The organism is Nonomuraea sp. MTCD27 (assembly GCF_041950495.1).
Classification (GTDB): Bacteria; Actinomycetota; Actinomycetes; order Streptosporangiales; family Streptosporangiaceae; genus Nonomuraea.
In genome coordinates this window covers 108,118-163,439 of the sequence record NZ_JBGNUW010000024.1, presented here as the reverse complement: position 1 = coordinate 163,439, position 55,322 = coordinate 108,118, and the positions used below count along the sequence as shown (strand labels likewise).

Annotated in this window: 60 protein-coding genes and 1 tRNA gene (2 of these 61 only partly in view); 27 read left to right on the top strand and 34 right to left on the bottom strand. The window is 67.9% G+C overall.

What is annotated here, in order from left to right:
• From ACBJ59_RS49865 to ACBJ59_RS49845, 5 genes are all read right to left on the bottom strand, one after another.
• On the bottom strand, positions 1-501 hold the 5' portion of the coding sequence (locus ACBJ59_RS49865; RefSeq protein WP_375117034.1) for a hypothetical protein. It extends 153 nt beyond the left edge of the window; the window shows 501 of its 654 coding nt (coding positions 1-501); the start codon lies at positions 499-501; the stop codon falls past the left edge of the window.
• A 23-nt stretch (positions 502-524) separates the two neighbouring features.
• Positions 525-1,298 carry a class F sortase gene (locus ACBJ59_RS49860; protein ID WP_364119579.1) on the bottom strand — a complete coding sequence of 258 codons (774 nt, stop codon included), beginning with the start codon at positions 1,296-1,298 and terminating at the stop codon, positions 525-527.
• Positions 1,299-1,303: 5 nt separating this feature from the next.
• On the bottom strand, positions 1,304-2,362 hold the full coding sequence (locus ACBJ59_RS49855; RefSeq protein WP_375117033.1) for a hypothetical protein: 1,059 nt from the start codon (positions 2,360-2,362) through the stop codon (positions 1,304-1,306).
• Positions 2,363-2,750: 388 nt separating this feature from the next.
• Complete coding sequence (locus tag ACBJ59_RS49850) at positions 2,751-3,533, bottom strand: class F sortase (RefSeq protein WP_364119584.1); 783 nt, start codon at positions 3,531-3,533, stop codon at positions 2,751-2,753.
• Positions 3,533-4,888, bottom strand: a complete 1,356-nt coding sequence (locus ACBJ59_RS49845) for a hypothetical protein (RefSeq protein ID WP_375117032.1) — start codon at positions 4,886-4,888, stop codon at positions 3,533-3,535. Before ACBJ59_RS49845 ends, ACBJ59_RS49850 begins: the two co-directional genes overlap by 1 nt.
• A gap of 184 nt (positions 4,889-5,072) precedes the next feature.
• Between ACBJ59_RS49845 and ACBJ59_RS49840 the strand changes: the two genes are divergently transcribed.
• A complete protein-coding gene (locus ACBJ59_RS49840; RefSeq protein ID WP_375117031.1) occupies positions 5,073-6,218 on the top strand; it encodes an acyl-CoA dehydrogenase family protein in 1,146 nt (381 codons plus the stop codon).
• A gap of 45 nt (positions 6,219-6,263) precedes the next feature.
• Positions 6,264-6,425: a hypothetical protein gene (locus ACBJ59_RS49835; RefSeq protein ID WP_364119592.1), complete on the top strand. Its 162-nt coding sequence runs from the start codon at positions 6,264-6,266 to the stop codon at positions 6,423-6,425.
• On the opposite strand, the gene ACBJ59_RS49830 is transcribed toward ACBJ59_RS49835, so the two are convergent.
• The 3 genes from ACBJ59_RS49830 to ACBJ59_RS49820 all read right to left on the bottom strand — a co-directional run bounded on the left by ACBJ59_RS49830 (position 6,426) and on the right by ACBJ59_RS49820 (position 10,260).
• Positions 6,426-7,193, bottom strand: a complete 768-nt coding sequence (locus ACBJ59_RS49830) for an alpha/beta fold hydrolase (RefSeq protein ID WP_375117030.1) — start codon at positions 7,191-7,193, stop codon at positions 6,426-6,428.
• 16 nt (positions 7,194-7,209) lie between these two features.
• On the bottom strand, positions 7,210-9,432 hold the full coding sequence (locus ACBJ59_RS49825) for a SpoIIE family protein phosphatase (RefSeq protein ID WP_364119598.1): 2,223 nt from the start codon (positions 9,430-9,432) through the stop codon (positions 7,210-7,212).
• A gap of 123 nt (positions 9,433-9,555) precedes the next feature.
• A complete protein-coding gene (locus tag ACBJ59_RS49820) occupies positions 9,556-10,260 on the bottom strand; it encodes a metal-dependent transcriptional regulator (protein ID WP_375117029.1) in 705 nt (234 codons plus the stop codon).
• A 100-nt stretch (positions 10,261-10,360) separates the two neighbouring features.
• Between ACBJ59_RS49820 and ACBJ59_RS49815 the strand changes: the two genes are divergently transcribed.
• Positions 10,361-10,978, top strand: a complete 618-nt coding sequence (locus tag ACBJ59_RS49815; protein WP_375117028.1) for a UdgX family uracil-DNA binding protein — start codon at positions 10,361-10,363, stop codon at positions 10,976-10,978.
• Here the strand turns inward: ACBJ59_RS49815 and ACBJ59_RS49810 are convergent.
• Together ACBJ59_RS49810 and pdxH are read right to left on the bottom strand one after the other, a co-directional pair.
• Positions 10,975-12,210 (bottom strand): MFS transporter, encoded by a 1,236-nt coding sequence (locus tag ACBJ59_RS49810; protein WP_375117027.1) that lies wholly within the window; start codon positions 12,208-12,210, stop codon positions 10,975-10,977. The genes ACBJ59_RS49815 and ACBJ59_RS49810 overlap by 4 nt on opposite strands.
• Before the next feature lie 10 nt (positions 12,211-12,220).
• Positions 12,221-12,874: a pyridoxamine 5'-phosphate oxidase gene (gene pdxH, locus ACBJ59_RS49805; protein WP_375117026.1), complete on the bottom strand. Its 654-nt coding sequence runs from the start codon at positions 12,872-12,874 to the stop codon at positions 12,221-12,223.
• Positions 12,875-13,053: 179 nt separating this feature from the next.
• Here pdxH and ACBJ59_RS49800 point away from each other — a divergent pair, with 179 nt between their 5' ends.
• The gene (locus ACBJ59_RS49800; RefSeq protein ID WP_375117025.1) at positions 13,054-14,160 is read left to right on the top strand and encodes a citrate synthase 2; all 1,107 of its coding nucleotides are present in this window, start codon (positions 13,054-13,056) and stop codon (positions 14,158-14,160) included.
• 217 nt (positions 14,161-14,377) lie between these two features.
• A complete protein-coding gene (locus ACBJ59_RS49795) occupies positions 14,378-15,958 on the top strand; it encodes a heme peroxidase family protein (protein ID WP_375117024.1) in 1,581 nt (526 codons plus the stop codon).
• On the opposite strand, the gene ACBJ59_RS49790 is transcribed toward ACBJ59_RS49795, so the two are convergent.
• Positions 15,918-16,790 (bottom strand): LuxR C-terminal-related transcriptional regulator, encoded by an 873-nt coding sequence (locus ACBJ59_RS49790; RefSeq protein WP_375117023.1) that lies wholly within the window; start codon positions 16,788-16,790, stop codon positions 15,918-15,920. The two genes, ACBJ59_RS49795 and ACBJ59_RS49790, sit on opposite strands and share 41 nt — an antisense overlap.
• A 179-nt stretch (positions 16,791-16,969) precedes the next feature.
• On the opposite strand from ACBJ59_RS49790, the gene serC reads away from it, so the two are divergent.
• Positions 16,970-18,079: a phosphoserine transaminase gene (gene serC, locus ACBJ59_RS49785; protein WP_375117022.1), complete on the top strand. Its 1,110-nt coding sequence runs from the start codon at positions 16,970-16,972 to the stop codon at positions 18,077-18,079.
• Here serC and ACBJ59_RS49780 read toward each other — a convergent pair.
• Positions 18,076-18,444: a BlaI/MecI/CopY family transcriptional regulator gene (locus tag ACBJ59_RS49780; RefSeq protein ID WP_375117021.1), complete on the bottom strand. Its 369-nt coding sequence runs from the start codon at positions 18,442-18,444 to the stop codon at positions 18,076-18,078. The two genes, serC and ACBJ59_RS49780, sit on opposite strands and share 4 nt — an antisense overlap.
• Before the next feature lie 36 nt (positions 18,445-18,480).
• On the opposite strand from ACBJ59_RS49780, the gene ACBJ59_RS49775 reads away from it, so the two are divergent.
• Positions 18,481-19,062, top strand: a complete 582-nt coding sequence (locus ACBJ59_RS49775) for a TIGR00645 family protein (protein ID WP_375117020.1) — start codon at positions 18,481-18,483, stop codon at positions 19,060-19,062.
• A gap of 60 nt (positions 19,063-19,122) precedes the next feature.
• Here ACBJ59_RS49775 and ACBJ59_RS49770 read toward each other — a convergent pair whose 3' ends face one another.
• The 8 genes from ACBJ59_RS49770 to ACBJ59_RS49735 all read right to left on the bottom strand — a co-directional run bounded on the left by ACBJ59_RS49770 (position 19,123) and on the right by ACBJ59_RS49735 (position 26,410).
• Positions 19,123-19,764, bottom strand: coding sequence for a rhomboid family intramembrane serine protease (locus tag ACBJ59_RS49770; RefSeq protein ID WP_375117019.1), 642 nt, complete (start codon positions 19,762-19,764; stop codon positions 19,123-19,125).
• Positions 19,765-19,872: 108 nt separating this feature from the next.
• Positions 19,873-20,649, bottom strand: a complete 777-nt coding sequence (locus tag ACBJ59_RS49765; protein ID WP_375117018.1) for a crotonase/enoyl-CoA hydratase family protein — start codon at positions 20,647-20,649, stop codon at positions 19,873-19,875.
• Between the two features lie 6 nt (positions 20,650-20,655).
• Complete coding sequence (locus ACBJ59_RS49760) at positions 20,656-21,429, bottom strand: SDR family NAD(P)-dependent oxidoreductase (protein WP_364119636.1); 774 nt, start codon at positions 21,427-21,429, stop codon at positions 20,656-20,658.
• A gap of 48 nt (positions 21,430-21,477) precedes the next feature.
• A complete protein-coding gene (locus ACBJ59_RS49755; RefSeq protein WP_043624827.1) occupies positions 21,478-21,816 on the bottom strand; it encodes an STAS domain-containing protein in 339 nt (112 codons plus the stop codon).
• Positions 21,817-21,996: 180 nt separating this feature from the next.
• Complete coding sequence (locus ACBJ59_RS49750) at positions 21,997-22,734, bottom strand: energy-coupling factor ABC transporter ATP-binding protein (protein WP_375117017.1); 738 nt, start codon at positions 22,732-22,734, stop codon at positions 21,997-21,999.
• Positions 22,728-23,483: a cobalt ECF transporter T component CbiQ gene (cbiQ, locus tag ACBJ59_RS49745; protein ID WP_375117016.1), complete on the bottom strand. Its 756-nt coding sequence runs from the start codon at positions 23,481-23,483 to the stop codon at positions 22,728-22,730. The genes ACBJ59_RS49750 and cbiQ overlap by 7 nt, the downstream gene beginning before the upstream one ends.
• A 3-nt stretch (positions 23,484-23,486) precedes the next feature.
• Positions 23,487-24,488 carry an energy-coupling factor ABC transporter permease gene (locus ACBJ59_RS49740; RefSeq protein ID WP_375117015.1) on the bottom strand — a complete coding sequence of 334 codons (1,002 nt, stop codon included), beginning with the start codon at positions 24,486-24,488 and terminating at the stop codon, positions 23,487-23,489.
• A 74-nt stretch (positions 24,489-24,562) separates the two neighbouring features.
• Complete coding sequence (locus ACBJ59_RS49735) at positions 24,563-26,410, bottom strand: glycosyltransferase family 2 protein (RefSeq protein ID WP_375117014.1); 1,848 nt, start codon at positions 26,408-26,410, stop codon at positions 24,563-24,565.
• 290 nt (positions 26,411-26,700) lie between these two features.
• Between ACBJ59_RS49735 and ACBJ59_RS49730 the strand changes: the two genes are divergently transcribed.
• Both ACBJ59_RS49730 and ACBJ59_RS49725 read left to right on the top strand, forming a co-directional pair.
• Positions 26,701-27,060 carry a hypothetical protein gene (locus ACBJ59_RS49730; protein WP_364119650.1) on the top strand — a complete coding sequence of 120 codons (360 nt, stop codon included), beginning with the start codon at positions 26,701-26,703 and terminating at the stop codon, positions 27,058-27,060.
• An 18-nt stretch (positions 27,061-27,078) separates the two neighbouring features.
• Positions 27,079-27,444 (top strand): ClpX C4-type zinc finger protein, encoded by a 366-nt coding sequence (locus tag ACBJ59_RS49725; RefSeq protein ID WP_375117013.1) that lies wholly within the window; start codon positions 27,079-27,081, stop codon positions 27,442-27,444.
• A 220-nt stretch (positions 27,445-27,664) separates the two neighbouring features.
• Here ACBJ59_RS49725 and ACBJ59_RS49720 read toward each other — a convergent pair whose 3' ends face one another.
• Complete coding sequence (locus ACBJ59_RS49720; RefSeq protein ID WP_375117012.1) at positions 27,665-28,162, bottom strand: CHRD domain-containing protein; 498 nt, start codon at positions 28,160-28,162, stop codon at positions 27,665-27,667.
• A 123-nt stretch (positions 28,163-28,285) separates the two neighbouring features.
• Positions 28,286-28,855, bottom strand: coding sequence for a CGNR zinc finger domain-containing protein (locus tag ACBJ59_RS49715; protein ID WP_375117011.1), 570 nt, complete (start codon positions 28,853-28,855; stop codon positions 28,286-28,288).
• Between the two features lie 72 nt (positions 28,856-28,927).
• Here ACBJ59_RS49715 and ACBJ59_RS49710 point away from each other — a divergent pair, with 72 nt between their 5' ends.
• Together ACBJ59_RS49710 and ACBJ59_RS49705 are read left to right on the top strand one after the other, a co-directional pair.
• Positions 28,928-29,683, top strand: a complete 756-nt coding sequence (locus tag ACBJ59_RS49710) for a class I SAM-dependent methyltransferase (RefSeq protein ID WP_375117010.1) — start codon at positions 28,928-28,930, stop codon at positions 29,681-29,683.
• Positions 29,684-29,738: 55 nt separating this feature from the next.
• Positions 29,739-30,017: a hypothetical protein gene (locus tag ACBJ59_RS49705; protein WP_375117009.1), complete on the top strand. Its 279-nt coding sequence runs from the start codon at positions 29,739-29,741 to the stop codon at positions 30,015-30,017.
• Here the strand turns inward: ACBJ59_RS49705 and ACBJ59_RS49700 are convergent.
• Positions 30,014-31,045, bottom strand: coding sequence for a DUF418 domain-containing protein (locus ACBJ59_RS49700; RefSeq protein ID WP_375117008.1), 1,032 nt, complete (start codon positions 31,043-31,045; stop codon positions 30,014-30,016). The two genes, ACBJ59_RS49705 and ACBJ59_RS49700, sit on opposite strands and share 4 nt — an antisense overlap.
• Positions 31,046-31,234: 189 nt before the next feature.
• Between ACBJ59_RS49700 and ACBJ59_RS49695 the strand changes: the two genes are divergently transcribed.
• Positions 31,235-31,963 (top strand): hypothetical protein, encoded by a 729-nt coding sequence (locus ACBJ59_RS49695; RefSeq protein WP_375117007.1) that lies wholly within the window; start codon positions 31,235-31,237, stop codon positions 31,961-31,963.
• A gap of 74 nt (positions 31,964-32,037) precedes the next feature.
• Here the strand turns inward: ACBJ59_RS49695 and ACBJ59_RS49690 are convergent, their stop codons facing one another.
• Positions 32,038-33,000, bottom strand: coding sequence for an NADP-dependent oxidoreductase (locus ACBJ59_RS49690; protein ID WP_375117006.1), 963 nt, complete (start codon positions 32,998-33,000; stop codon positions 32,038-32,040).
• Positions 33,001-33,144: 144 nt separating this feature from the next.
• Between ACBJ59_RS49690 and ACBJ59_RS49685 the strand changes: the two genes are divergently transcribed.
• Positions 33,145-33,531: a winged helix-turn-helix transcriptional regulator gene (locus ACBJ59_RS49685; protein ID WP_375117005.1), complete on the top strand. Its 387-nt coding sequence runs from the start codon at positions 33,145-33,147 to the stop codon at positions 33,529-33,531.
• A gap of 503 nt (positions 33,532-34,034) precedes the next feature.
• Here the strand turns inward: ACBJ59_RS49685 and ACBJ59_RS49680 are convergent.
• Positions 34,035-35,057: an aldo/keto reductase gene (locus ACBJ59_RS49680; protein WP_375117004.1), complete on the bottom strand. Its 1,023-nt coding sequence runs from the start codon at positions 35,055-35,057 to the stop codon at positions 34,035-34,037.
• Between the two features lie 748 nt (positions 35,058-35,805).
• Here ACBJ59_RS49680 and ACBJ59_RS49675 point away from each other — a divergent pair.
• Together ACBJ59_RS49675 and ACBJ59_RS49670 are read left to right on the top strand one after the other, a co-directional pair.
• A complete protein-coding gene (locus tag ACBJ59_RS49675; protein WP_375117003.1) occupies positions 35,806-36,414 on the top strand; it encodes a hypothetical protein in 609 nt (202 codons plus the stop codon).
• Between the two features lie 663 nt (positions 36,415-37,077).
• Positions 37,078-38,070 carry a hypothetical protein gene (locus tag ACBJ59_RS49670; RefSeq protein ID WP_375117002.1) on the top strand — a complete coding sequence of 331 codons (993 nt, stop codon included), beginning with the start codon at positions 37,078-37,080 and terminating at the stop codon, positions 38,068-38,070.
• A gap of 403 nt (positions 38,071-38,473) precedes the next feature.
• On the opposite strand, the gene ACBJ59_RS49665 is transcribed toward ACBJ59_RS49670, so the two are convergent.
• Positions 38,474-38,587, bottom strand: a complete 114-nt coding sequence (locus ACBJ59_RS49665; RefSeq protein ID WP_375117001.1) for an Imm8 family immunity protein — start codon at positions 38,585-38,587, stop codon at positions 38,474-38,476.
• Positions 38,588-39,053: 466 nt separating this feature from the next.
• Between ACBJ59_RS49665 and ACBJ59_RS49660 the strand changes: the two genes are divergently transcribed.
• Positions 39,054-39,419 (top strand): hypothetical protein, encoded by a 366-nt coding sequence (locus tag ACBJ59_RS49660; RefSeq protein WP_375117000.1) that lies wholly within the window; start codon positions 39,054-39,056, stop codon positions 39,417-39,419.
• A gap of 7 nt (positions 39,420-39,426) precedes the next feature.
• Here the strand turns inward: ACBJ59_RS49660 and ACBJ59_RS49655 are convergent, their stop codons facing one another.
• The 4 genes from ACBJ59_RS49655 to ACBJ59_RS49640 form a co-directional block, all read right to left on the bottom strand.
• The gene (locus ACBJ59_RS49655; protein ID WP_375116999.1) at positions 39,427-39,834 is read right to left on the bottom strand and encodes a hypothetical protein; all 408 of its coding nucleotides are present in this window, start codon (positions 39,832-39,834) and stop codon (positions 39,427-39,429) included.
• A 184-nt stretch (positions 39,835-40,018) separates the two neighbouring features.
• Entirely contained in the window at positions 40,019-40,267 is a 249-nt protein-coding gene (locus ACBJ59_RS49650; RefSeq protein WP_375117060.1) for a transposase, read from the bottom strand.
• 915 nt (positions 40,268-41,182) lie between these two features.
• Entirely contained in the window at positions 41,183-41,713 is a 531-nt protein-coding gene (locus ACBJ59_RS49645) for a hypothetical protein (RefSeq protein WP_375116998.1), read from the bottom strand.
• Between the two features lie 276 nt (positions 41,714-41,989).
• Positions 41,990-42,265, bottom strand: coding sequence for a hypothetical protein (locus ACBJ59_RS49640; protein ID WP_375116997.1), 276 nt, complete (start codon positions 42,263-42,265; stop codon positions 41,990-41,992).
• Positions 42,266-42,510: 245 nt separating this feature from the next.
• On the opposite strand from ACBJ59_RS49640, the gene ACBJ59_RS49635 reads away from it, so the two are divergent.
• Entirely contained in the window at positions 42,511-42,852 is a 342-nt protein-coding gene (locus ACBJ59_RS49635; RefSeq protein WP_375116996.1) for a tyrosine-type recombinase/integrase, read from the top strand.
• Positions 42,853-43,094: 242 nt separating this feature from the next.
• Here ACBJ59_RS49635 and ACBJ59_RS49630 read toward each other — a convergent pair whose 3' ends face one another.
• Entirely contained in the window at positions 43,095-43,874 is a 780-nt protein-coding gene (locus ACBJ59_RS49630) for a hypothetical protein (protein WP_375116995.1), read from the bottom strand.
• A 1,101-nt stretch (positions 43,875-44,975) separates the two neighbouring features.
• On the opposite strand from ACBJ59_RS49630, the gene ACBJ59_RS49625 reads away from it, so the two are divergent.
• On the top strand, positions 44,976-45,830 hold the full coding sequence (locus ACBJ59_RS49625; RefSeq protein ID WP_375116994.1) for a hypothetical protein: 855 nt from the start codon (positions 44,976-44,978) through the stop codon (positions 45,828-45,830).
• 712 nt (positions 45,831-46,542) lie between these two features.
• Here the strand turns inward: ACBJ59_RS49625 and ACBJ59_RS49620 are convergent.
• The gene (locus ACBJ59_RS49620) at positions 46,543-46,962 is read right to left on the bottom strand and encodes an ATP-binding protein (protein WP_375116993.1); all 420 of its coding nucleotides are present in this window, start codon (positions 46,960-46,962) and stop codon (positions 46,543-46,545) included.
• Between the two features lie 173 nt (positions 46,963-47,135).
• On the opposite strand from ACBJ59_RS49620, the gene ACBJ59_RS49615 reads away from it, so the two are divergent.
• The 9 genes from ACBJ59_RS49615 (at position 47,136) to ACBJ59_RS49575 (ending at position 54,630) form a co-directional block, all read left to right on the top strand.
• Positions 47,136-47,444, top strand: coding sequence for a putative quinol monooxygenase (locus ACBJ59_RS49615; protein ID WP_020547016.1), 309 nt, complete (start codon positions 47,136-47,138; stop codon positions 47,442-47,444).
• A gap of 2 nt (positions 47,445-47,446) precedes the next feature.
• Positions 47,447-48,643, top strand: coding sequence for a helix-turn-helix domain-containing protein (locus ACBJ59_RS49610; protein WP_375117059.1), 1,197 nt, complete (start codon positions 47,447-47,449; stop codon positions 48,641-48,643).
• A 325-nt stretch (positions 48,644-48,968) separates the two neighbouring features.
• On the top strand, positions 48,969-49,298 hold the full coding sequence (locus tag ACBJ59_RS49605) for a hypothetical protein (RefSeq protein WP_375116992.1): 330 nt from the start codon (positions 48,969-48,971) through the stop codon (positions 49,296-49,298).
• A complete protein-coding gene (locus ACBJ59_RS49600; RefSeq protein WP_375116991.1) occupies positions 49,291-50,625 on the top strand; it encodes an FtsK/SpoIIIE domain-containing protein in 1,335 nt (444 codons plus the stop codon). The genes ACBJ59_RS49605 and ACBJ59_RS49600 overlap by 8 nt, the downstream gene beginning before the upstream one ends.
• A gap of 27 nt (positions 50,626-50,652) precedes the next feature.
• Positions 50,653-51,315: a DUF2637 domain-containing protein gene (locus tag ACBJ59_RS49595; RefSeq protein WP_375116990.1), complete on the top strand. Its 663-nt coding sequence runs from the start codon at positions 50,653-50,655 to the stop codon at positions 51,313-51,315.
• 14 nt (positions 51,316-51,329) lie between these two features.
• A complete protein-coding gene (locus ACBJ59_RS49590) occupies positions 51,330-51,668 on the top strand; it encodes a hypothetical protein (protein ID WP_375116989.1) in 339 nt (112 codons plus the stop codon).
• A 246-nt stretch (positions 51,669-51,914) separates the two neighbouring features.
• Positions 51,915-53,234, top strand: coding sequence for a replication initiator (locus tag ACBJ59_RS49585; protein WP_375116988.1), 1,320 nt, complete (start codon positions 51,915-51,917; stop codon positions 53,232-53,234).
• A complete protein-coding gene (locus ACBJ59_RS49580) occupies positions 53,231-53,416 on the top strand; it encodes a helix-turn-helix domain-containing protein (RefSeq protein WP_375116987.1) in 186 nt (61 codons plus the stop codon). The genes ACBJ59_RS49585 and ACBJ59_RS49580 overlap by 4 nt, the downstream gene beginning before the upstream one ends.
• Positions 53,413-54,630, top strand: a complete 1,218-nt coding sequence (locus tag ACBJ59_RS49575) for a tyrosine-type recombinase/integrase (protein ID WP_375116986.1) — start codon at positions 53,413-53,415, stop codon at positions 54,628-54,630. The genes ACBJ59_RS49580 and ACBJ59_RS49575 overlap by 4 nt, the downstream gene beginning before the upstream one ends.
• A 101-nt stretch (positions 54,631-54,731) precedes the next feature.
• Here the strand turns inward: ACBJ59_RS49575 and ACBJ59_RS49570 are convergent.
• Positions 54,732-54,804, bottom strand: a tRNA-Thr gene (locus tag ACBJ59_RS49570).
• Between the two features lie 20 nt (positions 54,805-54,824).
• Positions 54,825-55,322 carry the 3' portion of a 23S rRNA (guanosine(2251)-2'-O)-methyltransferase RlmB gene (rlmB, locus tag ACBJ59_RS49565; RefSeq protein WP_364119714.1) on the bottom strand. Its footprint extends 465 nt past the window's final position, so 498 of the gene's 963 nt are visible here — the last part of the coding sequence; its start codon lies beyond the right edge, outside the window — the gene reads right to left on this strand; the stop codon is at positions 54,825-54,827.

Genomic DNA, 55,322 nt, shown 5'->3' with positions numbered 1-55,322 from the left:
GAAGGGCAGCAACTCCTGTACGGCCGGCGGCTGGCCCTTCTGCGGCACCAGCATGGCCCGGATGTCGCCCGCCGCGAACGCGAGCCCCTCCTCCTCCTGCTCCAGCAGGGGCGCCAGCTCCTCGGCGGTGGGCCGTACCGGGAGGATCACGGCCGGGCCGCTCTCACCGCTGTCGTCGGCCGGGTCGCTGACCTCGCCCCGGCACACCGCGAGGCCCTTGAGCCGGAAGGCCAGCCCCTCGGCCAGGAAACGGTCGAAGTAGTCCAGCGGCAGCGGCCCCTCGGCGACCACCCGCACCGCCCACACCTTCTCCAGCTCGCCGCCGGTCAGGTCCGACTCGGCCTCGACGGGCGCGCACACGCGCACGTCGGTCGCCACGATGTCGTCGCCGTCCCGGCGGGCGCTGGGGTCGGCGAGCTGGACGAGACGCAACAGCTCGTCGGGGTCCGGCTTGGCGGGCAGTGCCGCCGTCGGGCCAGTACGCAGTCTCCGCTTCGCCATCCAGCCCATGCCAGCCTCCGCGCTCAGCTTCGATAGGAGCTCGTCATCGTCGCGTAGACGATGACGTTGTCGGTGTAGTGCCCGGTGGTCCGATCGTAGGTACCACCGCAGGTGATGAGGTGGAGCTGGGCGTTCTCCTGCGTCCCGTAGACCCGCTGGGTCGGGAACGTCTTCTTGTTCGCCTGCTCCACGCCGCCGACCGTGAACACCGCGGTCGTCTTGTCCTGGCGCTTGACCTCGATGGTGTCGCCGTTCCTGATCTCCGGCAACCGGCTGAACACGGCGCTGCGCGTCCGGGTGTCCTTGTGGCCGAGCAGCACCGCCGGCCCCACCTCACCGGGGGTCGACATGTTCCGGTACCACCCGACCAGGTTCGGGTCGTTCGCCGGCGGCACCTGGATCGTGCCGTCCTTGGCCAGCCCCACCGACTTGATCGGCGCGTTGATCCCCAGCCGCTTGATGACGATCCTGACCGGGGTGGAGGGCAGCATCGGGGGCGCCGGGGTGATCTGCGGCAGCGGCGGCGGCACGTCGGCCGGGGCCTGGAAGAGCGCCTGCTCCGGCTGCCCGCTCGCCTTCGGCTGCGCCGGCAGGGGCAGGGCGTCCCTGCTGCTCTGCAGGCCGTACTCGGCGGGCGAGTTGAAGACGATCAGCAGGCCCGCGACGACGGTCACGACCCCGGCGATGGCGGCCCCGATCAGCACGGTCCGGAGCGCCGTACTGCCCTTGTCCTCCGGAGGCGGCGGCGGCGCGGGTTGCGCCGGACCGCCACCGTACGGCTGGTAGTAGCCCCCCACGGTCGTCAGCCCTTGGCGGTGCGACGGCGGATGAGCAGCCCACCGACGGCGGCCGCGGTGATCAGAGCGGTGCCGGTCAGGATGAACAGCCGCCCGTCAGGCCCCATGTCGCCACCGGCACCGGTGTCCGCACCCGCCTTGGGCGTCTGGGACTTCCTGGTGCTGCTGGGCGTGACCGTCACCGTCGCGGTGCTGGTCCTGGTGGGGCGGGGGCTGGTCGTCGTGGCGCTGGGGCTCGGACTCGGGCTCGGGCTCGCCGTGCCGGCGGTCACCGTGAAGGTGTACGCCTTGAGGCCGGTCGTCGGGGCGGTGCACCTGATCGCCGGCGAGGTGGCGGAGGTGCCGAAGGCCAGATCGCCCGCCGTCAGCGAGACGGTGCCCGCGGTGGTGGGCTTCACCTTGATCGTGACGCTGGGGAGCGTCGTGATGTCCGAGCCCGCGGTAACCCCCGTGAGGGCGGCCTCACCGGTCGCGGTGGCCGGCGCGCCGGCGCCGCTCGCCTTGATCGTGGCGAAGAGCTTGGGGCTGGTGGTGGGGAAGCCGGTGGGGGCCTTCAACGCGTCACCGGAGGCTTGGATGGTGCCGGTCCAGGTGATGGAGGCGTCGGTGTTGGTCGTGGCGCTGGTGGGGGGCGTCATGACGACCTTGATGTCGACGTCGGCGGGGTAGTCGGCGTCGGTGGTGCCGCTGGGGAGGGTGCAGTCGTAGGTGACGATGTCATCCTCGCTCCCACCGCCGCCGCCCGTCTGGACGGGGATGGAGATGCTGGCGGGAGTCGCCGACACGTAGGTGCAGTTTGTCGCCTCACCAGCCACCGTGATGGTCAGCAGAGTGCCCGTCGTCGTCGACACGGGAGCCAGGACAAGATTGCCGCCCGTCGTAGCCGTGACGCTGACCGAGGCGGTCATCTTCGGTGGCGTATACGTCCCGTTGGCCTGAACCGCCGTCGCGACCGTGCCGGTGCCTGACCCCTTAAGGGGCGTGGGGGTTCCGCCCGTCACCGTGAGGTCACCCCCGCTGGTGGTCACGGACGCTTGTGCGGCGATCGCCTTGGTGGCGGTCATGGCGGGGAAGGTCCACTCGATCGTCGCAGCCTGGGAGGGAGCCACCGTTGCCGGGGCAGTGGCCGTCAACACGACCGACTCGGCCGGCAGAGCGCCGCCTGTGCACCTGTATGTAACTTTCAACGGGTCCGCTGCCGCGGCCTGAGCCGGAGACGACAGAGTTAAGACGGAGCAGACGAAGAAGACCAGCGTGCTCGCAAGCCCCAACGCGGACGTCTTATGGGCGAGGCGGCGCCCCACCTGGGACATAAGCACGGGTCCATCTCCGTTTCAAAGCAGTGTCAACAGTCGTGCCAGAATTCCAGCCGTTGGTCACGGTTAGGTTGAGATCCTACGAACTGTCCCTGTCAACTTCCCGTAAACCGCCAAATCCGCCACAGCTTCCTCCTCAGCCCTTCTTCTTCGACAGCGTTGCGTACACAACAATGTTGTCCGTGTAGCTGTGCGCCGTCTTGTTGTAGACCCCACCACAAGTGATGAGCCTGAGCTGAGAGTTGCTCGTGTTCCCGTACACCCGCTTGGTCGGGAACCCGTTCTTGCTGGCCTGCTCGATTCCGCTAACCGTGAAGCGGGTGACCTTGCCGTCCGACCGGTAGACGTAGATGTGGTCGCCCTTGGCCAGCTCGCGCAGGCGGTCGAAGACGGCGGGGCCCTTGCGGGTGCTGACGTGGCCGTTGATGATCGCCGGACCGGCCTCGCCCGGGACCGGGGAGAAGCGGTACCAGCCCGTCTGGTTGGGCTTGCTCAGCGGCGGCGTGCCGAGCTTGCCCTTCATGTTGACGGTGACCGCCCCGATCGGGGAGTTCACCTTGAGCTTGGGGATCTTGATGCGGGTCGGCCTGGCCTTGGCCTTGGCGGCCTTGGTCTTGGGCGTGGGGATCGGTGCCACGACCGGGGCGGCGGCCAGCGGGGGCGGCGCGTCCGGGCGGGCCGGGGTGAGGGGGACGTTCTTGCCGCCGGGGCCGACCGTCGGCGGGAGCACGAACGCGCCCGCGTTCTGCACCTCCACCTGGGTCGGCGCGTCCTGGGCCGCCAGCAGCGACTCCGAGCCGTCGTCCACGGGAGGCGCCAGCGAGAGCAGGCTCACCATGACCAGGCCGACGCCGCCGAGCGAGCCGGCGATCAGCAGCCCGGGCAGTGCCCTCTGCATCGGTGTCTTCTGCTCGGCCATCAGTGCGCTCCTCCCGCGTGCGCGGCCTTGCGCCGGCGCAGCACCAGGCCGCCACCGGCACTTCCCATCAGCAGGACCATGCCGCCGGCCATGAGCCCGTACGGACGCTCCGGACCTTCCGGCGCCTCACCGGTGTCCACGCCGCCGCTGGGCGTCTTGGCCACCTGGGCCCTGTAGTACCTGGTCGCCGTCGGCCCGGTGCTCTTCGGCGTGGACGAGGTCGTGCCGGACACCTGCGGAACGACGATCACGCGGCCCAGGCCGTCGGTGATGGTGCCGGCCGCCGGGGGCGTAGTGGTTCCCGTGGACGTGGGGTCCGGGTCGTTCGGGTCGTCCGTGGGATCGTCCGTCGGGTCCTCGGTGGGGTCGTCCGTGGCGGTGTTCGTCGGCGTCTGGGAGCCGCCTGGGACGTTGATGTCGATGGCGCCCGGGTCGCCCTGGAGCGTGCAGGTCGCCTGCTGGTGCTGGGGCGGCTCGGGCACATCACCGGTGAACACCTGGAAGGCGTCGAGGTAGGCGACCTTGCTCTCGGTGTTGATGATCTCGATGGTGTGCGGCCCGTACTCGAGCTGCGGCGACGTCCAGAGCACTTCCTGCGTCTCGGTGCCCGTCATGTCGTTGCCGCTGCGGTCCTGGCCCGGCTGGACCAGGCCCGAGGTGACGGGCTGCCCGTCGATGAGCACCCTGATCGGGCTGAGGTCCTGCTCGCGCCTGCCGATGTAGGCGACCTTCGTGCCGATGAAGTCGAGCTTGGCGACGGAGTCGAGGCCCTCGGTCCTCTGCAGGTCGTTGAGGTAGTCGTCGTACCTCGACGCGGTGTACTCCCAGGTCCAGGGCCCGTTGTACTTGATCTTCGGGTCCTTGTTGTTGACCATGACGTCACCCTCGGCCGGAGTGAACCGGACGGTCAGGGTGCTGGGCTTGAAGCGGATGGTGCCGGTCCTCGTGAGCGACGCGCTGTCCGACAGCCCTTCGGGAAGTTCGAGGTAGTCGCCGGGCACCAGCTCGCCCTGCGTCTGGCCACCGCGCGGCCGGAGCTGTCCGATCCAGCCGCCGCTGATGTCCACCACGCCCTCCAGGTCCAGGGAGGACCCTTCGGGGAAGAAGCCGGGCGAGCCGAACTTCTGCAGGCTCTTGTAGCTCATGTCCCAGCGGACGTTCATGGTGCCGCCCTCGACCTGGGGGGTCATCCGGGCCTCGATGTCCACGCCGCTGCCGGCGATGCCGCCCGTGCAGCGATAGTTGGCCACCAACGACGCCTGTGCCTGGCCTGGGATCGACGACGTCACGACGAACGCCGCAGAGGCCGCCATGCCCACCGATGCGGCGATCAACGCCTTGCGCCACCGACTCACGGGAGACTCCGATCAACCACATACGGACCGAGGGTAGATCTTAGGGTCGAAACACCCGCAACACCTACCGAATGTCGCTTCTTCCGTCACTTGTGATGAACCCGTGTCCACAGGCTCCCCGGGCCCCGGTAAAGCGGGTATACCTGGCGGCAACAGAACAGCATTCTGCCAGTGGAGGCGACTGATGCAGCGAGACCTCTTCGACGAGGAGCACCTGCTCTTCCGCGAGACCGTGCGCGAGTTCATGGCCCGCGAGGTCGTGCCGCACCACCCGCAGTGGGAGAAGGACGGCGTGGTGCCGCGCGAGGTCTGGAAGAAGGCCGGCGAACTGGGGATGTTCGGGTTCTCGGTGCCGGAGGAGTACGGCGGCGCGGGCATCACGGACTTCCGGTACAACGCGGTGATCGTCGAGGAGATCATGCGGAGCGGCGCCAGCGGCCTCGGCTTCTCGCTGCACAACGACGTCATGGCCCCGTACGTCGTGGACCTGACCGACGACGAGCAGAAGCAGCGCTGGCTGCCCGGATTCGTGAGCGGCGAGCTGATCACCGCCATCGCCATGAGCGAGCCGGGCGCCGGCAGCGATTTGCAGGGCATCAGGACCACGGCCATCCGCCAGGGCGACCACTACGTCGTCAACGGGCAGAAGACCTTCATCACGAACGGCATCAACGCCGACCTCGTCGTCGTGGTGGCCAAGACGGACCCGGAGGCGGGCGCCAGGGGCACCACGCTGATCGTCGTGGAGCGCGGCATGGAGGGCTTCAGCCGCGGGCGCAACCTCGACAAGGTCGGCATGAAGGCGCAGGACACGGCCGAGCTGTTCTTCGACAACGTACGCGTGCCCGTCGCCAACCGCCTCGGCCCCAACGACGGCGAGGGCTTCTTCCAGCTCATGCACAACCTGCCGCAGGAGCGCATGTCGATCGCCGTGGCGGCGGTGGCCGCGGCCGAGGACGTGCTGGAGCGGACCATCGAGTACTGCAGGACCCGCCAGGCCTTCGGACGCAGCATCGGCTCCTTCCAGAACACCCGCTTCGTGCTGGCGGAGCTGGCCACCGAGACCGAGATCGCCCGCCACTACGTCGACAAGTGCATCCTCGCTCTCAACGCGAAGGAGCTCACCGCGGTGGACGCCGCCAAGGCCAAGTGGTGGACCACCGAGCTGCAGAACAAGGTCATCGACCGCTGCCTGCAACTCCACGGCGGGTACGGCTACATGATGGAGTACCCGGTCGCCAAGGCGTGGCTCGACAGCCGGGTCCAGACGATCTACGGCGGCACCACGGAGATCATGAAGGAGATCATCGGCCGGTCCTTCGGGTTCTGATCCGTCACCGCGCGGCAAGCCGGTTCGCCCCGCATACTGGACAGCATGGACGGCGGCCTGATCCTTCTGATCTTCCTGGCGTTGCTGTTCGCCTGGGTCCTCAACCGCGTGCGCCGGGCGATCCGCCTGGGGCCGATCGGCTATGCCGGCGTGGTGATCGTGTTCGTCCTGGTCATGCTGCTGCTGTGGGGCCAGACCAAGATCTAGCTACGCCTCCAGGATGACGCGCGCCACCAGCTCGGGGTCGTCGCTCATCGGCACGTGCCCGCAGCCCTTCAGCAGCTTCACCCGCTGGCCCGACCACCGCGCCGCGCGCACCGCCTGGCGGCGCAGCAGCAGCCGGTCGTGCTCGCCCCACGCGATCGTGATGGGCGACTTCGGCGGCGCGGGCGGCATCAGCCCGCCGAACGACTCCAGCGTCTCGTCGAACCCGGCCGCCCGGCCCAGCGCCTGGGTGGCCGCGATCAGCGCGGTCGGATCGAGCCTGGTGGGACGGGCGACCAGGACCCCGGCGGAGACCGCGCGCAGATAGCGGTTCTCGGCCGTCCTGGCGAGCTGCTCGGGAGGCAGGGAACGGGCCGAGGCGCGCAGGGTGCGCAGCATCGCCTGGCAGTAGAGCAGCTCCGAACGCGACCAGAAGCCGGCCGGGGACAGCGCGGTCGCCGTACGTACGACACCGCGCGAGGCCAGCTCCAGCGCGATGTAACCGCCCAGCGAGTTGCCCGCCACGTGCGGCTCGCGGACACCGAGCAGCGCGCAGAAGGACTCGACCGCGTCGGCCAGCGACTCGGCGGTGTAGGGGATGCGGTCGGGCAGTGCGGGAGAGACCCCGAAACCGGGCAGGTCCACCGCGATCACCGTGCGCGCGGCGGCCAGCCGGTCCATCACGGGCAACCAGGCCTGCCAGTGGTGACCGATGCCATGAATGAGGATCAGCGGCTCGCCGGTGCCCCGTCGTTCGAAGGCCAGCTCCATTGAGCCAGTGAATCATTCACCTGCCGCGCGTGGGAATCTCGAACCAGACCGCTTTGCCTTCCCTGGTGGGTCGCGACCCCCAGCGCCGGGCGAGCTGGTCGACCAGGTAGAGGCCGCGCCCGCCCTCGTCGTTCTCCCCCGCGCTGCGGATGCGGGGCAGGCGCAGGTCCTGGTCGAACACCTCGACCCAGACCGACTCCTCGCCCCTGCGCAGCCTCAGCGTGAACTCCTTGTCGCCGACCACCTCGTCCTCGAAGCCCGGCACGTCCCAGGAATCCTCGAACGGCAGCGGCGGCCCCTCCACGACCAGCTCCCTGCGCGGCACCCCGGCGGTGGCGGCGTGCAGCACCACGTTGGTCACGACCTCGGAGACGAGCAGGCAGGCCAGCTCGGCGCGCTCCTCGGGCACGTTCCAGCTCGCGAACGCCTCCGCGGCCATGCGGCGCGCCTCGCCCACCATGATCGGCTGGGCGGGGAAGGTTCGCGCCTCGACGTCGAGGTCGACGTCGCTGGAGCGGACCACGAGGATCGCCATGTCGTCGTCGATCTCGCCGGGCACCGCCACCGTGGCGGCGTCGGCGATGCGTTCGACCTCGGCGTCGGACATCTTGGCGAGCTTGTCGCACAGCACGCCGAGGGTCTCGGCCTCGCTCGGCATCCTGCCGTCGCGGCCCGGGCGGCGGTCGATCAGGCCGTCGGTGTAGAGGAGCAGCGCCGCGCCCGGTGGCAGGGTGCGGGTCTCCTCCTTGTAGACCAGGTCGGCGTGCAGGCCCTTGGCGCGCACCCCGAGCGGCTGGCCGACCTCCTCGATCTCGAGCTCCGAGCACTGGCCGTCGATCAGCAGCAGCGGCGGGGCGTGCCCGGCGTTGGCGAAGGAGAGCTGCCGGGACCAGGCGTCGTAGACCAGGTATTGGCAGGTCACGATGGGCGGGATGCTGACGTCGGCGCCGTTGTCGTCCTGCTCGGGGGTGGCGATGATGCGGGTCCACTCGTCGAGCCGGGCCAGGATGTCGGCCGGGGACTTGTCGTCCTGCGCGAACGCCCGCAGCGCCGCCCTGAGCTGGCCCATGATGGCCGCGGCCTTGGCGCCCCTGCCCTCGACGTCGCCGATGACGATGCCGACGCGGCCGGCGGACAGCGGGATGACGTCGTACCAGTCGCCGCCGACCTGGGTCTGGATGCCCTGACCGTGGGAGGCCAGCGGGGCCGCCGGGTAGTAGCGCACGGCGATCTGCAGCCCGTCGAGCTGCGGCAGCGCCCGCGGCAGCAGGTGCTTCTGGAACGACTCCGCCGTGTGGCGCTCCTCCTCGAACAGCAGCGCGTTGTCGATCGCGAGCGCGACCCGGGTGGCGATGGCCCCCACGAAGTCGCGGTCGAAGGCGTCGTAGTGGGGGCTGCGGCGGTCGGTGAGGTTGGACAACCCGAGGTACATCAGCCCGAGCGTCTCCCCGCGCACCAGCAGCGGGGCCACGATGGCGGAGGTCATGCCGATCTCGCCGCACAGGCGCGCGCTGTCCTCGTGGGGCGAGGGGTAGCGGCTGGTGGCGAAGTCTTCGACCAGGATGGTCTCCTGGCGGCGCAGTGCGGTGTCAGCGTAGTGGCCGGAGGGGTAGCGGATCTCGGCGCCCACCGGCTTCCATGTTCCCGACGGCGGCGTCCACCCCTGTACGTGCTGCGAGACCCTGCGGACGAGCCGGTCGCCCTCCATCAGCTCGATGAAGCAGTGGTCGGCGAACTGGGGGACGAGCATCTCGGCGACCCGCTTGAGCGTCTCCTCGACGTAGAGGGAGCCCGCCAGCCGCTCGCCGATGCGCTCCAGCAGCCCGAAGCGGTCCTTCTCGCGCTCGTTGCTGCGCAGCGCCTCGCGAGCCATGATGACGATCCCCGTCACCGAGCCCGACGAGTGGCGCAGCGGCACGGCCTGGGCGCGCACGTAGACGATGGTGCCGTCGCCGCGCCGCACGTCGAACGTGCCCTCCCACACGCCGCCCTTGAGCACATGCTTGGCCAGCTCGATCGCCAGCGGGTGGTCCTTCTCCATGATCCCGAGGGACAGGACGGACGTGTCACGCGAAGGCGTCTTGCCCTGGTGGCCGAAGAGTTTCTCGGCGAAAGGGTTCCAGTAGAGGAGATTGCTGAAACGGTCGGTCACGACCACGGCCATTTCGGCGTGGTCGAGCACGGATCCGGCCGCAAGGTGATCAGCCGCGTCCTGTGACAGATCCCCCCATCGCTTCATCCGGAGACCACTCCTCGGGGTGGCGTGCATGCAAAGCGGACCACGAGCGCTCCTGCAACAGTCTTGGCCAGAGGGGAGTGGAGGGCCTCCCAGGAGGGATTCAACCAAGTAGCTGCGCGCGCGTCAGCGCTTGGAGACAAAAACGTGTGCCGCGATATCGCGCGGTAGCTCCGCAGGAGTGTCCTTCGCGTCACCGTCACCTGTCACCCGTACACCGTCGTCGCTCGCCGCGAGCGTCACCTCGCGTCCGGGTTGTATCCCAACTTGCTTGAGTTTAAGCATCACAGCGGGATCGCTTTGCACTTGTTCGCTAATTCGACGCACGACAACAGGTGTGTCACGTGTTCCCGCGAGGTCGCACATGGTCGTCAGCGTGTCGGGGCCGCTCTCGACCGGCTCCCTGGCACCCAGCTCGGCCAGCCCGGGGATGGGGTTGCCGTGCGGGCACACGGTGGGGTTGTCGAGCAGCGTCACCAGGCGGGACTCGACGGACTCCGACATGACGTGCTCCCAGCGGCACGCCTCGATGTGCACCTCTTCCCAGGGAAGCCCGATGACCTGGGTCAACAGACACTCGGCGAGGCGGTGCTTGCGCATGACGCGGGTGGCCAGGGTGCGGCCCAGCTCGGTCATCGACAGGTGCCGGTCACCTTCGACGCGGACGAGCCCGTCACGCTCCATGCGGGCGACGGTCTGGCTCACGGTGGGGCCGCTCTGCTGGAGGCGCTCGGCGATGCGCGCGCGGAGAGGGACGATGCCCTCCTCCTCGAGCTCGTAAATCGTTCGGAGATACATCTCCGTGGTGTCGATCAGGCCGTGTGCGGTCAAGGCTCCTCCCAACTGAATGGTACGCCGGTCGTGGCGGGGACTGAGCCCGTCCGCAGCGGGCACAGGAGTCACAGGAACCCTATTGGGAGAACGACCGACGATGGTTAAGGACGGCAACAACGGGGCGGCCGAGTTCCTTCCCGACCGGCTCGACCTCGATTCCCTGCGCAAGGCCGCCGCCCGCTGCGAGGGATGCGACCTCTACCGGAACGCCACGCAGACCGTGTTCGGCGAGGGCCCGCGGCGGGCGAGGTTCATGCTGGTGGGCGAGCAGCCGGGAGACCAGGAGGACCGCCAGGGGCATCCGTTCGTGGGGCCGGCGGGCCGCATTCTGGACAAAGGGCTGGAAGAGGCCGGGATCTCGCGTGACGACGTCTATCTCACGAACGCCGTCAAGCACTTCTCTTTCACGCCACGGGGTAAAAGACGCATTCACCAGAAGCCGACGGCCGGCGAGATCGACGCCTGCCATCCATGGCTCGGCGCGGAGCTGGCCGTGGTGCGGCCGGAGGTGATCGTGGTGCTCGGCGCGACGGCGGCCAGGTCGCTGCTGGGGAGGGAGTTCCGGGTCACGCAGCACCGGGGCGAGCCGGTGCCGCTCGGGGAGGCGCTCGCGGTGGCGACCGTGCACCCGTCCGCCGTGCTGCGCGCGCCCGACAGGGACGAGGCGTACGCGAGCTTCCTGGCCGACCTCCAGGCGGCCGCCAGGGTCGCCTAGCGCGCCCGGTAGTTCCGGAAGCCGGCCACCGACAGCCCCACGACCAGCACGGTCACGGCGCACGCGAGGCCGCCGCCCACCCACGCGCCCGTCAGCCCGAACGCGGTCGCGGTGGCTCCGGCCCGCAGCTCGCCCAGGCGCGGCCCGCCGGCCACGACCACCATGAACGCGCCCTGCATCCGCCCGCGCATCTCGTCCGGCGCGTACAGCTGCAGGATCGACTGCCGCCAGACCGAGGAGATGACGTCGGCCACCCCGCCGACGGCCATGAACAGCACCACGAGCCAGAGCTCGTGCGCGAGCCCGGCGGCGGCCACGGCCAGGCCCCAGATGGCGATGACGATCGACAGCGCCACCCCCTGCCGCCTGACCCGGCCGACCCAGCCGGAGAACAGCGCGCCGGCGACCGAGCCGATGGCCATGGCGGAGGTCATCCAGCCGAGCGCCTCCATCGAGCCGCCGAACCGCACGGCGGTCAGCTCGGGGAAGAGCGCCCGCGGCATGGCGAACACCATCGCGATGATGTCCACGACGAACGACATCAGCAGCACCGGGCTCCTGACGACGAAGCTCAGCCCCTCAACCACGGCCCGGGCCCCCGGGCGCGTCACTTCGCCCAGCGGGGGCAGTGAGGGCAGTCTGAGCGCCGCGTAGAGGCTGCCGGCGAACAACAGGGCGTCCACCGCGTACGCGGCCGGGAAGCCGCCGTTCCCGAGCAGGACCGCGCCCACCATCGGCCCCGCCACCGCGCCGATGCTGTAGACGAGCGAGTTGAGCGCGTTGGCGGCGGGCACCAGCTCCGGCTCCAGGATCCGGGGGATGATCGCGCCCCTGGTGGGGCCGGTGATGGCGAAGCCGGTGGAGTTCAGCGCGACCGCGAGGAAGATCAGGTGGATGTTGTTCAGACCGAGCAGGGCCTGGACGAGGATGAACAGGGTGGCCGCCCAGGCGACCAGCGAGCCGGCGATGAGCAGCTTGCGCCGGTCCACGGCGTCCGCGACGGCCCCGCCCCACAGGCCGAAGACGATCAGCGGGATCAGGTTGGCCAGGCCGAGCAGGCCGACGTAGAACGAGGAGTGGGTGAGCTCGAAGACCTGCTGCCCGACCGCCACGACGGTCACGCCGACGCCGACGTGCGACACGGCCTGGCCCAGCCAGATCCGGCGGTACGCGGGAACGCCCAGCGGCCGGGTGTCTACGAGATGACGCTTGACCAGCTCCCCGAATGCCACTTAGAGAACATTAAGGGGCAAGTCTCTCCACAACCCACCCGGGTCGCGTACGCCGGTAGCGCAGCCTGTCGTGCATCCGGTCGAGCTGCCCCTGCCAGAACTCCAGCTCCATCGGGACGACCCGGAAGCCTCCCCAGAAGTCGGGCACCGGCGGATTCTCCGGCCAGCGCGCCGCCAGCTCCTCGTAGCGGGCGTCCAGCTCCTCCCTGGAACGCACGACCGCCGACTGCCGCGAGGCCCACGCCCCGATGCGCGAGCCGTACGGGCGGGAGTCGAAGTATTCGGCCGACTCCTCGTGGGAGATCCGCATGACGGTGCCCTCGACGCGCACCTGGCGGCGCACCGGGTGCCAGGGGAACAGCAGCGAGGCGCGGGGGTTCTCGGCCAGGTCGCGGCCCTTGCGCGACTCGTAGTTGGTGTAGAAGACGAATCCGCGTTCGTCGTAGCCCTTGAGCAGGACCGTCCTGGCGCTCGGGCGGCCGCCCGCCGAGGCGGTGGCCAGGACCATGGCGTTGGGTTCGGGCAGGCCGGCGTCGAGTGCCTCCTGGAACCAGGTGGCGAATTGCGCGATGGGGTCGGACGCGAGGTCTGATTCGAGCAGCGGCTCGCCCTCGTACGTACGGCGAAGCCCCGCCAACGTGGGCGGGCGCGGGGTGGCATCCACGAGACGGTATTCTTGCGCGCTTGCGTGGTAGATCCCATGCACCGCTCCCCACCAGCGGGTTTGGCTCAACGGCGGGTCCCGAGACCGACCATGACCTGGGAGGGGGTTAAATTGACCCGCCGGTATCTCGACATCAAGGCATTGCCCAAACATGGCAACAGAAGGGGAGGCGGCCGAGTATGTCCGACTTCAAACCCGGGCTCGAAGGCGTTGTGGCTTTCGAAACCGAGATCGCGGAACCGGACAAAGAAGGGGGCGCCCTTCGATACCGGGGCGTCGACATCGAGGAGCTGGTCGGCCGAGTCCCGTTCGGGGCCGTGTGGGGCCTGCTGGTCGACAACACGTTCCAGCCGGGTCTACCCCCGGCGGAGCCGTACCCCATTCCTGTCCATTCTGGTGACATCCGCGTAGACGTGCAGAGCGCGCTGGCCATGCTGGCTCCGGCCTACGGCTTCAAGCCCCTGCTCGACATCAGTGACCAAGAGGCCCGCGACCAGCTCGCCCGCGCCTCGGTGATGGCCCTCTCCTTCGTCGCGCAGTCCGCGCGCGGACTGGGCCTGCCGATGGTGCCGCAGAGCCGGGTGGACGAGGCCAAGACCATCGTCGAACGCTTCATGATCCGCTGGCGCGGTGAGCCCGATCCCAAGCACGTCAAGGCCATCGACGCCTACTGGACCTCCGCGGCCGAGCACGGCATGAACGCCTCGACGTTCACCGCCCGCGTCATCGCCTCCACCGGCGCCGACGTGGCCGCCGCGCTCTCCGGCGCCGTCGGCGCCATGTCGGGCCCGCTGCACGGCGGCGCCCCGGCCCGCGTCCTGCACATGATCGAGGGCGTCGAGCAGCTCGGCGACGCCAAGAAGTACGTCCAGAGCGAGCTCGACAAGGGCAACCGGCTCATGGGCTTCGGCCACCGCGTCTACCGCGCCGAGGACCCGCGCGCCCGCGTGCTCCGGCGGACCGCCAAGGAGCTCGACGCGCCTCGCTACGAGGTCGCGGCGGCGCTGGAGCAGGCCGCGCTGGAGGAGCTGCACGCGCGCAAGCCCGACCGGGTGCTGGCCACCAACGTCGAGTACTGGGCGGCCGTCGTCCTGGACTTCGCCGAGGTTCCCTCCCACATGTTCACCTCGATGTTCACCTGCGCCCGCACGGCCGGCTGGGCCGCGCACGTCCTGGAGCAGAAGCGCACGGGCCGGCTCGTCCGCCCCAGCGCCAACTACACCGGCCCCGCCTCGCGCCCGCTCAGCGAGGTGCCGGGCGCCGACGAGGTCGTCGGCAAATACTGATCCACTGATCCCCCCGAAACGGCTACCGCGCGGCCACCCCGCCCCGCGGTAGCCGTTTCGCTTTCCCGGGCTGAAAAGCACTAGGGGAAAGTGGTTCCTTGACCGCCTCCGGTCAAGGGCACAGCCTGACGGCAGGCACCCCCCCAGCCCTCCCACCAGCAGGCACGTCGGCGTTCGCCTGCCTTCCTCCGGTGGGAGGTCAGTAAGGAGGCACGTCATGACGAAGCCCTTATCCGGGCCCTCCTCCGGACCCCCCTCCGGCATGACCAGGCGCGGCTTCCTCACGGGTGTGGGAGCCGGGGCCGCCGCCCTGACGCTCACCCCCGCCGAAGCCCTCGCCAAGGTCGTCACGGTACGCGCGGGTGGCCTGGCCACCTCCCCCGACAGGTTCGGACGGGTCTTCAACCTGGCCCCGTTCGCCGACTTCAACGCGCCCAGCCTGAGGCCGGCGCTGATGGAGATGGGCCGCCCCGGCGGCCTGGTCGACGCCAGGGACCCGCTGCAGGAGGGGCCGATCCGGCTGATCACCAACCCCGAGCTCAGCCCGAACAACCTCGACAACGCCGCGCACACCGCGGGCGTGACGTTCTTCGGCCAGTTCGTCGACCACGACATGACCTTCGACGAGGCCTCGCCCCTGGGCGTCCCCACCGCGCCGGAGCAGTCGGCCAACACCAGGACGCCGGCCTTCGACCTCGACAGCGTCTACGGCCGCGGCCCGGCCGCGGACCCGCAGTTCTACGACCCCGCCGACACCGCCAAGTTCCGCCTGGAGAGCGGCGGCCGGTTCGAGGACGTGCCGCGCAGGTCGAACCGTACGGCGATCATCGCCGACCCGCGCAACGACGAGAACCTCATCATCAGCGGCATGCACGCCGCCTTCCTGCGCTTCCACAACCGGGTGGTCGACCACCTGCGCGCCTCGGGGCAGCAGGGCAACGTGTTCGAGGCCGCCAGGCAGCAGGTCAGGTGGCACTACCAGTGGCTGGTGCTCAGGGAGTTCCTCCCGCTGATCATCGGCCAGAGCGCGGTCAACGACATCCTCACCAACGGCCGGCGCTTCTACCGGCCGGCCGCCGGCCAGCAGTTCATGCCCGTCGAGTTCCAGGGCGCGGCCTACCGGTTCGGGCACAGCATGGTCAGGCCGTCCTACCGCGCCAACCTCGCGGGCAACCCCGACGGCACGCCGTTCTTCGGCTTCATCTTCGACCCCGCCGGACAGGGCCAGAGCGACCCCGTGGACCTGCGCGGCGGGGCCAGGGCGCCCAGGCGCTTCATCGGCTGGCAGACGTTCTTCGACTTCGGCGACGGCGAGGTGCGGCCGAACAAGCGCATCGACACCAAGCTGTCCACGCCGCTGTTCAACCTGCCGCTGAGCGCGATCCCGTCCGCCGACCCGCCGACGTCGCTCGCGCAGCGCAACCTCCTGCGGCACATCACCTGGTCGATGCCGTCCGGGCAGAACCTCGCCCGCGCCATCGGCGTACCGGCCCTGGAGGCCCAGCACTTCCCCGAGCTGCAGGCGATCGGGCACGGCCTGCCCTCCAGCACCCCGCTCTGGTACTACGTGCTCAAGGAGGCCGAGGTCCTGGCCGGCGGCGCCCGGATGGCCGGGGTGGGCGCGCGGATCGTGGGCGAGGTCTTCATCGGGCTGCTGCAGCTCGACCCGAGCTCCTTCCTCGCCACCAACCCGTCCTGGCGGCCCACGCTGCCGCGCCGCTCGGGCGGGACCGGTGACTTCCGGATGGTGGACCTGCTCACGTTCGCCCGGGTGGATCCGGCGAGCCGGGGCCAGTGACCTCCGGGACCGCCGCCACCAGGCCGGCGCGGTAGGCGTTGGTCAGCGCCTCCGACCGGTTGCGCGCGCCGAGCTTCCTGAACAGGCGCGCCCGGGTGCTCTCCACGGTCTTGCTCGCGATGCCGAGCAGGCGGGCGGTCTGCCTGATGGTGTGGCCGCGGGCGATCGAGGCTAGGACCTCGCGCTCGCGGCCGGTCAGCCTCGGTACGGGGCTCAGCCACCGCCACATGCCCGCCCCCACCACCACGTACTCCCTGGCCACCAGCTCCAGCACCGCGCACAGGAGCTCGGGCACGTCGCGCAGCCACAGCACGGCGTACGCGCCGCGCGCGACGGCGTCCGTCACCATGGCCGGCTCGGGCGGCATGGTGGGCACGGCGACCGCACGGGCGCCGAGGCCGGCGGGCAGCGCCCAGTCCGCCGGCACGGGGTCCACGAGCACCGCGGTGAACCGGGCCCCGAGCCAGCCCTGCTCCTCCTCGTCGTACGGCAGCGCGTCCCGCACGGCCGCCAGCGCCTGCCCGGCCCCGAGCAGCGCCCGCGTCACCATCTCGACGGCCAGCAGGCACCTGGCGTGCACGACCACCAGCTCCCGCCCGCGGACGAGCTCCGCGCGCGACGCCTGGCCGGGCGGCCCGATCAGCCCGAGCCCCCGGAGCACCGCCTGCCCCTGCCCGACGACGCCGAGCTTGCGGTAGATGCGCCGCCGGTGGTTCTCCACCGCGCAGCGGGAGACGCTCAGGAGGTCCGCGATCTCCTGAGCGCTGTGGCCTGAACCGGTCAGGGAGAGGATCTCCAGCTCTCTGGCGGTGAGGACGTCAGTGTCATCCATGTCCATCACGGCCCATCACGCCTCGGGCGACTTGTCAGGAAAGTGAGACTCCCTGAGCGGTTAGTCAAGTCCTCGCCCATGCCCGGCCCGCTGACCTGGCATCGTTTGCGAAACTTTCACGGGTCTCATCATCCGGACCGGGTTCAAGCCATTCCACGCAGGTCGGTAGGCTCCGTTACGTGGCTGACATCGTTATTCCCGCTGACATCAAGCCCGCCGACGGCCGATTCGGCTGCGGGCCCTCGAAGGTTCGCACCGAGCAGCTGGCCGCTCTCGCCGCCTCCGGCGCGAGCCTGATGGGCACCTCCCATCGCCAGAAGCCGGTCAAGAACCTGGTCGGCCGCGTGCGATCCGGCCTGGCCGACCTGTTCTCGCTGCCTGAGGGCTACCAGGTCGTGCTGGGCAACGGCGGCACCACCGCGTTCTGGGACATCGCCGCGTTCGGGCTGATCCGCGAGAAGTCCCAGCACCTGTCGTTCGGCGAGTTCTCCTCGAAGTTCGCCGCGGTCACCAAGAAGGCTCCCTGGCTGGCCGAGCCGAGCGTGATCAAGGCCGAGGTCGGCACCCACCCGGTCGCGGTCGCCGAGGACGGCGTGGACGCCTACGCGCTGACCCACAACGAGACCTCGACCGGCGTGGCCATGCCGATCACCCGCGTGGGCGGCGACGACGCGCTGGTGCTGGTCGACGCCACCTCCGGCGCCGGCGGCCTGCCCGTCGACCTCGCCGAGACCGACGTCTACTACTTCGCGCCGCAGAAGAGCTTCGCCTCCGACGGCGGCCTGTGGATCGCGATCATGTCGCCGCGCGCCCTGGCCAGGGTCGAGGAGATCGCCGCGAGCGGCCGCTACGTGCCGGAGTTCTTCAGCCTGCCGGTCGCGATCGACAACTCCGGCAAGGACCAGACCTACAACACCCCGGCCGTGGCCACGCTGTTCCTGCTGGCCGACCAGCTCGACTGGATGAACGGCAACGGCGGCCTGGCCTGGACCACCGCCCGCACGGCCGACTCCAGCTCGCGCCTCTACACGTGGGCGGAGAAGACCTCCTACACCACGCCGTTCGCCGCGCCCGAGTTCCGCTCGCAGGTGGTCGGCACGATCGACTTCTCCGACGAGGTCGACGCCGCGGCCGTGGCCAAGGCGCTGCGCGCCAACGGCATCGTCGACACCGAGCCCTACCGCAAGCTGGGCCGCAACCAGTTGCGCATCGCGATGTTCCCGGCCATCGACCCGGCCGACATCGAGGCGCTGACGGTCTGCGTCGACTACGTGGTCGAGCGCCTCTAGTCCGCCTTCCGGCCCGTCCTGCGGGCCAGCTCGTCGAGGAGCGCGAGCGCGTCCGCCTCCTCGACGCTCCGCGCGAACCTGGCCAGCACCGGCAACCTGTCGGTGCTGGCCTCGAGTGCTTCCAGCATGAGCGCGGTGACGTGCTCGTCCCTCGACCGCACCGCCGCGTAGCGGAAGGCGTTGCGGTACGGCGTGCGTACGAGCAGGCCCTTCTTCACCAGCCGCTCGGCCACGGTCTGGACCGTGGTGTAGGCGAGCTCGCGCTCCTCGTTGAGCTTCGCCAGGAGCTCCCTGACGCGCATCGGCTTCCCGGCATCCCACAACGCGTTCATGACGGCGTGTTCCAGGGATCCCAGGTTCGCCAACTCACATCCCTCCGGCTCGACGAGTAGGAAACATTCTTGCCCGACAAGTTGCGATTCGGCCAGGGGACCGGACGGCCGAAGAGCCTCGGCTATCTGATGTTCGCCAGCCGCTGGCTCCAGGTCCCGCTCTATCTGGGCCTCATCGTGGCCCAGGCCGTCTACGTCTGGCAGTTCGCGTTAGAGCTCTGGCACCTGATCGAGACGGTCTTCCTGCACCAGCCGAGCGCGCAGGCCGTGCCCTCCCCCGAGGTCGTGGTCATGCTCACGGTCCTGGCGCTCATCGACGTGGTGATGATCTCCAACCTGCTGATCATGGTGATCATCGGGGGTTACGAGACGTTCGTCTCGCGTATCGACCTCAACGACCACCCGGACGAGCCGGAGTGGCTCTCCCACGTCAACGCGAACGTCCTGAAGGTCAAGCTGGCCACGGCGATCATCGGGATCTCGTCGGTGCATCTGCTGCAGACGTTCATCCGCGCGCAGACGACGCCCAACGACAAGATCATGTGGCAGACGCTCATCCACCTGGCGTTCGTGGCCTCGGCCGTGGGCCTGGCCTACATCGACCGCCTGCTGTCCACCTCACCGGCCGAGCACACCCGGCCACACCTGTAGGCCCCCGCTCCCCGCCGCACTCCGGCGGGGACTTTTCGTGGAAGGGGAACGCGCCCCCGGTCAGTAGGGGTAGGCGGTCCTCGACGGGGGCAGCTCGCGCTTCTTGCGGCGCAGCAGCCAGGCGGACACCACGCCGCCGATGAGGCCGAACAGGTGTCCCTGCCAGGAGATGCCCTGCTGGTTCGGCAGCAGGCCCGCCAGGATCCCCCAGTAGGCCACGCCCACGCCGATGCCGATCGCGATGTCGAGCAGGCTGCGGTCGAACAGGCCGCGGGCCAGGATGTAGCCGAAGTAGCCGAACACCAGGCCGCTCGCCCCGACCGTGTAGACGCCCGGGCTGGTCGCCCAGGTGCCCAGGCCGCCGATGAGGATGATCAGCACGCTGGCCCACAGGAACTTACGCAGGTCGCGCAGCCCGGCCAGGAAGCCCAGGATCAGCAGCGGCACCGAGTTGGCCATGAGGTGCCCGAAGCCGCCGTGCAGGAACGGCGCGAAGACGATGCCGATCAGCCCGTCGGGATCCCAGCCCACGATGCCGAACTGGTAGTCCAGCGCGCCGTTGAGGAAGAAGTCGACACCCTCGACGACCCACATCACGGCGAGCATGCCGACCACGATGATGAGCGCGCTGAGCGCACCGGAAAGCAGGGCTCCGGCGCCGCGCTTGGCAGACTCGAACCTGGAACCCGAATAGTCGCTCATGCGCTCTCCCGGTAGTTCGTCTCCTCTTTCTTTACCGTAACCAGGAAGAGCTATGCGCGCGTTAAAGAGTCCCCTCCCGTTTCCTGGGGGAAGACGGGAGGGGGCCGGTCATTCGCCCTTCCACTGGGGCGCGCGCTTCTCGGCGAAAGCCGCTGCGCCCTCCATGGCGTCCTTCGAGCCGAAGACCGGGTTGATGATCGCGGCCTGCTTCTTGAACATCTCCTCCAGCGACCAGTCCTGCGACTCGACGACCACTCTCTTGGTCGCGACGAGCGCCAGCGGGGCGTTGGCGGCGATCTTGCGGGCCAGCTCCAGCGCGCCTTCGAGCGCGGCGCCGGGCTCGGTGATCCGGTTGACCAGGCCGAGCTCGTACAGGCGGGAGGCCGGGTAGTGGTCACCGGTCAGGGCCATCTCCATGGCCACGTGGTACGGGATCCGCCGCGGCAGCCGCATGATGCCGCCCGCCCCCGCCACCAGCCCGCGCTTGGGCTCCGGCAGCCCGAACGTGGACTCCGCCGACGCCACGATCACGTCGCAGGCCAGAGCCAGCTCGAACCCGCCCGCCAGCGCGTATCCCTCCACGGCGGCCACCAGCGGCTTCTTCGGCGGCGCCTCGGTCAGCCCGCCGAAGCCGCGGCCCTCCACCACCGGGAAGTCGCCTGTCAGGAACCCCTTGAGGTCCATCCCCGCGCTGAACGTGCCGCCCGCGCCGGTCAGGACGTAAGCGGAAATGTCGGGGCGGGCGTCCAGCGTGTCCAGCGCCTCGACGATCCCCCTCGCCACCGCCCCGTTGACGGCGTTGCGCGCCTTGGGGCGGTTGATGGTGAGGATCGCGACCCTGCCCGATCCTTCGCCGGACTCTTCGACGAGCACTTCGTCAGACACTGGACCTCACTTGGGCTGGAAACGGATGCCGCCGTCGAAGCGGATGACCTCGGCGTTCATGTAGTCGTTCTCGACCAGCGACCTGACCAGGTGCGCGAACTCGTCGGCCCGTCCCATGCGCTTGGGGAAGACCACCGGCGCGATCAGCTTGGCCTTGAACTCGTCGGCGTTGGCCGAGAAGCCGTAGATCGGGGTGTCGATGATGCCGGGGCAGATCGTGTTCACGCGTACGCCGATCGCCGCCAGGTCGCGCGCCGCGGGCACCGTCATGCCCACGATGCCGCCCTTGGAGGCCGAGTACGCGAGCTGCCCCGTCTGCCCTTCCAGCGCCGCCACGGAGGCCGTGTTGATCACCACGCCGCGCTGCCCGTCGGCGTCGGCCGGCTCGGTCTTGGCGATGGCCGCCGCGGCGATGCGCATGAGGTTGAACGTGCCGATCAGGTTGACCTCGATGACCTTGCGGTAGGAGGCCGGGTTGTGCGGGTTGCCGTCGCGGTTGACCGTGCGCTCGGCCCAGCCGATGCCGGCGCTGTTCACGACCACCCTCAGCGGCTTGCCGGTGGCGACGGCGGCGTCCACGGCCGCCTGCACCTGCTCGTCGTCCGACACGTCGGTCCTGGCGAAGACCCCGCCGAGCTCGTCGGCCACGGCCTTGCCGCGCTCCTCGTTGAGGTCCGCCACGACCACGGTGGCGCCGGCGCGGGCCAGCTCGCGGGCCGTGGCCTCGCCGAGGCCGCTGGCGCCGCCGGAGATGATTGCTGCAGATCCGTTCACGTCCATAGACCGGACCCTAACCCGCAGACCGAATGAAGTTCTACTCGGGGGCGGTTAAATCTCACCCACGGCGGTGTCCACGTCGGAGTACACCTTGATGCGCCGGTCCAGCCCCGTCGTGCGGAGGATGCGGGCCACGGGCGCCTGGGGCGCCGCCAGCGACACGCCTCCGCCCTCTCCCGTCGCCAGCCGCCAGGCCTCGATCAGCACCGACAGGCCGCTGGAGTCCATGAACGACAGCTGCTGCAGATCGAGCACGAGCCTGGCGCCGTCCTGCTTGATGGCGTCACGCACCTCGTCGCGCAGGAACGGTGCGGTGAACAGGTCAAGCTCACCCTCGACGGCCACCACCACGGCATCGCCCAGGGCGTGTCGCGCAAGCCGCAGCTTCATTGGCCCCTCCTCGATGAGCCACTGTACTTCGACATCCCCGGATAGCGGGCATGCACAAACTACGAAAAGTCGGATGCAGGAGGACAAGGCGGGCGTAAACGCGTACCAAACGCCCCGTCAAGAACCATGCTCCGGGTTTCTACCCATCTCAGCACCCGATGCCTCCGCACCGGGGCCACCTCACCCAGCCGGGATCGCGAAGCCGTACGGGAGCTCCAGGCGATGCCGGCCCAGCAGCTCCGCGTCGGCCAGCAGGTCGCGCGTGGGCCCGTCCGCGGCGATCACGCCGTCGGAGAGGATGAGCGCGCGTTCGCACAGCTCCAGCGCGTACGGGAGGTCGTGCGTGACCATGAGCACCGTCACGTCCAGGGAGCGCAGGATCTCCGCCAGCTCCCTACGCGCGGCCGGGTCGAGGTTGGACGAGGGCTCGTCGAGCACCAGGATCTCGGGGGCCATCGCCAGCACCGTCGCCACCGCCACCCTGCGGCGCTGCCCGAACGACAGGTGGTGCGGCGGCCGGTCGGCGGCCTCCAGCATGCCCACCCGCTCCAGCGCGTCCTTGACCACCCGGTCCAGGTCCTCGCCCCGCAGGCCGGCGTTGGCCGGGCCGAAGGCGACGTCGTCGCGCACCGTGGGCATGAAGAGCTGGTCGTCGGGGTCCTGGAAGACCAGGCCGACGCGCTGCCTGATCTCCTTGAGCGTGTCCTTGCGCACCGGCGTGCCTGCCACGGTGACACTCCCGTGCCCGGCGGTGAGTATGCCGTTGAGATGCATGACGAGCGTGGTCTTGCCGGCGCCGTTGGGGCCGAGCAGGGCCACGCGCTCGCCGCGGGCTATCGACAGGTCCACGCCGAACAGCGCCTGCGTGCCGTCGGGGTAGGCGTACGCGAGCTGCCGGACTTCGAGAGAGTTCACCACGTCAGTCCCAATACTGCGAGGGCGATGGCGGGCAGGGCGAGAGCGATGCCCCATTGGCGTACAGACGCCGAAAAATCTTGAATTATCGGCATTTGGCCCGAGTATCCCCGGCTGAGCATCGCGAGGTGCACCCGCTCGCCCCGCTCGTACGACCGGATGAACAGCGCCCCGGCCGACCGGGCGATCACCGGAATGTGCCGGAAATTTCGTGCTTCGAACCCGCGAGACTCCCGGGCCACCCGCATCCGCCGCATCTCATCCATGATCACGTCCATGTACCTGAGCATGAACATGGCGATCTGCACCAGCAGGCTCGGCAGCCGCAGCCGCTGGGCCCCGATGAGGATCGTGCGCGGCTCCGTGGTGGCCGCCAGGAGGATGGAGGCGATCACCCCGAGCGTGGCCTTGGCCAGGATGTTCCACGCCGCCCAGAGGCCGGGCACGCTCAGCGAGAGCCCCAGCACCGTGGTCCGCTCCCCCAGCCCGATGACCGGGATGAGGAAGGCGAACAGCACGAAGGGCACCTCGATCACCATCCGCCGCAGCACGTACGTCACCGGCACCCGGGCCGCCACCGCGACACCGGCGAGCAGGACGGCGTACGCGGCGAAGGCCCAGAAGCGCTCGCGCGGCGTGGCCACCACCACGAGGGCGAAAGCGAAGATCGCCAGCAGCTTGCACTGCGGCGGCAACCGGTGCACGACCGAGTCGCCCGGCAGGTAGAGCTGGTGACGGTGCCCAGCGCCCACGTATCACACCTTGATCTTGTTACGGTTTCGCGCGGCATAGGCCACGGCACCGGCGATGAGCAGCACGAGGCCGACGCCGATGATGCCGGCCACGCCGACGGGGATCCCGCCCACCTCACCGTAGTCGGCCAGCGCCCATCCCCCGAACAGGTGGTCCCCCGCCTGGTCGATGAAGCCCTTGTTCTCGGCGACCGCCTCCAGCCCGTCGGGAGAGGAGGAGGCGAAGAAGGACACGAGCCCGGCCAGCACCAGCGTCACGCCGACGCCGCCGAGCAGGAACGGCTTGAGCGCGCCCCGGGCCGCGACCGGCTCGGGGGCGGGAGCGGTCGTGGTCTCGCCCTCGGCCCCGCGCAGGACCAGCGGCCTGGTCAGACCGCGGGCGCCGTACACGAGGTCGGGCCGCACGACCAGCACCGCGCCGACGGTCATCGCGGTGATGAGGGCCTCGCCGATGCCGATCAGCAGGTGCACGCCGCCCATCGCGGCCGCCACCGCGCCGACCTCGATCGGCGCGGTCCCGCCGATCCAGAACAGCAGCGTGAAGACCAGCGCGGAGGCCGGCACCGAGATCAGCGCCGCCAGGAACGCCGCCACCACGACCTTCCCCCGGGCCAGCGCCGTGACCAGCCGGAAGACGCCCCAGCCGACGAGCACGGTGACGATGCCCATGATCGTGATGTTGACGCCGAGCGCGGTCAGCCCGCCGTCGGCGAAGAACACGCCCTGCACCAGCAGGACCACGGCCATGCACAGCACCCCTGTGTACGGCCCGACGAGTATCGCCGCCAGCGCGCCGCCCAGCAGGTGACCGCTGGTGCCGGCGGCGACGGGGAAGTTGAGCATCTGCACGGCGAAGATGAAGGCCGCGACCAGCCCGGCCATGGGAGCGGTGCGGTCGTCCAGCTCGCGCCGCGCGCCGCGCAGGCAGACCGCGACGCCCGCGGCCGCCACGGCTCCGGCCGATATGGATGTCGCCGCATTGAAGAAACCATCGGGTACGTGCACGGCGTGCCTCCAGAAGAGGTAGAACAAACGGTCCTACTTTAGGACATCGTCTTGCACCTGCATATGGATGGCAATTACCGGATGATCCTCCGGATCAAGGTCTCCGCCGTCAGCCGCCGCACCACCGCGCTCAGCCGCCCCTTGCCCGACGTCGCGTACGGCCGCACGGACCTGAGCAGGGCAGGCCCCCACCACCGGCGCGGCGGCGCCACCGTCTGCGCGTCGGTCTCGATCCTGAACCGCGCCGGCGGCCCGCCCAGGTCCAGCTCCAGATAGGCGTCCCAGGTGCCGGGCGCGAGCCGCCCCACGGCGGGCCTGGCCGCGAAACCGCCTCCGGGCAGCGCCGTCACCCGGTCGCTGCTTTCGCAGCCGGTGCGCCGCTCCCGCCAGACGATCCTCCTGATCGCCGCGGCCGAAGGGGTCGTCCCGACGACGCTGATCTCCCCGTCGACGAGCAGCCGATGCCCGAGCGCCCACCGCGTCCTGATGAGCCGCGCGGTGCCGGGCACCGCGACCACGTGCCCGCCCATGTCGATGCTCAGGTTGCCGTTGTCCCTGGTGAAGTACGGCAGGGCCACGATCCCGCCGATCATCCTGGGCTGCGGGCGGGCGATGCCGCTGTCGCGGTCGGCCCCGAGGCGGCCGAGCCGGATCACGCCCTCGATCTCCACCGCCACCCGCAGGTCCCAGATCCCGGAGCCGAGCGCCCCCACGTTCACCCGCACGGTGAACTCCCCGCCCTTCCGCTCGGCCGGCAGCACCAGCTCCGCGGCCGCGTCGTGCCGCGCGCGCAGCACCACGGCCAGGTTGTCGTCCCTGGTGATGCCGTCGAGCCGGGCGGCGCCCGTCACGACGAGCCGGTCGCCCTCCCAGCGCAGCCCGGTCAGCCGGCGCCGGACGGTGGCGCTCTCGATGCGGGCCAGGCGCACCAGGCGGTCGATGTCGTCGAGCGCGCCCGCCCGCTGCCGGTCGATGGTGTTGAGCCGCTCGTGCACGCCGGGGGTGTACCACTCGTCGCACAGCGCCGCGACCTCCCGCGCGATGTCCTTGCGCCGCACGTCGTCGCTCTCCAGGAACACGGTCCCGAGCTGGGTGAACACGTCAAGCCGGAAGTGCCTGCGCAGCAGGTGGTCGCGGAGCGGGCCGGGCTCGACGTGCCGGGCCATGAGCTCGATCGGGCCCTTGATCATGGCCAGCCAGGCGAGGGGGTCCCTGCTGCCCGCCTGCTGCATGATGCTGCTGCCGTCGGGCCTGGACACGAGGTGGTAGCAGTCGTAGTCGGCCACCACCGAGATCGGCCCCGCGTGGCAGTAGGCGTGCACGGTGAAGAGGATGTCCTCCCCGACCAGCATGCCCTCGCCGAACCTGATGCGGTGGCGTTCGAGCAGCTCCCTCCTGAACAGCTTGAAGCAGCTCAGGCTGTTGTAGACGGTGCTGTCGCCGAGCTCCAGCCGGTCGGCGCTCTGCTGGAACATCGACACCGGCGCCCGCCGGCCGTGCCCCACGATCTTGCCGAGGACGATGTCGGAGCCGTTGGCGTCGGCCACCGCGACCATGCGCTCCAGCGCCTCGGCACCGAGGTAGTCGTCGGCGTCGCAGAAGAAGACGTACCGGCCGGTGGCGTGCTCGATGCCGACGTTGCGCGGCCGTCCCGCGCTGCCGCTGCCGTCGATGTGGACGACCTTGACGATGCCGGGGTGGTAGGCGGCGTAGAGGTCGAGGAGCTCTCCGCTGCCGTCGGTGGAGCCGTCGTCGACGACGACGATCTGCTTCTTCACCCGCTGGACGAGCGCGGAGGTGAGGCATCGATCGAGGTAGGCCCGGCAGTTGTGTACGGGGATGACGACGCTGACGTCCACCGCGTCGTCATCGCTCCCGGTCCCCGGCATCGCCACCACTCCAGAGTCACGTCGCGCTGTCATTCGGTTTCAGTATGTGACGAGCGGACGTACCCATGCGGGGCGATCGGAGGTCTTCATCCCCGGCTTTTGCTAACACCGGAGAATCACGGCATTCCTCCGATAGCGCAGTACACAGCCGTCAAATACCTCATTCAGCCGGCACCGAACGGGTTTCAGGGAGGAGGTTTTCCTACCCGGGAGAAAAAACAAATCCGCTGGGAGCAGTTCGACACCACCGCCCGTCGCAGGTGATCCGCTCGCAAGGGTTGCGCGTCTACAGTTAGGCAACCTTGACCGGGAGGTGGCGGGAAATGGGATCGGATCTCCGCGGAGAGACGGCCGACGGATCGGCCGTCCATGCTGCCGAGTTCATCGTCTCGTCGGCGCGACTCGGAGAGCTCTACGAATGCTCTTCGCTGCTGCGCCGTACGAGGTTGCGAGCCGAAGAGATCGTGGACGAGGCTCGCGCGCTGCTGGCCGAGGCCGAGGAGCGCGGCGACGCCGAACGTGCTCTCATCCTGCGCGAGCAGCTGGAAACGGCGCGCACGCTGTACTGCGAGGTGCTGAACGCGTACCTGACGATCTGCCGCAGGATCAACCAGGAGCGACAGGAGATCCTTCGGGCGCAGATGGATCGGGATCGGCTTCCAGGGTTGTCAGGTGCCGCCTGACGGGAGTAGCGTCAGGCCATGCCTGACTGGAAAGACAAGATCCGCTGCTCTTTCTGCCACAAGAGAAGCTCGGAAGTGAGCAAGGTGATTGCCGGGCCCGGTGTGCACATTTGTGATGAATGCATCGGCCTGTGCAACGAGATCCTCGAGCAGGAACGCCTCGCCACCTCGACCGAGCCCCGGCTCCCGACATGGGAGTCGATGTCCGACGAACAAATTCTCGACCATCTCCCGAAAATCGCCGCCGTACAAGTACAAGTGGACGACAACCTGCGCGACTGGGTGGGGCATCTGCGCACCCGCGACGTCAGCTGGGAACGCATCGGCGCCTCGCTCGGCATGACCCGGCAATCCGCGTGGGAGCGCTTCAGGAGCGAGACCTGATCGCTTCCGGGACGCGTGAACCTCTGTGACGCGTGGGGCGTCCTATGGTGAGGGAGGCCCGAAATGCGCGTCCTGGAGAGCCTCGCGGCGTCCGATCTCGACCAGCTCCAGCTGGAGCTGATCCTGGTCCTCGCGCTGCACGAAGAGGCAGAACGGCTGGCCGCCGAGTGAACGGGCTCCAGCTCCCCGGGCCTCCGGGGAGCTGGAGCAGGGGGACCGCCTAACCGAGCTGGCCCCTGATGGCCCCGTCGGGGAACGGCTTGTTGTGGACGTTCACGTAGTAGAGATGCGGCCACTTCACGATGCCGCGCAGCTCACTCCTGGTGAGCGTGGTGGCGGCGTTCCTGGCGTTCTGGTGCCTGACGGCCTTGACACAGCCGCGCGCGAAGCCCTTCGCGGGAGCCTTCAGCGTGACCACGACCGGGCCGGCCACACCCTTCCTGCCCTTGTGGACGTGGGCCGCGGCGGCGGGCCTGATCTTCTTCGCGCTGATGAAGTAGCACAGCTGCCCGTGCCGCACCTGGTAGACGAACGAGCCGAAGCCGTTGCGGTCGCCGGGGCCGGGGACCTCCTGCCTGCCGGTCATCCTGACGCGGTTCGTGTCGGAGGAGGCGACCTCGGTCATGGCGGTGGTCGCGCCGGCCTGGGTGGGCAGCGCGACGATGGCGGTGAGGGTGGCAGCGGTGGCGAGGGTGCCTGCTGCCAGCTGTCTTCGCATGGGATGATTCCTCTCCCATCGGACTTCAGGACACCCCTCGGCACGGTTGCGGGGCGGGGCCGGTTCGGCGGGTAAGGGGAAAGCCGCCCTTCGGTAAGCCGCCTTACTGGTTGCCCCGAGCGGTCACCCCGCCTTGGTCCTGGCCCTGAAGGCGGCGGTCTTGACGCGGTTCTGGCAGGCCGTGGAGCAGAACCGGCGGGTGCCGTTGCGCGAGACGTCCACGTAGACGCGGTCGCAGTGCGGCGCCGTACAGACTCCCAGGCGATCGCTGAACTCGCTGCCCAGCACGATCGCCAGGCCGGTGGCGCAGCTGGCCGCCCAGTCGCCGGCCGTCGTGCCGCCGCTGCCGTGGAAGTGCAGGTGCCACGGCTCGCCGTCGTGCCGTTCGAGCCGCGGCCTGGCGTGGGTCTCCTCCAGCAGCGCGTTCACCCGCGTCGCCGCGCTGTCGACGTCGCCATCGGCGACCGCGGCGAAGACCGCCCGCAGCCGGGCGGCGACCTCGGCGAACTCGCGCCCCTCCACCTCGGTGAGCTCACGGTAGGCCGGGTAGACGGTACGCAGGCCCGCGGTGGCCGCCGCGGCGTCGTCGACCGGCGCGGGGAAGGGGCGTCCGTGCCGCTCGCCCGGCGTCAGCTCGTTGACGAGCACCACCGCCACCCTGACCACGGTGTCTGTGTGACTGTTGTAATCCAATTGACCGGTTACACCTTCGTGCTTTAGGTTGTGACTGTCCAAAGCTTAGATGACAGTTACAGGGAGAAGTCCATGCTCACTCACGATGCCGCACTGGAGTGGATCGCGCGCTGGGACCGCCAGCAGGAGGGTTACCTGCCCGACCGCGAGGAGCGGTTCACCGCGCTGATCGACGCCGTGGAGGCGCTGGGGCGGCCCGATCCCGTGGTCATCGACCTGGGATGCGGTCCGGGGTCGTTGTCGGCGCGGCTGCTGGAGCGGCTGCCCGGGGCCACCGTGATCTCCGTGGACGCCGATCCGCTGCTGCTCGGGCTCGGGCGGGCCGCGTACCCGGGGCTCACGTTCGTCTCGGCGGACCTGCGTACCGGCGGGTGGACGAAGCTGCTCGGGCTGGAGCGGCCGGCGGACGCTGCGGTCAGTACGACGGCGCTGCACTGGATCTCCGGGCCCGACCTGAAGGGCGTCTTCGCGGAACTGGCGACCGTGCTGCGGCCCGGCGGGCTGCTGCTCAACGGCGACCACATGGACACCGAGGACGCCACTCCGGCCCTGTCGAGACTGGAGCACGCGGTGCACGAGCGCCAGGCCGCGCGGGTGTTCGGCGAGCACCGGCCGGAGGACTGGCGCACCTGGTGGGAGGCGATCGCGGCCGACCCCGACCTCGCCGAGCTCAACCAGGAGCGCACCACGGCCGGGGCCTCCCACCACGGCTCGGAGTCCCGCCTCCTGTCCCACCACGTCGAGGCCCTGGGGGAGGCCGGGTTCACGGAGATCGGCACGCTGTGGCAGCGGGGGAACAACCGGCTGCTGTGCGCCGTACGGGGATGAGCGGCCCGGCCGGGACGCCCTTCCCACCACCGGCGGCGCACGCCACAATGAACCCATGCCGAGCTTCGAGCGGCTCACGATAGAGGAAGCCCGAACCCTCACCCGCACCGAGCTCCTCCCCCGGATCGAGGAGGAGCAGAAATACTGGTATCACCGCATCCACCGCTGCGAGATGCAGCCCGGGGACGAGGCGGCGTTCAAGACCTTCAACGACATCATGCACATCGCGGCCAACCCACACGGTTCCGACGCCGACGCCGACGCCCTCGTCGACGGCAGGCCCCTCGACCAGGACTACTGGACGAAGCCGCTCGGCGAGCTGGGCGAGCTCTAGCCCTCGCTCTCGCCCTGGCGGCTCAGGGCCGGGCGGCGCAGCCAGGTGGCCCAGCGCCAGAGCCATTCGAGCGGCCCGTACCGGTACCGGCGCAACCACAGGCCCGAGAGCACCCGCTGCGCGGCGAGGATGCCGCCGGCGATCAGCAGCACGGTCACCGTCGACCACGTCTCGGGCGGCGTGCCGAGCAGCCGGCTGACCAGCAGCACCAGCACGGTGGCGGTCAGGTAGTTGGTCAGCGCCATCCGTCCCAGCGGGGCGAACACCGCCTGGAGCGCGGGGCGGAGCGGCGTCCTGAGCAGGGCCAGCATCCCGCACACGTACGCACCGGCGACGAGCAACCCCGCCACGGCGAGCGCGGTGCTGAACGCCGCCCCGTCCGATTCCGCGCTCAGCCGGACCTGCACCCACAAAGCGGGCACGGCCAGCACCGCGAACACCGCCCCCAGCACCACCGGCCCCCAGGTGGCCCGCTCCATCCGCGCGGTCACCCCGTACCGGGTCAGCGCCGACCCCAGCAGGAACAGCCCCGGCACCAGCACGACGCCGTTGCTCCCCACGAACGGCGGCAGGACCAGCAGCACCCCCGCGAGCACCGCCACCGCCCACCGGGGCAACCAGGTGGACGGCAGCAGCACCACCAGGCCCACCACCGCGTAGATCGTCAGGATGTCGCCCCGCCACAGCAGGAACATGTGCGCCAGCCCCATGGCCAGCAGCACCAGCAGCCGGCGGGCCAGCACGACCCGCGGCCGGTCGGTACGCGCCGACGCGGACTCCAGCAACAACGAGAACCCGATCCCGAACAGCAGCGAGAAGATCGGGAAGAACCGCTGGTCGGCGAGGTACCCCAGCCAGGCGAGCCCGTCGGCCCCGGCCGCGTCGGTCGTCCTGACCACGCCGGCGTCCACGTTGGCGATCGGCTTGACGTTGACCAGCAGGATCCCGCACAGCGCGAATCCGCGCAGCACGTCGAGGGCGTCGATGCGGGGCCGGCCACCGGAGTCCGGGCCTTGTACATGTGACATGGGCCCATCCTGGGGACGCGGCCCTTGGCCTGGCATGAGTCGAAAGCAGGGTTGATCCCGGTTCGAGCAGTACTTTCGGCCGGACCGGGATCGCGGGGGCCTTCAGGCCGGATCAGCCTCACGGCGAGGCGGCGCGGGCATTGCGACCGCCCCGTGAACCGGAGGCCCCATGACCACGTCGTCCAGTACGTGAAGCGAATCGTCGCGCTCCTGCTCCTCGTCGCCGGCTGCGGATCCCCGGGGGCGGAGGCCGGGAAACCCCCTCCGGCGGACCCGGCCGAGCCCACCTACACCTGCCACGAGCAGCCGATCCCGCTGGACATCATGAGCACCGGCCGCCCGGCGACCCAGCTCGGCCCCGACGGCCGGGCCGCGCTCAAGGGGCAGGAGGTGCGCGAGGTCGGCGACCTGGCCAAGTGGCGCATCGTCGAGGAGACCGGCGAGCGCCTGGCCATCATCAAGGAGTTCGACGGCCCTCAGCAGCGGTGGACCACTCCGGTCACCCACGACTTCCTGATGGTCGAACGCTTCGGCCCACCGGACGCCGACGGGCGGCCGAGCTGGCACCTGCGCAGCTCGGGCGGCTGCAACCTGCGTCGGAACCTGGGCGACCTGGGCGTCGCCGAGCTCACCCTCGACCCGGCGAAGCCGCCCACGGGCACCGCCCTGCACCTGCTGGTGACCGAGCGGGCGTGCGCCAGCGGCCAGTCGGCGAACGGGCGCATCCGGGTGATCCTCCAGGAGGAGTCGGACCGGGACGTACGCCTGGTCATCGGGGTCTCACGTGCGCCGGGCGACCTCCATAACTGCATGGGCAACCCGGCCACGCCGTACACCGTCGAGCTGAGCCGGCCGCTCGGCGACCGCGTCCCGTACGACACCGGCCTCCACCCGATGCGCGAGATCGTGAAACCGTAGCGGTCGTCAACCCCTTGAGCTCGAAGAACGCGATATCCCGCGGTCGAACGCTCAGCCGATCGCTCAGGCGACGCTCAGGCGACACTCAGCACGATCTTGCCCCGATTGCGCCCCTGCTCCCCGCGACGGTGCGCCTCGGCGGCCTCCGCGAGCGGAAAGAGCTCCTCCACCTCGACCCACAGCTCACCCTTGTCGATCAGCTCAGCGATCCTGGCCAGCGCCGCCCCGTCGGGCTCGACCAGGATGCCGGTGGCCCGGACGCCCTGCTCGCGGGCCCGGTCGATCAGCTCGGGCGCCACCCCGGACGGCACCGCCACCAGCAGCCCGCCGGGCCGCAGCACCCGCAACGACCGGGTGCTCGTGTGGTCGCGCTCGTCGCCGACCAGGTCGAGCACCACATCCACGTCCCCCACCGCGTCCTCGAAGCGCGTGGTGGTGTAGTCGATCACCTCGTCCGCGCCGAGCGAACGCAGCCAGTCGTGCTTGGCCGCCGTCGCGGTGCCGATCACGTACGCGCCCGCGTGCCGGGCGATCTGCACCGCCAGATGGCCGACGCCGCCCGCCGCCGCGTGGATCAGCACCCGCTGCCCGCTCCCGACGCGCGCGGTGTCGATCAGCGACTGCCAGGCGGTGAGCGCGGCCAGCGGCGTCCCGGCCGCGGCCTCGTGCCCGACGGTGCGCGGCTTGCGGGCGAACTGCCGGGCGGGCGCGGTGACGTACTCCGCGTACGCCCCAGCCTGGCGCGGGAACCACGGCATGCCGAACACCTCGTCACCCGGCTCGAAGATCGTCACCCCGAACCCGGCCTCCTCCACCACACCGGAGACGTCCCAGCCGAGGATGAACGGCGGCTCACCCAGCACCCCCGCCATGCCCGACCCGCCGCGAGTCTTCCAGTCCACCGGGTTCACCCCGGCGGCGTGCACCCGGACCAGCACCTCGGTGGGCAACGGAACCGGCCGCGGCACCTCGGCGAGCCGCAACACCTCCGGCCCGCCGAAGGCGTCCTGCACGATCGCCCGCATGGTGGATGACATGGGCCTATCTCCTCACTCCGACTCGTACGCCGGGCACCGTCCGGCCCGGTCGCGCAGCCGAAGCTACCCAATGGTCGGTAGTAACCATCAAGGGAGACTGCTATCTTTCGGAAAGTAATAGCCCTTGAAGGAAAGGCCCAGGCCATGGCGATGACCTGCCGATCCGGCCTGCACGACCGCCACGACGTCTACGCCGCGCAGTGCCCCTGCAGAGACGTCCTGGACCTGCTGGCCAACAAGTGGTCGGCCCTGGCCGTGGGCGCACTTGAGGAAGGGCCGCAGCGCTTCGGCGCGCTGCAGCGCCGGCTGGAGGGCGTGAGTCCCAAGGTCCTCACCCAGACGCTGCGCCGCCTGGAGGAGAACGGCTTCGTCGACCGCACGATCTACCCAGCGGTCCCGCTGCACGTCGAATACTCGCTCACCGAGCTGGGCCACGGTGTGGCCGGCCCCCTCAGCCAGCTCCGCTCCTGGGTGGAGAACCACCTCGACGAGATCCACGCCGCCCGCCCGACCGGTCAGCCGCCCAGATAGTACGACGCATACCGGCTTCCAGCCGCCTCAGGGGTCAGGACACAGAATCCCTCAAGCACCCGAACGCGATCCGCGACGCGCGATCCTCCGCGACGGACGAGACGCCTCCGGTTGGAATCCCCCGGGCAATCGCCTACCAATGACCATTGGCACTCCAGACGAGGCCGTAGCTCGTGAAGCCGAAGGCCCTGGGGGATCCTTCGACGTACTCGACGGGATACAGACCGATCCAATCCCGCTTCCCCTGCGGCGTACCCTTCGACCTCGTCTTCGCGACGTGGTCGAGGCCGCCGCGTGACAACTCGAACCGCATCCTGACCGGCACCCCAACGTAGACCAGCGCCCCAACACCAACCCCCCACGACCAGGGGCGGGACGACCCAGAAACGCACACCCGCTCGAACCTACGACCGCCGGCGGGTCCGAGCCGCTGAACGGCACGTCGAAATAGCGGATCGTCGAGTCGTCGTCGGCGGCCATCACCGGCGAGGAATGCGACGCGGTCAGGCGGCGGTGCGTTCGCCCGCGGGTCGGCGGCGGAGGTTCGCGCGCTGGAGAGCGGGGGGCAGGTATGCCTGGTCAAGTGTGCCGACGTCGGTGCCGGGCGGGACGATCTCGTCGATCCGGTCGAGGATGTCGTCGGTGAGTGTGACGTCGAGGCCGGTGAGGAGGTCGTCGAGGTGGCTCATCGTACGGGGTCCGACGATCGCGCTGGTCACGCCGGGGTGGGAGATGGTGAAGGCCATCGCGAGGTGCGTCATCGGCAGGCCCGCCTCGGCGGCGAGCGGAATGAGCTGTTCGACGACGTCGAGCCGGCGCTCGTCGTTGAGGTGCCGGAACAGGCCCGCGCGGCGCAACTCGTTCTGCCCGCCCTTGCGAACGCGGCCGGTGAGCAGCCCCTGCGCGAGCGGGCCCCACACCAGGGTGCCCATCCCGTACCGTTGCGCGATCGGGAGCACTTCGCGCTCGATGCCGCGGTTGAGGAGTGAGTAGGGGGGCTGCTCGGTATGGAACCGCTCCAGGCCGCGCCGTTCGGCGACCCACTGGGCCTCGATGATGTCGGATGCGGGCGTCGTGGACGATCCGATCGCGCGGACCTTACCGCTGTGGATCAGGTCCGAGAGTGCGGACAGTGTCTCCTCGATGTCGGTCTCGGGGTCAGGTCGCTGGATCTGGTAGAGGTCGATGTGGTCGGTCTGCAGGCGGCGCAGCGAGTTCTCGACCGCGGTCATGATCCAGCGTCGTGATGCGCCCTGCTGATTGGGGTCGGCACCCATCGGGCGGCTGACCTTGGTCGCGAGTACGACGTTGTCACGGCGTCCCTTGAGCGCTTTGCCCACGATCTCTTCCGAATCGCCGTACGCGTCGGCGGTGTCGATGACGTTGATCCCTGCGTCGAGCGCCTTGTGGATGATGCGGATCGAGTCGTCGTGCTCGGGGTTGCCGATGGCCGTGGCGAACATCAGCGCGCCGAGCGCGTAGGGGCTGACCTTGATGCCGGTCCTGCCGAGGGTGCGGTACTGCACGGGTTCTCCTCGTGTGGGGATGCTGATGGCGGATCCCGCCGGACTCAAAACGGAACATCGTTCAGCTAGAACAATACGGAACACTGTTCCGAAGCGCAAAGGTCTTCGAGTCAGACGGTGTAGACGCCCCGTACGACGGATCACCGCCAAAGCCGGAGTGGGAGCAGACACCCTCTACAGCCACGTCCCGCAACGCTCGGACCCCACCATCACCACCGTCTTCCGCGGCGACGTCGACACCCGTGCCGAGGCCGTTCTCGGAGCAGCACGAGCCGGTCGAGCCCCTCACCCGGTGACTGCAACGCTTCGCACCAGTCCGTCATGACCAAACGCGGCCCCTGCACTCCGGCGACCCCGCCTACACAACCTGCCCACGTACTCCCAGCAGCGCTTCCCCCTCCCGACCAAACTGCTGAACGGCCTCCGCTGCCAGGCAGACGGAGCCGCGAGACCGACAGAGGCCGAGAGGCAGGGCCAGGCGATGAGCCGCCGACGCAATTCGCACGAGGTCTAGTCGGAGGCGCGTCAGGATGCACCTCTACCTGACCGACTCACAACTTGGTGCCTAAGTCGCCGGCCACCGTCAAAGAAATGCGTGCCTCCCCCGTAGCTCGCCGATTCCACCGCGCTCAGCCACGGGTCTTGAACTCTCGGGGATATGGCCCGTAGCTTGCCCCGAGCCGTCGAATGATCCGTCAGAGGGGCACCCACCATGGCATTGGCATGGCATCCCATGGATCTCGCTCTCGTGGACACTGTGATCAGCCTCGCGAGAAGCCCATGGAATCGCGAAGCACTCGATCAAACTTGGCACCAGACCGGATGGGCACCTCCGAAAGGCGGCTCTCTCGCCAAGCACATCCTCATCGACGACGAGTGGCCCGTAGTGCCCGCGGGAGAGTGGAACGTCGGAGTCATCGTGAACAGCCAGAACACCAGCGTCAGAGGATTCTCCGTGGGCTTCGCCCTCTTCTACGAGCCTGACGACATCTGGGACCCCGACCCAGACCCCGACCTGATGGAGTTCCCCCAGCACACCCCCTCGGACATCTGGCGAATCGATCGCACAGCCGACCGCACCCGGTTCAAGGGCGTCTGGGAAGACGGACACAGGACTGTCACGGAACGATTGGGCCCACCGGATTTGATCGATAATGGCTGGGACGACGAGTCGGGATGGCAACATGCGGTCTGGCGACTGGACGCACGCCTCCTCATCGTGGCCCAAGGCGACGACATCACGACGTACAGCCTCTACGACGAGGCTTCGCTCCAAGTGATCGACCATTCGAGCGACAAGCCCATTCCGACGGGCTGGGATCTCCACGGCCTCCTCCTCGGCTCCAACCTGGAATGAGGCCAGCCCGTACGCCCGTCCAGCCTGGGTGCGCTACGCCTGGTCCCAACCCACGCAGCGGCGATCCGAAAGACTAGATGCATTTACCCGCAGGATTGTCGCCACGGCTGATCCCCGCCGCACACGCAAGAATTCAGGGTCGCCGGCGCCTGGAGCCCCACCGTCGCTCACTCGCCGGCGTGGCGCTGGCGCCGCCGGGCGACCGCGTCACTATCCGCTTGCCAGGGCCCGGCCGAGCGCACTCAGGCGCTCGGCCGCGCTGTGCGGCTGGGCCGTCGGCGTTCCGGAAGCCCGATCGGCCGTTCTCCACCGACGGGAAGGCGCTCAAGTAGCCTGAAATCCACAATTCGCACTAGATCAAGAACACGCAGCCCAAGCTGTTATCGGGCCGTCCGGTACGGGTTCATAATCGTTCGCTCCGGCTCCTTTATCCTGATCGACTTCCAAGGATGTCCACCCGCGTACATGGACGTTGTGAGCATCCGCGCCAGCAAGATCAAGTACGGACTGCGACCAGCGGAGACGCGCTTCGGAGCGACCGGAAGCGACCAAGCTGAGGAAGCCTGCTGTCAGCAGGAGTTGTGAGAGCGGAGTCCGGCGACCGTACGACGGCTCAGCGCTGCCTCGTATGCAATCATCAAGGAATGACAACAAGAAAGGCTCATGGTCGCTGACCACCGGCTCGCGCTCCACGCGACGCTCCCCGACCGCTACGCCCGGCATGAGGTTCTGACCTCGACCATCGACCACCGCGGCCGGCTCGCCGCCCTGGTCGCCGACCCAGCCCAGGGCTTCGTCCCCATCCCTCGCCCCTCGCCACAACAGCCGCCCCCACGCTACGACGCAACGGCCGTCATCTGCGACGGCGCGGAGACCCGCGAGATTCCGCTGACAGATCTCGACCAATGGTTCACCGGCATCGACACCTTAGGCGACGGCATCGTGCTAGCCGCCGCCCGCTGTGCGCGTATAGACATCGACGTCGAGCGCTACCTGGAGCCGATCCCAGAAGACGAGCTACACCTCACGAAAAACGTCCATGTGATCGATGAAGGCGGACAGACCCGGTCGACCTTCTACGCCGGTGACGGCATCGAGCAACTCATGACGGACGCCCAGGGCGCCATCTGGATCAGCTACTTCGACCAGTCGGACTACTGGTTCCCCAACCCGGACGGCACCCGCTCCCGCGGCTTCGCGATCGGCCTGGCCCGCTGGAGCAGCGACGGCGGCCAACCCTGGATGGCGCCGCCCCACACTCCAGGCATCTTCTGGTGCGACTGCTACGCGTTGAACGTCGGAAGCGACATAGTCCACGCCTGCCCCTACCCCGACTTCCCACTGATCGAAATCGATCGCCACGGCGTCCGCCGCATCACCCCGAATCCCATCACACGTTGCCACGGCCTGGCCGTCTCAGGCGGTGAGATCGCCTTCCTCGACCAGCACCGAGTGGCCGGCGGGTTCCGCTGGGAGATCCGCAAAGGCCACCGACAGGGCGAAGCCGTCACCGAATCACACCGGCTGAACCTGCTGCTGCCGCACGACCGACACCCCACCGGCTGGGCGCGAGGGAAGATCGGCAGAGACGGCACACTGTGGCTATACGAGGACGGACACCCCCGCCATTGGTACCGCTATGAGCTGAACTCCTAGGCCAATCCAGGCTGGTCCAACATAAGAAGCCCCTGACGGTATAACACCTGTTCAGGGGCTTCCTGCTGCAGAGCCGACAAGGGGAAACATCTCCCTGAGGTTCTGCTGACAAGCGAAGAGCAGGCGCCTCACCGGCACCCCTTCGTCCCGCTGAAGTGGTGGATACGGGCCGACGCCGTGTGATCGCGCAAGACGACGTTGCTGTACATGATTGCCGACGAGGGGAATCGAACCCTGACCTTCTGTTCACCAGGCTCCCAAACGATCTTCAGAACCGTCCGGACAAGTTCGCCCGGGCTGGTCACTGGATGTCACACCGTCCGCAGTAGTCCACCACAGTTCGTAATCGTCCGGCTGAGTGGCTCCCAAGGTGGCTCCCCGCACTGTGCTGGGTCGCCATGCCTCAGCCGGTGTAATCCTCGAACTCCCACTCTCCGATCCGGCCGATCTTCTCTGCCAGCTCACCCCATGTTGGAGCTTCCAGTACGGCAATCCGATCGCTCAGCCACTCGGTCACCTTGTCGGGATGAAGTTCGGCAACGAAGAGCCAGTGCCGACCAATGAGAAGGGGCGGTGACGGAGTTGCTCTGTGAGGGCCGACGGGGTGCAGACGGTGGCTTGAAGTCGCTCCTCGCCCAGCTCACCCTGAGGACCGGCATACATTTCCAGAAGTTCGCACGCATGGGTCGGCTCGTCGACCCTCCGCCCCGCCTCAAGATCGCCCCAACGGAACTCTCCCACTCGTGCTCTCACCGTCTCATGATCGCGTAACAAGTGGGTTGTCAGGTTAGAAGCTGCATCGACTACGGCCTGATGAGGCGCTGGGCTGGGCAGAAGCCCGGTCGTGAGTGACCTGGTTGACCGCTCGTCATCCCTCTCGATGGCCCGCTAATGGTCCGATCGGCCAACGCGTGACCTGCCTGGACAGAGCGAGTTGCTGCACTCCCGTTGCGGTGTCCCGGGATGCTCGACAGGGTGGGCCTGTGATCGAGATCGACGGCGCTTTCTATCGCATCAGCAAGCCCGGCTTCGAGATGCTGATCACACGCCAGGAAGGGTCCGCCCCCGAAACCGCCGACGAAGCCGACGCGACCATCACACTGTCCGACGGCACCCGCCGGTACGCGACGTTCATGACGCTCGGCGTCGTCAACAAAATCATGGATCGCTGGCGCGACACAGGCGAGTGCCTCAGCGGCCGGTACTTCTGGCTCTCCGATCTGGTCGTCATCCGCGAACCCGGCTTCGACTCGATGATCGCCGCAGTGCAGGACTTGATCGCGACTGGAGAAATCGACGACGCATGCGGCGTCCTGCCGCCTTTTGATGAGGAGGCCATGGATCAGTAGTGGATAGCTAACCCGGGATCCACCAGCAGTAGAGCAATTCGTCGTTCTCCTTGGCCCGCCTTGCAAGGGCGACAAGCTCCTGGACCAAGTCCAACACGTCGCCACCATCGCGGAAGGGGCAGAGCGGATCCATCGTCCAACGCCGGACCACTTCGAGCAGGCGGGAGTCCTCGATCTCGGCGAGGGCATCACGTGCGCTCGCCGGTAATTCATCGATTTGTGGTCCATCGAGGTAAGGCGAGTCCTCCGGAAGGGCCAGCCATTCTTCTTCGGTTTCCGGTTCCCCTTCTGGCGGAGGGTACAAGGTGACCGTCTCGACAAGGTCATCTGAGTAGGGAACGTTCTTGATAGCGGCCACGAGGCTGCCCAGAGAGCCGCTTGGGTCGACCCAGGTGATTTCCACAACATCGAACACCGGAGCGCCGCGAAGGGGTTTGCTGCGGTCCCGTACAGTGGTTGGCCGCAAGGTGGCTGTGGCTCGATCGGGAGCGCGGTAATAGTCACACATGGCACTCATGCGGTCACTCCTGTCGACGAGGGGCGTGTGTCAACGACGGCCGAATTCTGGATCAGGCACACATTTCGTGATCGGACCCTGGTTAGTCAGTCAGCAGGATGCGTTTGCGCAGGAGATCAGGGTTGGCGCGGCCGTACATCTGCCGCTTGAGCATCTTGGTCCGGTTGACGTGCCCTTCGACGGGCCCGGAGCTGTAGGGCAGGGTAAGGCCGGCGGTGACGGCGTCTTGGTCGCGGCGTAGCCCGGTGACGAAGGAGTGCAACTCGGGTAGGTCATCACCCAGGACCGCGTTCATCCAGGCCTCCAGATTCTGGCCGCGGCGATGCACCATCATTTCGGCGAACTGGCGCACATGGAGACCGCCGAAGCTCTCCGCGACTACAGTCACCGAGTCGAACACGAACTCCGCTCCCACACGCTCGGTGCCATCCACCCCGCCGCCGAACCGCTCGACAAGGCGTATGAGCCGTTCGCCGATGTGTCGCACGCATGGGAGGTCATCCGAGGCGGAGGTCACGTCGACACGGCTGCCAAGCTCTCCCATCACATGGCCCGGCCCTGGTTCGCATGGCTCAATCCGAAACGACCAATCGGCAGCGACTTCGACGCCAATGGTCACTGACTCCAAGCGAAGCCACACATCGGTGACTTCAGAGGCGTTGAGTTCGTGCACGAACTGGGCGGCTGTCACCCTGATCAGGCGTTTGTGCGCCAGACACGCAGATCCATGGCATCGGCTACCTCGCTCTAATCTCAGTCCCGGGCGATCTCGACCACGGTACGCACGCCCACAGATGCCCGATAAACCGGTAGCAAGGACCGACGCAGTCGGTCCGCGGCAGCGATCCCCAGCCGCCAACAGCGAGTCCCGAAGTGAGCGATCGTCACGGCCTTGACCACTTCGATGCGAAGCCACTTACCCTTGATCTCTAGCAGCGACGCTACGCCCCTGACATGCGCCATCGGTCTCCGGCGGTCCGTAAACGTCCGCGCTCGTACGCACCGATCATCACCCAGTTGGCCACTCACCACTGCGATGGTTAATGGGCTTGGCCTCAGCCAGGGAATCCAACAACTTTTGTCGCGCAATCTCGGAAGGCGAAACTGCCGTAATCATCGTCGTACCGGCCGCCAAACATGCCCACCTGGTGATCCTCATCGACGGCAGTGGGACCCGCGCTCGCCAGTCCGCTCAATCGCGATCTTGCTGGGCGGTCATCGAGAGGCTCTGCCAGTCATGTGCGGATCACCAGGATGGCGTGCCCAGCCTGGCCAACGCTGCTCCACGAACCCGAACTCCGCCAATCAACAACACGACCGCGCTGCCGAAACCGGCCATCGGGAGTAGACGCCACACCATCCACGGCAGCCTTCCCTCCCACCCCCCACAGCTGAGCAACAGGAAATACGAGAACGCCATGAAGGCCCAGTGAAGCGCAACCACTGCCACGACCAGGGCTGCCAGCAGCCCCACCACTGTCCCGAGCCACCGCTTCGACCAGGCGGCCACCACACCCGACAGCAAGACGCTCACCATAGGCAGACCGTTCAGGGCCAGATACCGTCCGTGCGTGGACTCCACCTGCTGCCGGAGATCGAGCCACATCGCTTCCAGGTCGGACCACAACCCCGCCAGGCCCGATGGAAGAGGGCCATAGCTCGCACAGCCCACCGCTCCATCGCCCTCGAAAAGCGCCGGCAGCCATAAGGACAGAAAGCTCAGCAGACTGACCACAAACGCGGCCAGCCACCATCGAAGATGGCGCCACCGGGACATGGCCTGCCTTCCTCAGAAAGATGATCAGAGGCAGCCATTGTTTCCGGAGACTCTTCATACCGGAGCGCGGACGCCGAATTGAGCTCCAGTTGATAGCTGCGCCGTGGACGCGCTCCTCGGCCAGCGCGCTTATTCGATGGCAAGGGTCGACGAAGTCGGTCCGTGGCAGTTCCCTGAGTCAACCCTGATTTCGGCTTGGAGCATTTTCGCTGGTCAGAACCCTTGAGCTGGCACGCGACCGCAGTGGATGGCTCAGGGGCTGCTCACATCGCTTGGTCAGCCGTTGAGATGCTCGAACTGACGCATGTAGCGCTCGCAGCAATGTTCGAAGGTGGTGCCGCTGTGGGTCAACCGGGTTCGCTCAACCACGCGGTGCGCGTCGGGTGCGGTGGGCTGGAGCATCATGATTTCGTCGTCGACGAACGTGCCACCGCTGCACGATTCCGCGGCCAGCGCGAGGGCTGTTGCGCTGACGACGCCGACACAGGTGCGGGTCGGGGTGAAGATGGCTTCGATGTGCTGTGCGGCCCGAGTTGAGAAGTCCATCACCATGAGCCAGGCACCATCACCGGTCGCGCCAACGTTGACTACTCGGTTCCGCCTGTGTGCTTGCCGGCGCCAGGTTGACTCGGTGCGTTGGGCTTACTCCATAGCTCGGCGGGCGTAGGTGACGCCTGCCGTACTGTTGCCGATCTGGAGCTGTGCTTGGGCTACGTCGGCGTAGATGACAGCGATGCGTTTCGGCCCACAATCGGGAACGTCTCAGGGCTGGCGAGAACTGAACGGAGCACGTTCTGATGTTCCCTACAGCCTTCGGCAATCCTTCCGACCCGGGCACCTTCTCGCACCTGTTCTCCCGCCTGGCCAAGAAGGCGGACCTCGGCCACTGGCACCCGCACGAGCTTCGCCACTCCGATGCATCCCTCATGCTCGCCCAGGGCACCCCGCTCCACGTCGTGTCCGAGGCCCTCGGCCACGCCAGCATCGCCATCACAAGGACGTCTACGGGCACCGACTCGAAGGCGACCGACGCGCGGCAACGGAGGCCATCTCCACCGCTCTCCTGGGGAAACAGCCCCCGGTGGCTCCCACGGACGCCGAAGACACCGGTTGAAGACCGGAAACCGAAAGGCCCCTGACGGCGTAACGCCTGTTCAGGGGCCTCTTCACGCAGAGCCGACGAGGGGAATCGAACCCCTGACCTTCTGTTTACAAGGGACTTCGAGGCTGTCCACCGGTGTCCACCGCTGTCATGGACGCCTGCACAGGCCCCTTTGTGGAGCGTTCCTACCCCAGAAACATCCAGGGTCGTCCAGGGCGGTTGTTAGCATCCGCGTTAGCAAGATCACTAACCTCGGTGCTGCACGCTAGGCAGAACACCTCAAAGCAAGGTCTCTGGCCGAAGTACCTCGTTGCGCAAGATCCGATGGATCTCGCCGACATCGGCGTTATGGTTCGTCTGGCGTCGCAGTTCCTTGCGTACGGCGTCAGTCACCACGTCGGACAGAAGTACCTGGGCCAGGGACTTCGGCGACGTTGCCGCGCGAGCCCTCCACAGATCATCGATCAAGCGGCGCTTGAACGCCTCCTTGGTCAAGTAGAAGAGCGCGTCCGTCTTGACGCTCAAGCTGGCGTCACTGAGCAGGTCGACTTCAAGGGCTAGGTCGATGACCACGGGGAGGCCAGCGGTCATGTGATATGCCTGCCACACCTGGCCGTTGGACAGGACCATCCACTCAACACCCTCGTTCACGGCGTACATCTGTACCTGTCGCAGGTGTTTGACGTTGAGCTTCTGACTGCAACGCTTCACCTCGATGAAGGCGATCAGCTGCTTGTCGATACGAATGCCGTAGTCAGCGAACTCGCCCTTGACCTGGTATTCCGTAGTGAGGTCGTCATATTTGTCGTAGCCGAGTCCTGCACACAGGAAGTCGGTTATGAGCAGACGCGTGTCCCCTTCATTGGCATCACGCGCTATAAGATCGGTTAGCGGCTTGGAGTAACGCCGTATCGCCGCTCGTACGCGGTCCCGCGCATCAGCCTCCCACTTCGGAATTGCCCGCGTTCCCGCCGGCTTCCTCATCGGGGAGCTTGCGACTTCCCTAGTGACCTCAGTCTGCTCGTTACCGACAATCGCCTGTGCGGCCTGCTCGCTCATGGCATCCACCTGCACATCTAGTAGGGACATGGCAGGCTAGGTCATTCGAAAGATCAACACGATATGCCATCAGGGATCGATACGAAAACGAATCCACAGCGCCACTCTGAGTACAGGCCGAACCGTACATATGGAACGATTTCCCTGGCAACCGCTCAGCGGACACAGAATCCAAGTGATCGGCGGTCAAGCCTAAATAGGTGAATATGGCCGTCCGTTTTTCAGGCGGAGCAATCCCTGCACGGCTGCGCGAGACCGTGGTCAGAATCGCATGGAATGGCAGCTGAGGTGCATCCATGTGCAGGGACGTTGCTGTTAGCACCACTGCCACTGTGTCGTTCCACGAACCACATGCAGCCAGGAACTCCCTGGGCTCCTTAGTCAGGATCGATGACCCATACATCGATCGTTGCTCCTGGAACCTCGCCCACGCCCGAAAGGCGCTACACAGCCTCGATGCGATCGACTCTGTCATCGGCGGGCTGAGGCGCCCCCCGCCATGCCCGCGTACCGAAGATGCCCTCCATCGCATCGAGTGTGGGCTTGATGAGGTTATCCAGGTCCCAGACCTCGTTCGCATTGCGAGCTACGGCAAGCCGAAACTCCAAACGAACGGCGAAACGCGCAGCCTGAGGCCCCACTCCGCTCGCATCGATGGCCGATCGAACAGCATCCTTCCAAGGCCTCTCGTGGGCCGTGGCGAACGTAGCAGGTCGGCCAGTCACCTGAATCGTCACAACATGCCGATCCGTCATGCGCCCAGGATCGCACGCTGCCTGCTCGGCCGAGATGGTCCGACTACTTCTTATCCGTAGGGCAAGGCAGACGGCTTGTGAATCACTCGCGCGTAGCTCTGATCAGCAGGCATAGACGGTGGTGGTGTGCTTGCGTGAGTGGGTGTCGCTGTACTGGCTGCTGCACAGCGGACCTCAGCCCTCGAGTCCAGTGGCAAGGACCGACGAAGTCGGTCCGCGGCAGCCGATCGCCCCAGCTCTAGACATGAGGACCGAAGTCAGCGATCGTCACGGCCGTTACCCGTTGAAATGAGGCAAGATGCAGAAGGACGCTGTACCGCTGAGCAGTACTGTGTAAAATCCTAAGGTGGCCAACAGGCAATCAAAGGCTATCGTAGAACTCCAGCGCTATGCAGATAAGTATGTGCAGGCCAAGATTATTTTCTATCCTGTGCATGAATATCCTCGCGCTCAAGAGGTTGAGGCGTTATTTCGACTTGCTGGCTGGAAGACTGCCTTCAATAAGACTCCGCAGGACGGTCGGGTGAGTCAGTATTTTGGAGGGGTCGAGATAGCTGGCTGCAACTCTCACCTGGTTGCGGTCGTGCAGAGCGCATTGTCGCAAGCGGGTGTTCCCGAATTGCGTACGGCGCTGTTGAAGAACGAAGTCGACCAGGATAACCCTAAATACCCCCACGTCGAGAGATCGATTAGAGTGACTATTGGCCACATAAGTCAACCTATCACTGTGGCATCCAGCGGGTTGGCGCCTGCAGATGATAGGAAGTCTAGCGCGATGAGAAGCGTTCTGAAGTGGCTCATATTCTCGGCAGTGTACTCACTCCCTGTCGCCCTGTTCGACTGGGTCTCATTTCAGGAGAAGTCTCAAACTTGGGCACTCCCAGCCTTTCTTGGTACTGGGTCTATCTGCTTGCTGGGCTTTGCGTTTGCTGCTGGGGGTCTGAGTGACCTACTGTTCGACTCTCGCCATAAGGGGGGAGAGTTGCCAGCGGGTTTCATAGCAAGTTTCGTAGCATGCGCAATCATGAGTATGGCTGCAATCGTAGTGTACATACTTGTGCAGCGAAAACCCGATGCCGCGCCAACCACTTCGGACAACTGGTCGGTCAATCCCACACTATCTCTCTTGATTATCATCGGCGGAGGCTTGGCAGGCCTAGCTGCGGTCCTCATTGCGTCCGTAAGCAGGAGGCAGCGATGATGTGGGCTGAAAGACTTTCTTGGATTGCCGGTACTGTTGGATCTGTGGTTGCACTAATAAGCCTTATAACTGCTGTGCGAGCCACCCGGAGGTCGAAGAGATTCGAAGTTGGCCCATCGCGTTCCGCAACCCTGTGCGACGTTTGTAATGGATTGGGCAGAATCGAAATCCTGCGCGACAATCAAGGCGGCGCAGAAGCTGGTGATGACGAGCAGCACACCGAGGAGATTACCTGCCCGAACTGCAAAGGGACTGGATATATCGGATAGTCATATACAGGCTGCGACCTCCGATGGTGCGGCGGGGTGGCCGGGCGGGACCGGCCCGGAGAGGCCGCACGCCCGCCCGGACCGCCCGGCCGCCCGCCGCCCAACGGGCGGCGGCTTGAAGACGTAGAGAAAGTTCTCATCCAGGTTGTGCTGCCGCGTCGTTGATCTTGCAGAGTTCTACCGCGCTCGACCTTGAAGTAGGGCCTGCCACAAGGCGTCACCGTCTCGAATGCGCATGCGATGGGTCTCGCAGACCTCGTCAGTGGCAAGGTCCGTACGGCGCAGGAAGGACTGTCCGCCTGCACCGCAGAGTTCGTAGAAGATCACGTCGCAGTGGCAGGTCCAAGCGAGCGTTCGCCGTCGGGTGTCCTTGCAGGCTTTGAACCATGTCAGCCGCGTGTGGTTCGGCTGTGGCTCGGAAAGGTGCGGAGACAGGCAGTCGCTCACGCGGTCTGGCCGAGCGGGATGAGCGCCCACACCGTGCGCCCGCCTTCGTCACCGTGGACGCCCCACCGCGTCGCAAGGCTCTCCACCAGATGTAGCCCTCGGCCACTCTGGTCCGTGTTCTCCGCCTGGCGTAGGTGCGGGATGCAGGGGCCGCCTTCGTCGTGGACGGCGAGGATCAACAGGGTGGTGCCTGCGTGGAGGGTGACGCCGAATCGGCCGGCGGCCTGGCCGCTGCGGGTGTGGCGGATGGCGTTGGTGGCGAGTTCGGAGATGACGAGTTCGGCGGTGTAGGTCTCGGGGCGGTCGCCGAGGTAGCTGGCGACGAATCGGCGCGCTTCGCTGATCTGGGCCTTGGTGCCGGGGAAGTTGCGACACCACCGGTGGATTTCTTGGCCGCTGTTCAGCGTCAGAGACATCGCCGTTTCCTTGCGTTCATGCAGGTCAACGCCCTGCGATCCGCTATCAATACTTAAAGTACTAGTGCTATACTTCAAGTACAAGCGACTTGATGTACTTGCGCCGCACAATAAGTACTGGTCGAGTGAAGACAACCTGACCCCAGCCCGTCACGGCGACCCGGGAGGCGTGCATGTTCGGACTAATGGTGCGGTTCACCTGCAAGGACGAGGAGAGCGCGGCGGCGTTCGACGCCCTCGTCGGTGAGACAATCGAGGCGATCCGCCGGCACGAGCCGGGAACGATCGTGTATGCCTCACACCGGGTGGACGGTCAGCCGCTCCAGCGGATCTTCTACGAGCTGTACCGGGACCGCGACGCCTTCGATGCCCACGAGCAGACCGAGCACACCAGGCGCTTCCTGGCGGCTCGCGAAGAGCTGCTGGCCTCGGTCGAGGTCGATTGGCTGGATCTGCTGAGCGGGAAGGGCACGACGTCGTGAGCATGGAGTATCAGCGGGCGCTCGGACGGCGTATCGCCCAGGAACGCAAACGGCGCGGCCTGTCCCAGGCGGAGCTGGCACGGCTGGTGGACCGGTCAGTCGCGTGGATTTCGCAGGTGGAGCGGGGCGTGCGCAAGGTCGATCGCATGTCCGTGCTGGAGAAGGTGGCCGAGACGCTGGACGTGCCGCTCTCAGAGCTGGCCGCCGAAGCGCCGGTGGTGGCGGCCACGACCGAGGAAGTGCCGGGGACAGCCGGGCTGCGGCTGGTGCTGTCCGGGGCGCACTCGTTGCAGGCCATGTTGCACGCCACACCGGTACCGCCGACCGACCAGCTCAAGCCGCGGGTGGCTCACGCCTGGGAGCTCACGCATCAGAGCCGCTACGTCGAGCTGACGGAGCTGCTGCGTGGGCTCGTCCCGACGCTGGAGAACGCGGTACGGTCCGCGCCTGCTGAGCGGCAGGCCGAGTTGTTCGAGCTGCTGGCGGTCACCTATCAGGCGTGTTCGGCGTCGCTGGCCAAGCTGGGTGAGCCGGAGGCAGCGTGGATCGCGGCCGATCGGGCCATCAGCGCGGCCGAGCGTGCCGGAAACCCGTTGATGATGGCGGCTGGGGCGTTCCGGCTGGGGTTCGTGTTCCTGGGGGCGCGTCATTTCGATCAGGTGGAGGAGACCGCGCGGACCGCTGCTGAGGCGCTGTGGTTCCTGACCGATCAGGGCAACGTGGAAGCGATGTCGCTATGGGGTGGACTGACCTTGCAGCGGGCGGTGGCGGCCTCGCGGCTGAACCAGGCCGATGTCGCCTACGAGCACCTCTCGCGGGCCCGCGAGATGGCCACGCGGGTCGGCGAGGGGCGCAACGACTACAACACCGAGTTCGGGCCGGCCAACGTGGCGCTGCATGAGGTGGCGGTGGCCGTGGAGGTGGGTGACGCCGGGCATGCGCTGCGGGTCGGGAGCGCGGTGGACGCCTCGACGTTGTCGGCCGAACGACGGGCGCGGCTGGCTGTCGATCTCGCGCGGGCGCATGCGCAGCGTCGCCAGGTGGACGAAGCGGTGGCGCGGCTGCTGGAGGCCGAGAGCATCACGCCGGAGCAGATTCGTAACCACCGGGTCGTACGGCAACTCGTCTCTGACCTGGTGTCGATGCAGGATCCAGCGTCCTCTGAGCTGCGGGAGCTGGCCGAGCGAGTAGGAGCGTAGAAAAAGTACGTGTCCACGTACTCTAAGTACTAGCGATTACTCTCAGTATCAGGTAGCGTTCGTGTTGTAGCTGGAACTCTCCGTAGTCGGAGGGTGGCAGCCCAGCACGAACGCTCTTCGCGTTTCAGGGGTGGATCAAGGAGGTCCGCTCACGGAAGGGCGGAGAGAGGGCCACACATGAAAGTGGCCTGAGCGGGAGACCCGCCCAGGCCGGATGCGATAAGCACCCTAGTTGGCGCTTCGATGCTATCGCCTCCGAGCTGACGGCACGGCCTCCCTCGTCCTGAAACGCCTGATCAACAGGCCGACGAGAGGTCAAACAGCCATGCGTACCGTCCCCATCCCTGTGGACGTCAGCAAGCTCACCATCACCTGTGTGAAGGCCCCGCGCCCTCGCGTGCTCAACAAGGACACCGGCGAGATCAAGACCGACAAGCACGGCAACACCGTCTACGAGGTCACGGTCTCCGTGGAGGACGAGTTCGGCCGGATCGAACTCGTCAAGATCGGTATCACTGGTGAACCGCCCATCAAGGCTGGCGACGCCGTCAACGCGGTCGGACTGCTCGGCTACGTCTGGGAGATCGCCGGACGCTGGGGCATCTCCTACCGCGCGACCGCCCTGCTCCCGCTGCAGGAGGCCGCCAGTGTCTGACCAGCTCTACGCGGTGCTCGCAGTCCTGGCCGCCTCGGCGGCCGGGCTGTGGGCCTGGCGCCGCTGGCACTACCGCTCCTTCTGGCTCATCATCGGCTTCCCGATCACGGCCATCACCATCCGGGCGACCTGGCGCAAGGTCGCTCTCGGCTGCAACCTCACCAAGAAGCGGCAGCGCTTCTGGTTCACCACTGTTCCCGGACTGGTCGCATCGACCGGCGTCGTCCGCGTCCGGCGCAAGTGGCAGCGCATCGCCGTGGACACCAAGCCGTTCATGTGGCTGCCCCTGCCGACCCGGCACGGCTGGCGGGTCACCCTGCACACCCTGGAAGGACAGATCCCCGCCGACTACGCCGGAGCCGCCGAACGCCTCGCGCACTCCTGGGGCGTACACGCCGTGCGCGTCTCCTCCGACAAGCCCGGCCGGGTACGCCTCGCCGCCACCGTCCGTGACCCGCTGGTCAAGGTCGATGAACTGCCACCGTCCACCGAACTGCTCAAGGTCACCGTGGGACGCCTGGAGACCGGTACACCGTGGGTGATCGACTTCCGGACCGTGCCGCACTGGATCAACGCGGGCGCGACGCAGTCCGGCAAGTCCAACCTGGCGAACGCCCTCATCGTCGGCCTCGCGCCGCAACCGGTCGCCCTGGTCGGCTTCGATCTCAAGGGCGGCGTCGAGTTCACCCCGTACGGGCCACGACTGTCCGCGCTGGCCACCACCCGCGCCGAGTGCGGCGGGCTGCTGGATGACCTGGTGGCGCTCATGACCGACCGGATGGGCGTGTGCCGGATGGCCGGCGCCCGCAACATCTGGCAGCTCCCGCCGCACCTGCGGCCGGTGCCGATCGTGGTCCTGGTGGACGAGCTGGCCGAGCTGTACCTGATGGCCGACAAGTCGGAGAAGGACGAGATCGCCAAGACCTCAACAGCGCTGCTGCGGATCGCACAGCTCGGCCGGGCGTTCGGCATCTACCTGTTCTGCTGCGGACAGCGCATCGGCTCCGACCTCGGCCCCGGCGTCACGGCGCTCCGGGCCCAGTGCTCGGGACGGATCTGCCATCGGGTCAACGATCCCGAGACCGCCACCATGACCCTCGGCGACCTCGACCCGGCCGCGCTCGACTCCGCCCGCGCCATCGCCGCCGAGACACCCGGCGTCGCTGTCATCGCCAACCAGGACGGCCAGTGGTACCGCGCCCGCTCCTTCTACGTCAGCGAACAAACCGCGGAACGCGCCGCACAGACCTACGCACACCTGGCACCGCCCTGGGCCGAGGTGATGACAGCTCAACCCGTACCAACGCCCGATCAGCAGACCGCCTGACCCGGTCCGCTGCCAGGAGGAGTTGAGATGCGCCGCATCACCGCCTGGCTCCTCGACACCGGCCCCGTCCTCGTTCTGGCACTCATCGCGGGAGCAGGCTCGTTCACCCACATCCGCGACACCGCCAGCGAACACGGACAGACCGGCTGGATGTCCTGGGCCATCGCCATCTGCATCGACCTGACCTGCGTCATGGCCGCCCGCGAACGCCAGCGCGACAAGAAGACCCACCGGACCCGGCGCGGCCCGATCTCCTGGCCCGTCCTCGTCCTGACCGGCGGCATCGTCCTGTCCCTGGCCGCCAACCTCGCCCAAGCCACACCAACCGTCTGGGGCTGGATCACGGCCGCCACCCCGGCCGGCGCCTTCCTCGTCGCGGTCTCCATGCTCGAACGCCGCGCCACAACCACCAGCACCGACACACCACAGGACGTCCCGCAGACGTCCTCACCGCCCACACAAACGTCCTCAGCCGTCCTCGTGGAGCCCTGTGACGTCCCGGCTCGCCACGACGGCCCAACACCAGACCCGACCCTCGTCGACTACGCCCGCCGCGTCGCCGACGAGCACCACGCCAAACACGGTCAACCGATCTCCGCAGACCTCATCCGTGCCCGCCTCGGAGTCTCCGAGCAACTCGCCGCCGACCTGCTCCACGTCCTGCAACCCGCCCACGCCCACGCCCACTGAAAGGAACGCTATCGATGTCCACCACGCACTCACGGCCCGCGTTCATCACCGGGCTGCGCACCCTGGCCGACCTGCTGGAAGCGCATCCCGACATCCCGATCCCACGAAGCACCGTCATACATCACTTCGTGCGGGACGCCCACGACACCGACATGCACGCCGAGCTTCACCGCCTGGCCACGCTGCTCGGCAGCCACGTCGATGGGGACAGTGGCCACTACACGGCTTCGCTGCGCCTCGGCCCGATCGAGTACCGCGCCGTGGCGATCCTCGCCGAGTCCCGCGCCCGCTACGACGCCCACGACAGCTACCGCGGCTGCATCACGCCCTACGGCCTCGGCGAAGACCGATGAACACCGACACCGTCACCCGCCATCGCTGCTGCACCTGCAACGGCACCGGCATCTACGACGACCAGACCTGCGCCGACTGCGACGGCACCGGCATCGACAACCACGGCGCATAGCCGCTGTAACGCCCCCCGCCTGGCCACACATCCGCCAAGATCCGCGCCAGGCCGGGGGCCATCCACACCAGAGTCACCGGATAGGACAGGACTCATCTTGCCCCACCTTGCTCACAGCCACGCCGTGGCTGGAATGATCCACCGGCTCAACCAACCCGACTACGACCGCTGGGCCAGCCAGATCAAGCGCACCGGCGGCTGCCGACAGCCCATCCACCTGCACGGCAAGGTCGAGCACTACGACCAGGCCACCGGCCACCTCCTGCACCGCTACAGCACCACCACCGAGCCGAACGGCGTCCTGCGCGTCCCGTGCAAGACCCGTCGCGCCTCCCGCTGCCCGGCCTGCGCCGGGATCTATCGCGCCGACACCTACCAGCTCGTCCGTGCCGGCCTTATCGGCGGCAAGGGCGTACCCGACACGGTCAGCGCCCACCCGTGTCTGTTCGTCACGCTCACCGCACCATCGTTTGGAGCGGTCCACTCGCGGCGGGTGAAGAACGGCACGATCCTGCCCTGCCACGCCCGCCGCGATGCCCAAACCTGCCCGCACGGACAGGTCATGTCCTGCACCGACCGGCACAGCGCCGACGACCCACGTCTCGGCGAACCGTTGTGCCCCGACTGCTACGACTACGACGGATCGGTCCTGTTCAACGCCCTCAGCCCCGAACTCTGGAGACGCTTCACGCTCGCCCTACGCCGCCGCTTCGCCCGCCTCAACGGCCTGACCGTCAAGGCCCTCCGCGAGCACGTCAGCATCGCCTTCGCCAAGGTCGCCGAATACCAGCGCCGTGGCGTCGTCCACTTCCACGCCGTCATCCGCCTCGACGGACCTGACGGTCCCAGCTCACCGCCACCGGCCTGGGCGACAGCCGATGCCTTGGCCCAAGCCGTCCAGCACGCAGCAGCCGTCGTGACCGCGGAGGTCAAGCCGCTCAGCCGCGCCTTTCAGTGGGGCACACAGCTCGACGTCCGCCGCATCACCATGGACGGCGATCTCACTGAACAAGCCGTTGCCGCCTACATCGCCAAGTACGCCACCAAGGCGGCCGAGTGTGTCGGCACCCTGGACCGCCGCATCCAACCGCTCGACAACCTCGACGCCCTACCGATCCGCGACCATGCCCGACGCCTGATCGCCGCCTGCATGCGCCTCGGTAGCCAATCCGGCCTGGCCGACCTGAGGCTCGCCCATTGGGCGCACATGCTCGGCTTCCGCGGCCACTTCTCAACCAAGAGCCGCCGCTACTCCACCACGCTCGGCGAACTCCGAGCAGCGAGAGAGCGCTTCGTTCGCACCGAGGCGGTCACGCACGGACGCCTGCCCCTGTTCGACGAAGACACCGTCCTCGTCATCGCCCACTGGCAGTACGCCGGTCAGGGCCATTCGGCCGGCGACGCGCTTCTAGCCGCAGCCATCACCGGCACCACATCGCGAGGCCATCTATGACCCGACTCCTGCTCACAGTTCCCGAAGCCGCCGAAGCCCTGGCCATCTCGCGCAGCAAGCTCTACCAACTGCTCGCCACCGGCGCGGTGGCCTCTCTCCGCATCGACGGCTCTCGCCGCGTCCCCGTCACCGCGCTCAACGACTACATCGCCCGCATGACCTCGAAGGAAAACGCAGCATGACCAAGACCCTCACGGCAGCACCAGGCGACGAGCCGCGTAAGAAGAAGACCCCGAAGCTCCGTGACGGCGTGATGAAACGCGGCACCACCTGGTCCTACGTGATCCGCGTCAAGGACCCGGAGACCGGTGAGAGCAAGCCTCGCTGGGTAAGCGGCTTCGCCACCGAGGACGACGCCAAGGCGGCCCGCGACGAGGCCAGGGTGAAAGCTCGGCGCGGCGAGTACATCGATCGGAACACGATCACGGTCGCCGAATACCTCGCCGAGTGGATCGAGGGTCACGCCGTCGAGATCAAGCCGCACACCCTCAAGGGCTATCGCGACATGATCCGCCTTTACATCGGACCTCGAATCGGGAACGTCCGCCTACAAGCACTACGCCCGGCGGCGATCACGAAGTTCTACCGCGACCTGCTGACAAGCGGCGGCAGGAAGGGCGGCCCGCTCTCGGCGAACACCGTCAAGCACGTCCACACGGTGCTCCGTAAGGCACTCACCGACGCCGTGCTCGTGGACGAACTGCTTCCCCACAACCCCGCCGAACGGGCCAAGCTCCCGCGCATCCAGCCAGCCGAGCCAGGCATGATCTGGACACCCACCCAGCTCCGGGCCTTCCTCGCCACAGCTCAGGAGCACCGCCTGTATGCCTTCTTCCACTTGGCCGCCTACACCGGCGCTCGTCGCGGCGAACTGCTCAACCTTCGCTGGACGGACGTGGACCTGGACAAGCCGCAGATCCACATCACCGGCACCGCCGCCGTGATCGACCGCCAACGAGTCGAGGGCACCACCAAGAGTGGACGCTCCCGCGTCGTGTCCCTCGACCTCAGCACGGTCAGGGTCCTCAAGGCCCACCGCGCCCGCCAGGACGAGGAACGCCTTCGACTCGGCGAGTCCTGGAAAGGCGGAGGAGCATACGTCTTCACGACCGGCTGGGGAGACCCGCTCTTCCCGGACACGCCCAGCTCCCTGATGCCCAAGCTCATCGAGACCCACAACAAGCAGAACCCGCGAGCCCAACTCCCCCACGCCCGCCTGCACGACCTTCGCCACATCCACGCCACGACGCTGCTCCTGGCCGGCGTTCCCGTCCACGTCGTCGCGGCCCGACTCGGCCACGCCGACCCGGCGATCACCCTCAGGGTCTACGCCCACGTCATCCACGAGCAGGCGGCCACCGCTGCCGACGTCTTCGCCAAGGCCGTCGGAGGATAAGCGACCGTGTTAGCAAGCCTGTTAGCAAGATCTCAAGATTGTCCTGACAAACCAAGAGGCCCCTGAACCGGAAACACCAGTTCAGGGGCCTCTTCATGCAGAGCCGACGAGGGGAATCGAACCCCTGACCTTCTGTTTACAAGACAGATGCTCTGCCGATTGAGCTACGTCGGCACGGCCTACCAGTGTAGACGCTAGAGACGCCTGTGACGAGCGACCTCATACAGCGCCACCCCAGCCGCCACCCCCGCGTTGAGAGACTCGGCCGCCGCCTGCATCGGGATGCGCGTCACCACGTCGCAGTGCTCCCGCACCAGCCGTGAGAGCCCCTTGCCCTCCGAGCCCACGACCACCACCAGCGGCTCGGTCAGCAGGTCGACGTCGCCGATGTCGGTCTCGCCGGCACCGTCGAGGCCGATCACGAACAGCCCGGCCTCCCGGTATTCCCGCAGTGCCGCCGTCAGGTTCGACGCGCGGGCCACGCGGAGGGTGGCGAGCGTGCCGGCGGAGGTCTTCCAGGCGCCGCCCGTGACGCCGGCCGAGCGGCGGGACGGGACGAGCAGGCCGTGAGCGCCGAAGGCGGTGGCGGAGCGGGCGATGGCGCCCAGGTTGCGGGGGTCGGTGACCGAGTCGAGGGCGACGATCAGCGGCACCTCGCCGGCTTCCTCCGCGAGGTCCACCAGCTCGGACGG

Coding starts and splice junctions, on each gene's coding strand:
- ACBJ59_RS49855 (WP_375117033.1), bottom strand. CDS start 2,362: ATGACCGCCACCAAGGCGATCGCCGCACAAGCGTCCGTGACCACCAGC.
- ACBJ59_RS49850 (WP_364119584.1), bottom strand. CDS start 3,533: ATGGCCGAGCAGAAGACACCGATGCAGAGGGCACTGCCCGGGCTGCTG.
- ACBJ59_RS49840 (WP_375117031.1), top strand. CDS start 5,073: ATGCAGCGAGACCTCTTCGACGAGGAGCACCTGCTCTTCCGCGAGACC.
- ACBJ59_RS49835 (WP_364119592.1), top strand. CDS start 6,264: ATGGACGGCGGCCTGATCCTTCTGATCTTCCTGGCGTTGCTGTTCGCC.
- ACBJ59_RS49830 (WP_375117030.1), bottom strand. CDS start 7,193: ATGGAGCTGGCCTTCGAACGACGGGGCACCGGCGAGCCGCTGATCCTC.
- ACBJ59_RS49825 (WP_364119598.1), bottom strand. CDS start 9,432: ATGAAGCGATGGGGGGATCTGTCACAGGACGCGGCTGATCACCTTGCG.
- ACBJ59_RS49815 (WP_375117028.1), top strand. CDS start 10,361: ATGGTTAAGGACGGCAACAACGGGGCGGCCGAGTTCCTTCCCGACCGG.
- ACBJ59_RS49800 (WP_375117025.1), top strand. CDS start 13,054: ATGTCCGACTTCAAACCCGGGCTCGAAGGCGTTGTGGCTTTCGAAACC.
- ACBJ59_RS49795 (WP_375117024.1), top strand. CDS start 14,378: ATGACGAAGCCCTTATCCGGGCCCTCCTCCGGACCCCCCTCCGGCATG.
- ACBJ59_RS49790 (WP_375117023.1), bottom strand. CDS start 16,790: ATGGATGACACTGACGTCCTCACCGCCAGAGAGCTGGAGATCCTCTCC.
- ACBJ59_RS49770 (WP_375117019.1), bottom strand. CDS start 19,764: ATGAGCGACTATTCGGGTTCCAGGTTCGAGTCTGCCAAGCGCGGCGCC.
- ACBJ59_RS49760 (WP_364119636.1), bottom strand. CDS start 21,429: ATGGACGTGAACGGATCTGCAGCAATCATCTCCGGCGGCGCCAGCGGC.
- ACBJ59_RS49755 (WP_043624827.1), bottom strand. CDS start 21,816: ATGAAGCTGCGGCTTGCGCGACACGCCCTGGGCGATGCCGTGGTGGTG.
- ACBJ59_RS49735 (WP_375117014.1), bottom strand. CDS start 26,410: ATGACAGCGCGACGTGACTCTGGAGTGGTGGCGATGCCGGGGACCGGG.
- ACBJ59_RS49730 (WP_364119650.1), top strand. CDS start 26,701: ATGGGATCGGATCTCCGCGGAGAGACGGCCGACGGATCGGCCGTCCAT.
- ACBJ59_RS49725 (WP_375117013.1), top strand. CDS start 27,079: ATGCCTGACTGGAAAGACAAGATCCGCTGCTCTTTCTGCCACAAGAGA.
- ACBJ59_RS49720 (WP_375117012.1), bottom strand. CDS start 28,162: ATGCGAAGACAGCTGGCAGCAGGCACCCTCGCCACCGCTGCCACCCTC.
- ACBJ59_RS49710 (WP_375117010.1), top strand. CDS start 28,928: ATGCTCACTCACGATGCCGCACTGGAGTGGATCGCGCGCTGGGACCGC.
- ACBJ59_RS49705 (WP_375117009.1), top strand. CDS start 29,739: ATGCCGAGCTTCGAGCGGCTCACGATAGAGGAAGCCCGAACCCTCACC.
- ACBJ59_RS49700 (WP_375117008.1), bottom strand. CDS start 31,045: ATGTCACATGTACAAGGCCCGGACTCCGGTGGCCGGCCCCGCATCGAC.
- ACBJ59_RS49690 (WP_375117006.1), bottom strand. CDS start 33,000: ATGTCATCCACCATGCGGGCGATCGTGCAGGACGCCTTCGGCGGGCCG.
- ACBJ59_RS49685 (WP_375117005.1), top strand. CDS start 33,145: ATGGCGATGACCTGCCGATCCGGCCTGCACGACCGCCACGACGTCTAC.
- ACBJ59_RS49670 (WP_375117002.1), top strand. CDS start 37,078: ATGGTCGCTGACCACCGGCTCGCGCTCCACGCGACGCTCCCCGACCGC.
- ACBJ59_RS49650 (WP_375117060.1), bottom strand. CDS start 40,267: ATGGTGCATCGCCGCGGCCAGAATCTGGAGGCCTGGATGAACGCGGTC.
- ACBJ59_RS49645 (WP_375116998.1), bottom strand. CDS start 41,713: ATGTCCCGGTGGCGCCATCTTCGATGGTGGCTGGCCGCGTTTGTGGTC.
- ACBJ59_RS49640 (WP_375116997.1), bottom strand. CDS start 42,265: ATGGTGATGGACTTCTCAACTCGGGCCGCACAGCACATCGAAGCCATC.
- ACBJ59_RS49635 (WP_375116996.1), top strand. CDS start 42,511: ATGTTCCCTACAGCCTTCGGCAATCCTTCCGACCCGGGCACCTTCTCG.
- ACBJ59_RS49630 (WP_375116995.1), bottom strand. CDS start 43,874: ATGAGCGAGCAGGCCGCACAGGCGATTGTCGGTAACGAGCAGACTGAG.
- ACBJ59_RS49620 (WP_375116993.1), bottom strand. CDS start 46,962: ATGTCTCTGACGCTGAACAGCGGCCAAGAAATCCACCGGTGGTGTCGC.
- ACBJ59_RS49615 (WP_020547016.1), top strand. CDS start 47,136: ATGTTCGGACTAATGGTGCGGTTCACCTGCAAGGACGAGGAGAGCGCG.
- ACBJ59_RS49610 (WP_375117059.1), top strand. CDS start 47,447: ATGGAGTATCAGCGGGCGCTCGGACGGCGTATCGCCCAGGAACGCAAA.
- ACBJ59_RS49605 (WP_375116992.1), top strand. CDS start 48,969: ATGCGTACCGTCCCCATCCCTGTGGACGTCAGCAAGCTCACCATCACC.
- ACBJ59_RS49595 (WP_375116990.1), top strand. CDS start 50,653: ATGCGCCGCATCACCGCCTGGCTCCTCGACACCGGCCCCGTCCTCGTT.
- ACBJ59_RS49590 (WP_375116989.1), top strand. CDS start 51,330: ATGTCCACCACGCACTCACGGCCCGCGTTCATCACCGGGCTGCGCACC.
- ACBJ59_RS49585 (WP_375116988.1), top strand. CDS start 51,915: ATGATCCACCGGCTCAACCAACCCGACTACGACCGCTGGGCCAGCCAG.
- ACBJ59_RS49580 (WP_375116987.1), top strand. CDS start 53,231: ATGACCCGACTCCTGCTCACAGTTCCCGAAGCCGCCGAAGCCCTGGCC.
- ACBJ59_RS49575 (WP_375116986.1), top strand. CDS start 53,413: ATGACCAAGACCCTCACGGCAGCACCAGGCGACGAGCCGCGTAAGAAG.